Here is a 57,671-nt window from a genome sequence, read left to right as displayed (position 1 = left end):
TCCGGAACCCGGTGGACGTTGACCCAGGCCTCGGTGATGACGCCCAGACGGCCCTCGGAGCCCAGGATCATCTCGCGGACGCTCGGGCCCGACGACGTGCTCGGCAGCGGCCGCAGGGCGATCACCTTGCCCGGCAGCACGACACGCATACCTCGAGCGATGTCACTGATATCTCCATACTTGTCCGACTGCATGCCCGAGCTGCGCGTCGCGATCCAGCCGCCCAGTGTCGAGTGTTTGAAACTGTCCGGCTGGTGGCCCATGGTCCAGCCGCGGGCGTTGAGCTGGTCCTCGAGGTCCGGCCCGAGCGCGCCGGCCTGGACCCGGGCCAGCCCGGCAGCCTCGTCGATTTCGAGCACCCGGTTGAGCCGGCCGAGGTCGAGGGAGACGACGACGCGCTGCTCGGCCGGCGGCGGGGTCAGCGAGCCGGAGATGTTCGAGCCACCGCCGAACGGGATGAGGACGCCGTCGGCCGCCACCACGGCGTCGACCACCTGCCGCACTTGGTCCTCGTCGCCGGGGTAGACCACGACGTCGGGGACGCGGGGGAGGTCGCCGGCGCGGACCCGGACGAGGTCGACCAGCCCCTTGCCATAGGTGTGCACCACGCGGTCGAGGTCGTCGGTGTTGACGTACTGCTCACCCAGGGCGTCGCGCAACTTCGCGGCGAGGTCGTCGTCCAGCTGGGAGGCCGGCACCTTGAGGTCCTCGAACGCGGGCGGCGGCGTGCCGGGCGCGTTGAGGTCGATGCCGATCTTCTCCATGACGAACGGCGCCAGCTTCGGCTTGTCCTCGTGGGTGAAGGCGATGCCCTCGACCCCCCAGCCCCACCACTTTTGATGCTTGACACCCGTCACGACGCCTCCTCCTTCTGCGCGCGGTCGCTCGCCTGTTCCGCCGACTCGTCCGGTTCGGTGGCGTCGCGTAGCGGTTTCCCCTCGGCGTCGGGGTCGCCGGTGGCCACCATGGCGGCCACCTTCGCCTCGAGCCGTTCGGTCAGTTCGCGGGTCCGTTCCCCAGGCTGCGGGTGGATCGGTGTGCCGATGACCAGCGCCACCGGCGGCCGGCCCCGCTTCGGCCACCAGTGCCCGACCGGCATGGCGTGGTCCGTGCCGATGATCGCCACCGGCACGCACGGCACGCTCTGCGTGATGCTCAGCGCGGCCGCGCCGGGCTTGAACCGCTTGACGCCGCCCTCGGTGTTGCGCCGGGTGCCCTCGGGGAACACGACGACCGGGACGTTCTCGCTCAGCAGCCGGTTGGCCAGGCCGCGGCCCTTTCCCATGTCGGCGTTCGTGCGGCTCACCGGGTAGGTGTTGAAGAACACCGACGTGGTCGCCTTCATCCACCACCAGCGGTAGAAGTAGTCGGCGGCGGCGTTGACGGCCATCGTGCGGGTGTAGCGTCGCGGCAGCTCGGTGACGAGCAGCGGCGCGTCGAGGTGGCTGCTGTGGTTGGCCACGACGATGAACGGCACGGCCAGCCCGTCGAGGTTCTCCGCGCCGCGCACCGTCACCTTCGTCGTCAGGTGCACGACCGGACGCAGGAGCAGGCGCTGCGCCACGAACCGGGCCCAGCGGTGCCAGGCCGCGTGGTACCTCTTCGTACTCGGCAGTTCGCTCATCGTCGTCCGCTCACCAGTCGCGCCGTGACCTTCCGCACCGCCGCCCGAGGGGCGTGCTCGGCCAGCCAGGCCAGGACCTTGAACCGTGCTGACGGTACCGAACGGACCCGCCGCTTCTCGACATCGGCCAGACAATCGGCCACCACGCGGTCGGCGTCGAGCCACAGCGACGACGGGATGGAGCCGGTCCGGATGCCGGCCCGCTCGTGGAACTCCGTGCGCACCCAGCCCGGAAGCAGCGCCGTCACCTGCACGCCGGTGCCGGCCAGCTCGAGCGACAGGCTCTCGGAGTAGGTGCGGACGAACGACTTCACCGCCGAGTAGCCGCCCATCGTGATGAGTCCCGCGACCGACGACACGTTGACGATGACACCGTGCCCGCGCTCGCGCATGGTGCGGGCGGCGGCCGCGCCGAGCACGACGACCGCGGTGATCATGAGGTCGATGGCGTGCTCGTGCTCGCTGGTGTCGTCGGTGACCAGACGGGAGTGGACGCCCCTGCCGGCGTTGTTGACGAAGACCTCGACGGGGGAGTCCTGGTCGGTCAGCCGGGCGGCGACGGCGTCGACCTCGGCGCGGTCGGCGAGGTCGGCCGCCAGCACCTCGACGTCGACGCGGTACCGCTGGCGCAGCTCGTCGGCGGTGCGCTTGAGACGGTCCTCGTCGCGGGCCACCAGGACGAGGTCGCAGCCACGGGCGGCCAGCGCGTTGGCGAAGGCGAGGCCGATGCCGGACGTCCCGCCGGTGACCAGCGCCCGGCCGGTGAGCAGCGGCTCCGTCATGCCCGTCGTGCTCCCCGCACGCTGCGCAGGACCGGCGACAGCCGGCCCTCGGCGGTGGTGGTCCAGCTGTGCACCGGCCAGCGCTTGGACTTGGCGTACCGGTACAGGCTGGCGTCAGGGTTGACGGCGTTGGGGTGGCCGACGACCTCCAGCCAGGAACGGTCCGCGTAGCTGTCGCCGTAGGCGTACGAGCCGGCGAGGTCCAGGCCCTCGGTGCGGGCGTAGCGGCGCAGCCAGGCGGCCCGCGCCTCGCCGACCAGCGGCGGCGTGGCCAGGTGCCCCGTCCACCGGCCGGTCTCGTCGGACTCCATCTTGCCGGCGACCATGACGTCGAACAGCGGCGCCAGCGGCTCGACGAACACGTCGATCTCGCCGGTGAGCAGGACGGTGCGGTGCCCGGCCGCGCGGTGCGCCTTGATGCGCTCCAGTGCCTGCTCGAAGAGGCCGCGGTGCAGCGACACCGTCACCTCGTCGGCGATGATCTTGCGCAGCTCGTTCTCGTTGACGCCCTCGTAGCGGCGCATGAACGTGCGGATGAAGTCGCCGCGGTCGCGCCGTTCGGCCTGCAGGTAGCGAGGGCCCAGCGCGACCAGGTTGCTCAGCACGACCGGCCACCGCGACAGCGGCTTGGCGGCCAGCTCGATCCACACGTAGTGCTCGACCAGTGTCGCCGCGGCGACGGTCTTCTGCAGGTCGAAGACGGCCACGACGTCGGTGCGCTCCGGCAGCTCCAGCGGCGCGGGGCCGGCGCTGGAGCCGTCGCCGCCGCTGCCGCGGGTCAGGCCGGGCACCCCCGGGATGTGGATCTTCTGCAGGTAGTGCGCCCAGTCGATCTCGGTGACGTCGAAGCCGTGCTCGGCCTTGCGCTCGTCGGGCAGCGACGCGTGCAACGCCCGCAGCTTGGCGTCGTCGAAGATGACCTCGGTCTCGGTGTACGGCTGGTACAGCGAGGTGAACTTGCGCAGCGTGTCGAGGTCGCGCCGGGCCCGGTAGATGGTGGAGATCCACTTGCGCGTCCGCTCGCCCGGCGGCAGCCGGTCGACCGCCTTGTCGGCGACGTCGACGACCCGCTCGCGACGGCGCAGCGCGCGCTCGACCACGCCGCGGTGCGGGAACGACCACGACGGGACGGCGAGGTGGCCGCCCTTGGCGTCCGTGAGCGGGTTGGCCTCGAAGTACTCGTGCACCAGCCGGAGCAGCCGGCCGAACGGCAGTGGATTGGTGATGCCGGAGCTGACCTGGAAGTACTGCGCCTCGCCCGGCGGGGGCGGCGAGGCGGCCGCGGCCAGGGCGGCGTTGACGACGAAGTCGACCGGGATGACGTCGAGCACGGTGTCGGCCAGCGCCGGGAACTCCGGCAGCAGGCCGCGGCCGTACGCCGCGATCAGCGGATCGGCGACCTTGAAGCCGTCGATCCAGCCCGGGAACGGGTGCTTGAGAGACGACTCGATGATGGTCGGCCGGACGACGGTGAGCCGGTGGCCGGCGCCGGCCCAGAGGTCCTCGGCGACCCGCTCGCCCAGCGCTTTGGTGAACGTGTAGACGTCGGGCCAGCCCAGGCTCTGCGCCCGGGTGCGGCCGGCCTCGACCAGTTCGGCGCGGACCCAGTCGTGCCGGGCCTGCTCGGCGGCGCCGGTGACGACGCGCGCGCCGGCCCGGCCGTGCTCGGCCTGCGCCTGCGTGAGCAGCCGGCGCAGCAGCCGCGGGCTGCGGGAGAGCCGTTCGATGTCGGGCCGGGCGGCCTGGGCGTACGCGAGCTCGGCGACGCGGTCGACGTCGTGCTCGAGGCTGCGCTCCTCGACGATGCCCTTCCGCAGCCCGGCGACGTAGCCCGTGGAGACGTGCACGACGTGCGGGTCGGTGCCGCCGGCGAGCAGCGCTCGGTAGAGCGACTCCGGCCCGGACACATTGGAGGCGAACGCCTCGTCGATCGGCAGGTCGAAGGAGACGGTGGACGCCGAGTGGATGACGACGTCGACATCGGACGGGAGCGGCGGCAGCTCGCCGAGGTCGCCCTCGAGGACGGTGACCCGCTCGCGGTACTGCCGCTCGGCCTCGTCGTCACCGACGGCCTTGCGCCAGGTGCTGAAGACGGGCTTGCGGAACAGCCGGTCGATGCGGTCCTGCGCGGTGAGCGCGCCGCGCGGCCGGACGATCAGGGTCACCCGGGTGTCCGGGTAGCTCGACAGCAGCTTCTCGAGCAGTGCCTGTCCGACGAACCCGGTCGCGCCGGTGAGGAGAACGTGTGCGCCGTGCAAGATCGAGGTTCCTCCGCTGGCCGTGGTGGCGCTCACGGGTGGGTTCCCAGGGCACCGCGTCCGGCCCGTGCCAGGTCGAAGTCAGATGCCATGCGCCCTCCCCAGGCAGGTGCCGTCGCTCACCTCGAGCGATGTTCGGGGGGTGCCGATGACCCCATACGCCGTGCAGACAATACACAGAATGTAGCCCTTCGCGGGCATCGGCATCGTATCGCTACTGGTGAACTGGTCTCCTTTCCCTTCCGGGACTCGCCGCCGCCTGGGACCTCGCGGTCGGCCGCTAGGCCAGCGCGTCTGGCAGGGGGTGGCAGTGCACGACGGTGAGCGACGACACCGCGCGGGTGAGCACGACGTAGAGGCGGCGCAGCCCGGCCGGCTCGGCCGCGACGATGGCGGCCGGCTCGACGACGACCACGTGGTCGTACTCCAGACCCTTGGCGAGCGTGGCCGGCAGCAGCGTGATCCGGGCGTCGTCGGCGAGCTGCCCGTACGGCGGACCGGCGTCGTCGAGCGCCGCCGCGACCTCGGGGGCGGCGTCGTCGGCGACGATGACGCCGACCGAGCCCTCGCGCGCAGCGACCTCCCTGACGGCGTCGGCGACGGCTGCGCGCAGGTCGCCGCCGGGCGCTCGCGTCACGTCCAGGCGGCCGGGGTTGGACCGGACCGGCTCCGGCGGCGCGATGCCCGGCGCGATGACCGGCAGCAGCCGGCCGGCGAACTCGACGACGGCGGCCGGGACGCGGTAGCCCTTGCGCAGCACCTCGAGGGTGGCCGGAGGCCGACCGCGAGGTCCCGGGCGGCGGTGAGTCCCAGGAGGGAAAGGGGGATGCGCGTCGTCGTGGGCGAGATGGCGTAGCGCCTCCGGCCACGACGGCGTCGCCCATGGCGTCGTGCCCTGGGCGATGTCGCCGAGGATGGTCAGCGAACCGGTGGCCGCGCGACGGCCGACGGCGCGCAGTTCCATGGGGGAGAGGTCCTGCGCCTCGTCCAGCACGACGTGCCCCACGCCGGGGACCCGCTCGAGCGCCGCGGCGGCCTCGTCGACCAGGACGGCGTCGGCGTGCGACCACGGTGCGGTCTTCGGGCCGCGGGCGGGCTTGCGCCAGAGCAGCCGTTGCCTTTCGTCGTCGCCGAGGATTCCGTCAGCGGCGGTGGCGAGCAGCTCCGGCTCGCTGAGCAGCCGCATGACCAGCTTCACCGGGTCCAGCGCCGGCCACAGCTGGTCGACGTAGTCCTTCACCGGCCGGGACCGGGCCACGGCGTTCTGGACGCGGTCGTCGGTGATCTCGCCGGCCGCCTCCATGCGCAGCAGGATCCGGTGGGCCAGCCGCTGGCCGAGCAGTGAGCGGGCCGTGGTGTAGCCGTCGCCGCGTTCGCGCAGCGTCCGGATCGCGTCGGCGGCCTCGTGCACCGGGACCCGCCAGCGCCGGGTGCCGCGGGTGACGTAGAGCGTCTCGGCCGGCTCCTGGACGTGCGACCAGATCGCGTTGCGGATGACGGTCGCAAGGCGTTCGTCGCCCTTCAGGGCGGCCGTCTCGGGGTTGTCGGTGCCCCTGATCGGGACGCTCTCGACCAGCTCCGCGACGGTGACCTGGCGGACGTCCACCTCGCCGAGTGTCGGCAGCACCTGGGCGATGTAGTGCAGGAACGCCTGATTCGGGCCGATGACCAGCACGCCGGTGCGGGCCAGCCGTTCGCGGTACGTGTGCAGCAGGAACGCCGCCCGGTGCAACCCGACGGCGGTCTTGCCGGTGCCCGGCGCGCCCTGGACGCACACCGTCCGGTCCAGGCTCGCCCGGACCACTTCGTCCTGCTCCGGCTGGATGGTCGCGACGATGTCGCGCATCGGGCCGACGCGCGGCCGCTCGATCTCCTCGGTGAGGATGCGGCTGGTGATGTCGGCCTCACCCGGGTCCAGCAGGTGCTCGTCCTCGTACGACGTCAGCTCGCCGCCGGCGAACCCGTAGCGGCGGCGCAGCGTGACGCCGTGCGGGTCGGCCCTGGTCGCCCGATAGAAGGCACGCGACACGTCCGCCCGCCAGTCGACGACCATCGGGTCGCCGTTGCCGTCCATGACGTGCCGCCGGCCGATATGAAAGGTTTCGTACGTCTCGTCCGATTCATCGTCGGTGCGGTCGATGCGGCCGAAGAACAGCGGCAGGTTCGGGTCGTCCGCCAGCGCCTTCGCCCGCCGGTACAGCGCGGCCTTCAGGTACTCGGTCGACACGTGGTCGCTGCCCTGCGCCGTCAGCGAGAGGGTGTGCTCGCGCATCGCCTCGAGGTCGGCGCGGGAACGGCGCAGGTGCTCGCGCTCGGCGTGCAGGACGGGGTCGGCGGACATGGACGGCCTCCAGGGGCTCGGCGGAAGATGGCGCTTTCCGACGGCCCGGTGGTCCGGTCCGGTCGCGAAGGGCATGGGAGCCTAGTCCGCGTTCGCCGCGGTGTCCACCGAATATCCCCGCAAAGTTGATCACGGGCGCAAGGGTCAGTCGTCGCTGAGGACGTCCTCGGCGTCGGCGATCTGGTAGGCGTAACCCTGCTCGGCGAGGAAGCGCTGCCGGTGCTGGGCGAAGTCCTGGTCGACGGTGTCGCGGACGATCACCGAGTAGAACCGCGCCGTCCGGCCGTCGGACTTGGGGCGCAGGATACGGCCGAGCCGCTGCGCTTCCTCCTGCCGCGAGCCGAACGTGCCCGACACCTGGATCGCGACACTGGCCTCGGGCAGGTCGATGGAGAAGTTCGCCACCTTGCTGACCACCAGCGTGCGGATCTCGCCGGCGCGGAAGCCGTCGAACAGCCGCTGCCGCTCGCGCACCGTCGTCTCGCCCTTGACCACCGGGGCGCCGAGCCGTTCGCCGATCTCGTCCAGCTGCTCGATGTACTGGCCGATGACCAGCGTGGGCTCGCCGGCATGCCGCCTCACCAGGCCTTCGACGACGCGTGTTTTGGCGTCGGTGCACGACGCCAGCCGGTAGCGCTCGTCGGGCTCGGCGGTCGCGTAGGCCAGCCGCTCGCCGTCTGACAGGGTGACGCGGACCTCGACGCAGTCGGCGGGGGCGATCCAGCCCTGGTTCTCGATCTCCTTCCACGGCGCGTCGTAGCGCTTCGGGCCGATCAGCGTGAAGACGTCGTCCTCGCGGCCGTCCTCGCGCACCAGCGTTGCCGTCAGCCCCAGCCGGCGGCGGGCCTGCAGGTCGGCCGTCATGCGGAAGATCGGCGCCGGCAGCAGGTGCACCTCGTCGTACACGATGAGGCCCCAGTCGCGGGCGTCGAGCAGCTCGAGGTGCGCGTAGACGCCCTTCCGCCGGGTGGTGAGGACCTGGTAGGTCGCGATGGTGACCGGGCGGATCTCCTTCTTCGCGCCGGAGTACTCGCCGATCTCGTCCTCGGTGAGACTGGTCCGCTTGACCAGCTCGTCCTTCCACTGCCGGGCCGCGACGGTGTTCGTCACCAGGATCAGCGTGGTGGCGCCGGCCCGGGCCATGGCCGCCGCGCCGACCAGCGTCTTGCCGGCGCCGCACGGCAGCACGACGACGCCGGAGCCGCCGTGCCAGAAGCCGTCGGTGGCCTCGCGCTGGTACGGCCGCAGCGCCCAGCCGTCCTCGGCCAGCGCGATGGGGTGCGCCTCGCCGTCGACGTAGCCGGCGCTGTCTTCGGCCGGCCAGCCGAGCTTGACCAGCGCCTGCTTGAGGTTGCCGCGCTCGGACGGGTGGACGACGACGGTGTCGGCGTCGAGCCGGGCGCCCACGAGGGGAACGACCCGCTTGGAGCGCAGCACCTCCTCGAGCACCGCGCGGTCGGTGCTGACGAGGACCAGCCCGTGGACCGGGTGGCTCTCCAGCCGCAGCCGGCCGTACCGGGCCATCGTCTCGGCGACGTCGACCAGGAGGGCGTGCGGGACGGGGTAGCGGGAGTAGCTGAGCAGAGTGTCGACGACCTGCTCGGCGTCGTGACCCGCGGCCCGGGCGTTCCACAGGCCGAGCGGGGTCAGACGGTAGGTGTGCACGTGCTCGGGGGCCCGCTCCAGCTCGGCGAACGGCGCGATGGCGCGTCGGCAGTCGTCGGCTTGGTCGTGGTCGACCTCGAGGAGCAGGGTCTTGTCACTCTGGACGATCAGGGGTCCGTCGTTCACCTCGCCATTGTCCCGTACGGTCGAGGCGTGAGCGAAATGGTCGAACGAGTCACCGAGATCGGCGACGAGCTGGCGTCGTGGCTGCTGAGCTGCTGGGTCGACGTCAGCAACGCCGGGGGCGCCGTCGGGTTCCTGCCGCCGGTCGGCGCCGACGACGTACGGCCCGCGCTGGACGAGCACCTCGCGGAGCTGGCGGCCGGCGCGGGGTTCCTCGGCGTCCTGCGCATCGACGGCGAGCGAGCCGGGTTCGGCTTCGTCATCGGCTCCACCCGGCCGTTGTTCCGGCACTGGGCCACGGTCCTCCGGCTGCAGGTGCACCCGCGGTTCCAGGGCCGCGGCGCCGGCCGGGCGCTGCTCGACGGGCTGGCCGACCTCGCCCGCGCCGACGGGCTGGAGTTCCTGCACCTCACCTACCGCGACGGACTCGGGCTGGGGCGGTTCTACGAGTCGTGCGGCTTCGTCGAGGTGGGCCGCAACCCCGGCTCGATCCGGGTCGCGCCTGGAGACGACCGCGACTCCGTGCTCATGAACCGGAAGCTGTGAATCGGGACATGCCGGGCACGCCGGGAACGCGGGTGCCTCCGCGGGAGTTCGTCACGTGAGGCACAATGTCCGGCGACCCATCGGCAGCACGTCCCGATCCGGTGAAGGAGGCAGGCCCGCGTAGGGGCACGCGCGCGGCGGCGGCATCGATGAGCAGCGAGGAGACGGTCGGCCGACGAGGTCGGGCGCGGCGCAGCGGCGTCAGCCCGGCTCAGTATCGCCGCTTTCTGCGCCAGGTCGGCGTCGGCGCCCTGATTCCCGGTGCCGGGCTGATCTCGGCGGGCCGGAAGAAGCTGGGCTGGACCATCCTGGCGGTGTTCGTGCTGCTGGCCGCGGCGGCCGCGGTCTACGCGGTGCGCGGTGGGCTGTCCGGCCTGGTCGACGCCGGTACCGACACCGACACGCTGAACCTCGTCACCGCCGGCCTCGCCGCCGTCGCCGTCGCCTGGCTGGTCACCGCGCTGGTCAGCCTGTACCTGCTGCAGCCGCGCGGCCTGAAGGCGCCGCAGCGGCTGTTGTCCGCGCTCGTCGTTGTCGTGGTCGCCTCGCTGGTGGTCAGCCCCCTCAGCATCGGCAGCCGGTACGCGTACACCCAGCGCGGCTTCATCGGCAACGTCTTCGCCGACGACGACAGCCGCAGTCTCACCCGTCCGGACAGCTCCGACGAGGACCCGTGGGCCGGCCAGCAGCGCGTCAACGTGCTCATCCTCGGCTCCGACGCCGGACCGGGCCGGGAGGAGACCCGCACCGACACCGTCATGGTCGCCAGCATCAACACCGAGACCGGCGACACCGCCCTGTTCTCGCTGCCGCGCAACCTGCTCAACCTGCCGATGCCGCCGGACACCCCGCTGGCCGAGGCCTACCCCGAGGGCTGGACGGGGCCCGAGGAGGACGCCTACTACTGGCTGTCGGCGGTGTACCGCTTCGTGCCGCACGAGTTCCCCGAGTACTTCGAGGGCATTCCCGACCCCGGCGCCGAGGCGGTCAAGCTCATCGTCGGCGAGGCGCTCGGGCTGGACATCCACTACTACGTCATGGTCAACCTGCGCGGCTTCCAGTACCTCGTCGACGCGTTCGGCGGCATCGACATCGACGTGCCGTACCGCATCCCCATCGGCACCAAGGAGCAGTACGGCCGCTGCACCGAGCCCTCGGGCTGGATCGAGCCGGGCGAGAACCAGCACCTCGACGGCTACCGGGCGCTCTGGTTCGCCCGTGCCCGCTGCGGCCCCGGCCCGGTCTCCGACGACTACGAGCGCATGCGGCGGCAGCGCTGCGTCATCGGCGCCATCACCGAGCAGGCCGACCCGATGACGGTGCTGCGCCGCTACCAGCAGCTCGCGTCTGCGGCCGAGAACACCATGTCCACCGACATCACGCAGGACCGGCTGTCCGACTTCGCCGAACTGGCACTGAAGGTGCAGGAGTCGGGCGGACTGCGCAGCCTGCCGTTCACCGACGACATCATCGAGTACCACAACCCCGACTACGACGTCATCCGCGAGTACGTCCAGCAGTCCCTCGACCCGCCGGCCGAGACGCCGCCGCCCAGCCCGGAGAACCCTGACAACGCGGACGGCCCGACCAGCGAGGCCACCGAGCCCTCGGCGGACGACCCGACGGAGCAACCGACGGACGAGCCGACGGACGAGCCGACCGAGGAGGCTCCCGACGAGGAGGCCCCGGCCGACGAGCCGACCGGCGACAGTGAGACGCCGGGCGGCACGGAGACGCCGAACGAGGCCGACGGCGCCGTCGACGTCGACGACGTCTGCTGACGCCGGGCGGGGCGTCAGACGAGGTGGACCTCGACGCCCGCCGTGCGCAGGGCGGCCAGCTCGTCCTCCGGCGCGCTCGGGTCGGTGACCAGCAGGTCGACCTGGTCGACGTCGCAGATGCGGGCGAACGCGCGGTGGCCGATCTTCTCGCCGATGCCGACGACGACCACCCGGCTGGCCCGCTGCACCATGAGCGCGTTGATGCCGGCCTCGCCGACGTGCCGGCAGCCCGCCCCGCCGGCCGCCGTCAGCCCGTCGATGCCGAGGAAGAGCATGTCGAGCCACAGCTCGTTGAGGACCAGCGTGGCCAGCGGCCCGGTCATCTCGTAGGACTGTGGCCGGGCCACCCCGCCGAGCGAGACGGTACGGATGTGCGGCCGCAGCACCATCTCCGTCGCGATGTTCAGCGCGTTGGTGACGACGGTCAGCGCGTGCTCGCCGGAGTGCGGCCCGTGCTCGATGCGCGCGGCCAGCCTGCGCGCCGTCGCCGACGTCGTCGTACCGCCGTTGAACCCGACCACCATGCCGGGCTCGACGAGGTCGGCGGCCAGCGCGGCGATGCGCTCCTTCGGGTCGCTGCCCGACGACGCGCGGTACCGGGCCGGCAGGTCGTAGGCGACCGCCGTCGCCAGGACGCCGCCGTGGGTACGCGTGACCAGCTGCTGCCGGGCCAGCTCGGTGAAGTCGCGGCGGACGGTCGCCTCGGAGACCGACAGCGCCGACGCCGTCTCGGTGACGCTGAGCCGGCCGCGTTCGGCGAGCAGGTCCAGCATCTGCCGCCAGCGCCGGGCGCGGTCGGGCACCTGGCCGTCCAGGTCGGTGCCGGCGTCCCCGGCCGGCTGGTCGGTCATGGTGGTGTCCCCCTTTATTTGACCGCCCCTGCGGTCAACCCCGCTACCAGTCTCTTCTCGATCAGCGCGAACAGCACGACCACCGGCACGATACCGACGATCGAGACGGCGAAGACGTATTGCCAGGCCGACTCGTACTGGCCGACGAACTTGGTCAACGCCACCGACAGCGGCTGGTTCTCCGCCGTCGTCAGGATGACGAGGCTGGCGGCGAACTCGTTCCAGCAGGCGACGAACGTGAAGGTGATCGCGGTGACCACGCCGGGCCAGACCAGGGGAAGGGTCACCCTGCGCAGGGTCTGCAGCCGGGAGGCGCCGTCGAGGGCGGCGGCTTCGTCGAGTTCCTTGGGAATGGCGGCGAAGAAGCTGTGCATGATCCAGACGGCGAAGGACAGGTTGAACGCGGCGTTGACCAGGATCATGGCCAGCCAGGTGTCGTTGATGCCGAGGGTGACGAACTGCCGAAAGAGGCCGGTGGCCAGCACAGTCGGCTGGAGCATCTGGGTGATCAGCACGAGCAGCAGGAACACCAGCCGGCCGGGGAAGCGGTGCCGGGCGGTGTAGTAGGCGGCCGGTGCGGCGGCGGCCAGGACCACCAGGGTGGCGCAGACCGAGATGACGATCGTCGACACAAGGTTGTACGGCAGTGGCGTCTCGGGGGTGGACCACATGTCGACGTAGTTCGACGGCAGCCATTCCTGCGGCAGGTACGTCGGCGGGACCTGCAGGATCTCCGCGCGTGATTTGAACGACCCGATCAGCATGATCAGGTACGGCAGGACGAAGACCAGCGCGATGACGGCACCGGCGACGGCCATCAGCGGCCGCCGGGTGCTCCGCGTACGGATGGCAGCAGCCACGGCTGGTTTCCTCTCCCTTGTGGGACTCGCTCCCGCCTGGGATCTCACGGTCGGCATGCGGCTAGTCATCCCGCATCGGCTTGACGACCTTCAAGTACACGAGGATCACCGCGAGCACGATGAGGAAGTTGACGATGCTCAGCGCGGCCGCGGTGTCGATCTGCCGGTCGGCGCGGATGAACTTGAAGATCAGCGTGGTGGTGGTGTCGGCGTTGTAGCCAGGGATGGAGCCGGTGATGACCTGCAGGATCGGCAGGGAGTTGAACACGTTGATGATGTTGATGATGGTGGCCACCGCCAGTGCGGGGCGCAGGAGCGGCAGGATGATGCGCCGGTAGGTCGCCCACGGTCCGGCGCCGTCCATGGCGGCGGCCTCGCGCACGTCGCCCGGGATGGTCTGCAGGCCTGCGAGCAGCGTGTAGGTGGTGAACGGCAGCGACACGAACACCGCGATCCCCATGGCGGTGAGGAACGCCGGGACGGCGTTGCGGGTGAACCCGTACGGCTGGTCCAGCAGCCCGACGTCGACGAGGAAGGCGTTGATGATGCCGTAGAACGGGTCCAGCCCGTAGTAGACGACGGTAGTGGTCATGACGACGCTGGCCGCCCACGGCACGATGATGGCCAACCGCACGAACCGCCGTCCCGGAAACGCCTTGTCCAGGAACTGCGCCAGCCCGAGTGAGATCAGCACGGTCACCACGACCACGCCGAGCACCCACACGACGGTGTTGGTCAGGACTCGCGGCAGCGCGGTGAACTCCAGCAGCCGCGCGTAGTTGTCGAACCCGGCGGGGCCGTTGTCGACACCGAACTGGCTCAGGTCCCGCACCGACGTCCACGCCATGTAGCCGGCGGGGAAGAACACCACCCCGGCGATGAGGACCAGCGTCGGTCCGAGCCAGGGGAGGGCTCGGGCCGTCGCGGCCCACCGCGACCACCCGCGGCGCGGCCGAGAGGGCGCGCCCCGCGGCCGGCGCGTCACGCGGCCGTCGGGGCGGGTCGGGGTGTCGGTGGTCATGCGTTGTCGGCGCTGGCCTGGATCTGCTGCAACACGCTCGCGGCGTCCTGGGTCTGGATCTGCCCGACCAGGCTCTGCAGCGCACCTTGCGTGGCCGCCCACGCCTCGTTGGTGCTCGGGTAGAACTTCGCGTCCGGGAGCAGCGCGAGGAAGTCGGCGAACCGCTCGGCGTTGGCGGTGCCCTCCGCGCCGGACTTCGTGGTGGGCAGGAACCCCTCAGTGTCGACGAAGGTCAGGTACACGTCGGTGGAGAAGAAGTGGTCGAGGAAGGCCCGGATCGCGTCCTGCTTGTCGTCGTCGTTGCGGAACGCCATCAGGTGGTCGGCGACGCCGAGCGTCACCGGTGACCCGTCCTGCGTCGGGACCGGCGCGATGCCGTAGTCGAGGTCGGGGCTGCGTTCCTCGATCTGCCCGATCGTCGGCGGCAGACCGACGGCCATGGCGATCTGGCCCTGGATGAACACGTCCAGCATCGGGGTGCGGTCGGTGGCGCCCGGGTCCGGCTGGGTGGCGCCGGCGTCGATCAGCTGCTTCATGAACTCCACCGCCGCCAGGTTCTCTGGCGTGTCGACGGTGATGGCGTCGCCGTCGGTCCAGGACCCGCCGCCACCGAACGTCCAGATCGACGTCTCGGCCTGGGCCTCCTCGCTGCCCAGCGGCATCCCGTACCCGTAGACGCCGGTGCCCAGGCCTGTGACCGCCGTGGCCGCGGCCAGTAGGTCGTCCCAGGTGGCCGGCGGCTCGGGGACACCGGCCTGGGCGAGCAGGTCCTCGTTGTAGAACAGTGCCCGCGCCGACGCGATCATCGGCAGGCCGTAGACGGTGCCGTCCAGCGAGGCGTTCTCGATGAACGACTCCTGGAAATCGGCGAACGTGTCCTCGGAAACGACGTCCTCGGCCGGGTAGAGCAGGTCGTCCTTGGCGAACCCGCTGAACGCGTCGATGTTCAGGATGTCCGGCGCCTCACCGGCCTGCACCTTGGTGCGGATGACGTCGTTGATGTTGTCCCACGACTGCACCTCGAGATTCACCGTGACGTCGGGGTTCGCGTCCTCGAACGACGCGATGATCTCCTCCCACAGCGCCGTCGTCCCATCGCTGTACTGCGGGACCAGCAGATCGAGGGTGGTCGAGCCACCGTCCTCGGCCGATCCGCCGCTCCCGCCGTCGTCGCCGCCGAACCCGCACGCCGTGAGCGTGAGTCCAGCCGCCACCGCTGCCGCCGTCAAGGACACCAGTCGTCTCATGTCCGCCCTCCAGGTCCGCTCACCGCGATGATTGTTTGTATGCGTTTCACGCATGTTTCGCGCACAATCTGTCGATGCGGATACCCATCGTGGCGGCCGTCACAAACCATGTCAACAGCCCGCGACGCGAACGCGACTTTGACCGGATGTGACCGAGGCCGATTGAGTTTGAGCGATTGCCGAGTGATTCGGTCGATATGATGCAGGCGCCGGGTCGGCCGCACGAGAGGGGACACACATCCATGACCGAACACGTCAGGGCGGAGATCGCCAGTCAGCCGGCCTGCTGGGTCCGCGCCGCCGACCTGCTCGACGACGCCCGCCGGGTGCTCCCGGCACCGGGCGAGCGGATCGCCGTCGTCGGCTGCGGCACGTCGTGGTTCGTGGCCATGGCGTACGCGGCGCTGCGCGAGCAGGCCGGCCTCGGTGAGACCGACGCGTTCCCCGCGTCCGAGACGCCGATCGGCCGCGGCTACGACGCCGTCGTCGCGATCACCCGGTCCGGCACGACCACCGAGGTGCTCGGCCTGCTGGCGGCGGTCGCGTCCGCTGGCGCCCGCGCACCGCGCACCGTCGTGCTCACGGCCTCCGCCGGCTCCCCGGCCGTCGACGCCGCCGGCGAGGCCGTCGTCCTCGACTTCGCCGACGAGCGAGCGGTCGTGCAGACCCGGTCTGCGACCAGTGTGCTGGCGCTGCTGCGCGCCCACCTCGGGCACGACCTCGGGCCGGTGGTCGCCGACGCTGAGAAGGCGCTGGCCGAGCCGCTGGACGGGCTGACCGACATCGAGCAGGCGACGTTCGTCGGGCGGGGCTGGACGGTCGGGCTGGCGCACGAGGCAGCGTTGAAGCTGCGCGAGTCGGCGCAGTTCTGGGCAGAGGCGTACCCCGCCATGGACTACCGGCACGGCCCCATCTCGATCGCCGAGCCGGGTCGGCTGGTGTGGTCGTTCGGTCCACCGCCGGCCGGGCTGGCCGACGACGTCGAGGCCACCGGCGCCACGTTCGTGACCAGTGAGCTCGACCCGCTGGCGCAGCTGGTGATGGCGCAGCGGCTCGCGGTCGGCCTGGCCGAGGCGCGCGGCCTGGACGCCGACCAGCCCCGGCACCTCACCCGCTCGGTCGTCCTGCCGGGTGGCTGACGTGGCCGGGCGCGTGGTCGCCGTCGACGTCGGCGGCACGTCGATCAAGGCGGGGGTGCTCGGCGCCGACGGCCGCCTCGGCCCGGTCGACCGGACCACTACGCCGCCGGCCGGGTCCGACGGGGCGCCGGTGCTCGACGCCGTCGAGGCGATCGTCCGGCGGCTGAGTGACGGCGGGCGGCCGGCCGCCGTCGGCGTCGTCGTGCCGGGCATCGTCGACGACGCCGCCGGGGTCGCGGTGCGCGCCGGGAACCTGAGCTGGCGGGACGTGCCGCTGCGCGACCTGCTCGCGTCGCGGCTGGGCTGTCCCGTCGCGGTGGGGCACGACGTGCGTGCGGGTGGGCTGGCCGAGCATCGCGCCGGCGCCTGCCGGGGCGCGCGGAACGCGGTGTTCCTGCCGGTCGGGACCGGCATCGCGGCGGCGCTGATCCTCGACGGCCGGGTGTTCTCCGGCGACGGATATGCCGGCGAGGTCGGTCACGTCGACGTCGGCCACGACCTTCCGTGTGCCTGCGGCGGCCACGGCTGCCTGGAGGCGATCGCCTCGGCCGCCGCCGTCGCCCGCCGGTACTCCGCCGCGACCGGCACGCCGGTCGCCGGTAGCCGCGACGTCGCCGAGCTGGTCCGCCGTGGCGACCCGGCCGCGGTCGCGGTCTGGGACGACGCGCTGGATGCGCTGGCGTACGGGTTGTCGCTGCTCACCGGCGTCGTGGCGCCGTCGGTCGTGGCCATCGGCGGCGGGATGGGCGAGTCGCCCGAACTGGTGCTGCGGCCGCTGGCCGGACGACTGGCCGCGCGGCTGACGTTCCAGCGGCCGCCGCGCCTCGTCGGCGCCGAGCTGGGCGACCGCGCCGGCTGCGTCGGTGCCGGCCTGCTGGCAAGGGAGCTGGTCGCGTGAGCCGGGTCGTCTGCGTCACGCCCAACCCGGCGATCGACGTCACCTACCGGGTGCCCGAGCTGACGCCCGGAGCCAGCCATCGGGCGGCCGACGTGCTGGAACGCCCCGGCGGCAAGGGCGTCAACGTGGCCCGCGTGCTGCACGCGCTCGGCGTCCCGGCGGTCGTCGTCGCGCCGCTGGGCGGGCCGGGCGGCCGATGGTTGGCCGACGCGCTGGCGGACGCCGGACTCCCCGTGCGGACGGTGCCGGTCGCCGCCGCGACACGCCGCACCGTCACAGTCGTCGACGACTCCGGCGCGGCCACCGCGCTCAACGAGCCCGGCCGCCCCCTGTCGCAGGCCGAGTGGTCCGCCGTCGTCGCGGCGGTGACGGAGGAGCTGGCCGGCGCCGCCGCGCTGGTCGTCTCCGGCAGCCTGCCCGCCGGTGCGCCGGACGACCTGCTGCCGCGGCTGCTCGCGGCCGCCCGCGCCGCCGGCGTCCCGGCTGTCGCCGACACCTCCGGGCCGGCCCTGCTGGCCGCCGCCGGAGCCGGCCCGGCGCTGCTCAAGCCGAACGCCGAGGAGCTCGCCGCCGCCGTCCCCGGCGCGACCCTGGACGCCGCCCGCCGGCTGCTGACTCTGGGCGCCGACCGCGTGGTCGTGTCGCAGGGCGCCGCTGGCCTGCTGGGACTCGCCGGCGACGAGGTCTGGCGGGTGGCGGCCGTCCCGGGGCTCAGCGGCAACCCGACCGGCGCCGGCGACGCCACCGTCGCCGCGCTCGTCCGCGGTCTGATGACCGGCGCGCCCTGGCCGGACGTCCTCGCCGACGCCGCGGCGCTCGGGGCGGCCGCCGTTCTCACCGCGGCCGCCGGCGAGGTCGACCTCGCCGGCTACGCACGGTTCCTGCCCACCCTGCACGCGGAGCGAGTCGGATGACGCTGACCTCGATGACCACCCTGCTCGACACCGCCGCCGCCCGTGCCGGCGGCGTCGGAGCATTCAACGTGATCCTGCTCGAGCACGCCGAGGGGCTGGTCGCCGGCGCGGAGCGGGCCGGCACGCCCGTCGTGCTCCAGCTCAGCCAGAACTGCGTGCGCTACCACGGTGCCCTCGCGCCGATCGCCGCCGCGACGCTGGCGGTCGCCCGGGCGGCGTCCGTTCCCGTCGTCGTGCACCTGGACCATGCCGAAGATCCAGCGCTCGTGCACGAGGCGGTCGAGCTGGGTATCGGCAGCGTCATGTTCGACGCGTCGGCGCTGCCGTACGAGGAGAACGTCGCGGCCACCCGCGCGGTCGTCGAGCACTGTCACGCCCGTGGCGTCGCCGTCGAGGCCGAGCTGGGCGAGGTAGGCGGCAAGGACGGCGTGCACGCGCCCGGCGCCCGCACCGATCCCGCCGAGGCGGCGGCGTTCGTGGCCGCGACCGGCGTCGACGCGCTCGCCGTCGCCGTCGGCACGTCGCACGCCATGCGCACCCGCGACGCCGTCGTCGACCACGGGCTGATCGCCGAACTGCGCGCCGCGGTGCCGGTCCCGCTGGTGTTGCACGGCTCGTCCGGCGTGCCGGACGCGGAGCTGACCAAGGCGGTCGCCGCCGGGATGACGAAGGTCAACATCGCCACCCACCTCAACGCGGTGTTCACGGCCGCGGTCCGCGACCGGCTGGCCGGCGACCCGGGGCTGGTCGACCCGCGCCGCTACATCGCCGCCGGCCGCGACGCGCTGGCGGCCGAGACCGCACGGCTGCTCGGGGTGCTGCTCGCCGCCTGACGACCGGACGACTCTTGGCTTTGTGCGTGAATCTGGCTATTCTCCCGTCAATTCGATCAGAATCGATCGTCAGGAGTAGCCGATGGTTCCCCGTCCAGCGCGCCTCGTCCTGTCCGCCGCCGTCCTCGGCCCGCTCGCCGGCCTCCTGGTGAGCGCGGCACCCGCCCCCGCTGAGCCTGGAAATCCAGCACCGGTCACCGTCCCCGCGATCCGCCACTGGACCGGCGGCGCCGGGAGCTGGGAGCTGGTGCCCGGCTCGCGCATCGTCGTCGACCCGCGCGACAGCCGCGAACTGCACCCGCTGGCGCGGCTGCTCGCCGACGAGCTGGCCGAGCAGGAGGGCATACCGCGGCCCCGGATCGTCAGCGCACCGGCGCGGCCGCACGACATCCGGCTCGACCTCGACGCCGGCCTGGCGGGCGACGTCGGCGACGAGGGCTACCGGCTCGAGGTCGGCGAGACGGTCACCATCGCCGCTGGCGCCCGCGACGGCGCGTTCTACGGCACTCGGACGCTGCTGCAGGCGCTGCGGACCTCCGACGCCGCGGGGATGGTGGCTCGCGGCACCGCCGTCGACTGGCCGACGTTCGCCGACCGCGGCCAGATGCTCGACGTCGGCCGCAAGTACTTCCCGGTCGACTACCTCAAGCAGCAGATCCGGCAGCAGGCGTGGTTCAAACTCAACACGTTCCACCTGCACCTGTCCGACTGGAACGGGTTCCGGGTCGAGAGCGAGCTCTACCCGGAGATCGTCTCGCCGCAGCACTACACCAAGGCCGAGCTGCGAGACCTCGAGGCGTACGCGGCGACCTACGGGGTCACGATCGTCCCGGAGATCGATCTGCCCGGACACGCCGCCGCGATCAGCGCCGCGCGCCCGGACCTCGCGTTCCAGTGCGAGACCATGTCGCGCCCGAACAACAGCTGGGAGGGCTCGGACCGCGGCGGCTGGACGCTGGACTACACGAAGCCGGCGACTCGGGAGTTCTCCCGCCGGCTCGTGGCCGAGGTCGCGGCCATCTTCGACAGCCCGTACCTGCACATCGGCACCGACGAGGTCCCGCTGCGGCCGGCGCAGGAGGCCTGCCCGGAGCTGGCCGCCTACCAGCACGAACGCGGCTACCCGTACGTCGGCGACGTGCTGGTCGAGTACATCACCGAGCTCGACGAGATGGTTTACGCCGCCGGCAAGACCACCCAGCTGTGGCAGTGGTGGGACTTCCAGCAGCCGACCAGCATCGATCCGCCCACGCGCGTCGTCGTCAACGAGTGGCTCAGCCCGCCGGCCGGCCGGGTCGCGCAGGGCTACCGCACGATCGGCGTCCAGGACGGCCCGCTCTACGTGAGCCCCGGCTTCGGCGCGGCGCCCGGCTCGTATGGATTCTTCGACGTGCGCACGACCTACCGCGACTATCCGTTCTGGGACATCGACGGCGTGCTCGGCTACCACGTCGCCCGCTGGTCCGACCGGACGCAGCAGCTGCCGGTCGGCTGGGTCGACTACTTCGCGCGGCGACCGCTCGCCGTCGTCGCCGACCGCACCTGGGCCGCGCCCGGCGGCGACGTCCGGCCCTTCCTCGACCGGTTCGACCGCGTGGGCGACGCCAACCCCGTCGGCACCCCGGACCCGGCCGACCTGGCCTCGGAGATCGGCGCGAACACCGGGATGCTCAGCCAGGCCGGCTGGACGGCGTCCGCGTCGGACGAGGAGACCGCCGGCGAGGACGGCCGGGCCGTGAACGCCGTCGACAACGACCCGTACACGCACTGGCACAGCCGCTACGACACACCGCTGCCGCACCGGCTCGATGTCGACCTCGGCGCGGTGCAGCGGATCGCCGGCGTGCGGTACATGCCGCGGCAGGACGGCGGCGTCAACGGCAAGGTCCGCGACTTCGAGGTGCTGGTGTCGGCCGACGGGTCGGACTGGCGGACGGTCGCGAGCGGCACGTTCGCCGAGGACCGGACCGAGTTCATCGTCCCGTTCGCCGCCACCGAGGCGCGGCACGTCGCGCTGCGGGTGCTGTCGGAGTACGGCGTCAGCAACCGGTTCGCGGCTGTGGCCGAATTCGACGTCGTCCGGGCCCGGTGAGCCGGGTGCGGCGCATCATCGTGGCGCTCGCCCTGGTGACGGCGACACTGGCGGCAGCGCTGCCGGCCGCCGCCGGACCGGTCGCGAGCGCGGAGCCGGCCGCGTACGAGGAGGCCGGCTGGAGCGCGCGACCGGCGGTCGAGGCGGCCCGGCGGCTGCTGCCCGACCACGCCCGGCGCATCCGGTTCGTCGCCGAGGAGCCCGGTCCCGGCGGCGACCACTACCGGATCGCCGCCCGGAACGGCCGGGTCGAGATCGGCGGCACCAGCCCGGCCGTACTCCTGACCGGCCTGAACGCCTACCTCGGGGAGTTCGCCGGCGCGAACGTCTCGTGGACCGGCGAGCAGCTGGACCTCCCCGCCCGGCTGCCGCTGCCGGACCGCGAGCTCGTCCGGCCGGCCACCGTCACGCACCGCTTCGCGCTCAACGACACCGACGACGGCTACACCGGGCCGTACCGGGACTGGGCCGATTGGGAACGGCTGATCGACGTGCTCGCACTGCACGGGGTCAACGAGGTGTTCGTGCCGGTGGGCGCGGAGGCGGTCTACTACGACACGTTCCAGCGGTTCGGCTACACCGCCGACGAGCTGCGCGCCTGGATCCCGCCGCCGGCGCACCAGCCGTGGTGGCTGCTGCAGAACATGTGCTGCTTCCCGAGTCCGGTGTCGTCGTCGTTGATCGAGGAGCGGGCCGAGCTGGGGCGGCGGATCGCCGACCGGCTGCGGGAGCTGGGCATGACGCCGGTGCTGCCGGGCTACTTCGGCACCGTCCCGGCCGGGTTCGCGGCCCGCAACCCCGGAGCGCACGTGGTGCCGCAGGGCGACTGGGTCGGGTTCGAGCGGCCGGGCTGGCTGGACCCGACCGGCGTGCACTTCCCGCGCGTCGCCGCGGAGTTCTACCGCAGCTCGCGGGCCCGGTTCGGCGACTCCGCGATGTACAAGATGGACCTGCTGCACGAGGGTGGCACCGCCGGCGACGTCGACGTGGCGGCGGCCAGCGTGGCGGTCGAGGACGCGTTGCAGGCCGCCCGGCCGGGTGCGATCTGGGCGATCCTCGGCTGGCAGAACAATCCGCGGCCCGAGACGCTGGCCGCCGTCGACCGGTCCCGGATGCTGATCGTCGACGGGCTGTCCGACCGCTACGACGGGCTGGACCGCGAGGCGTCCTGGCAGGGCACGCCGTACGCGTTCGGCTCGATCTGGAACTTCGGCGGGCACACCACGATGGGCGCCAACGCCGGTGTCTGGAACGAACGGTTCTTCGCCTGGCGTGACCGCCCTGGCAGTGCCCTCGACGGCATCGCTGTGCTGCCTGAGGCCGGCGCCAACAACCCCGCCGCGCTGGACCTACTCACGTCGCTGGCCTGGCGCGACGGCCCGGTCGACCTCGACGCCTGGTTCACCGACTGGGCCGACCGCCGCTACGGCGGGTCGGACCCGTCCGCGCGGGCGGCGTGGCGGACGCTGGGCCGGACCGCGTACGCGCTGCCGTCCGGCGACTGGTCGGAGGCGCAGGACGGGCTGTTCGCGGCCGAGCCGAGCCTGACCGCCGATCGTGCTGCCGAGTGGTCGCCGAGCGCGCTGCGTTACAACGCGGCGGCGTTCGCGGCCGCGCTGCCGGCGCTGCTCGACGTGGCGCCGGAGCTGCGGTCGTCGTCGGCGTACGCGTACGACTTGGCCGATGTCGCGCGGCAGGCGCTGGCGAACCGGAGCCGGCTGCTGCTGCCGGCGATCCGGGCCGCCTACGAGGCCGGCGACCTCGACCGGTTCCGCGCGCTGACCGGCGAGTGGATGACGCTGCTGGAGCTGGTCGACGAGGTGGCCGCGACCAATCCGCACTGGCTGCTCGGACGCTGGCTGGCCGATGCCCGGTCGTGGGGCGCCGACCCGGCGGAGGCGGACCGGCTGGAGCACGACGCGCGGACGCTGCTCAGCGTGTGGGGGACGCGGGCGGGTGCGGCGGCCGGGCTGACGGACTACGCGAACCGCGAGTGGTCCGGGCTCGTGTCGACGTACTACGCGCCGCGGTGGCGCGCGTACTTCGACGATCTCGAGGCGGCGCTGGCCGAGGACCGGGCGCCGGAGCCGATCGACTGGTACGAGTTCGGCGCCGCATGGGCGGCGCGCACCGACCGGCTACCGGTGGCGCCGTCAGGGGACGTGCACGAGGTCGCCGGGCGCGTGCTCGCGCATCTGACGGAGCACCCGCTCGCGCTGACCGCGTCCGCCGAGGCCGACCGGCCGGTCGTGACCACAGAGACGCCGGCGCGGGTGACCGTGACGGTGACCAACCCGAACGAGTTCACCGCCGCGACGGACGTCGCCGTCGAGGTCGTGACGCCGGACGGGCTGACGGCGACGCCGGTCGGCGGCGGCACGGTGCCGTCGCTGCCGCCCGCCGGGTCGGCGCGGCTGGAGGTCGACGTCGCGGTGACCGCGCCGCCCGCCGATCTGGTGGTCCGGCTGCCGGTGCGGGTGACGGCGGACGGCGTCCCGGCGGCGCCGGTGGCCGGATCGGTGCGCCTGCTCACCGACGACAGTGTCGAGCCGCCGTACGCGTCGGTCTCGTTCAACGACGCGACGTTCGGGCAGCGCGGCGACCGGTTCGCGATCGTCGGTGGTGGCGGCGACCTGTGGGGCGGGACGAACGAGTTCGGCACCGTCTACCGGGAAGACGCGCTGACCGACAGCACGTCCGTGACCACGACCGTCGTCGCACAGGACCCGACCTGGCCGTGGGCCCGGGCCGGACTGATCGCCCGCGACGATCTCGCCGTCCAGGGCTCGGCCGGGTACGCCAACGTCGCCGTCACGCCCGGCAACGGCTGCGTCTTCTCGTGGGACGCGAACGGGGACGGCCGCCTGGACTCGGTCAGCCAGGCGCCGTCGTTCGCCGCGCCGGTGCACGTGCGCCTGACCCGGAGCGGCTCGTCGTTCGTCGGTGAGTGCAGCGCCGACGGCCTGACGTGGACCCGGGTCGGCTCCGCGGCGCTGCCCGCCGATGCAGCCGTCGACGTCGGGGTGTTCATGAGCGCCGTGAACGTGGTCAGCGGTGCCACCGGAATGGTCGAGTTCGACGGGTTCCGGATCGAGTCGGTTTCACCCCTTGTGGGCGATGCTGGCAGCGCTCGATAATGCTCGGTACTGAATTGAAAAGTGCAGATTCGATCAGAGGAGTGATGGGCGTGGCCCTTCCGCACAGGTATCGACCCTCTCGTCGTGACGTCATCAGGACCGGTGCCGCGCTGGGCGCGGCCGCCGGACTCGGCGGGATCGGCGCCGGAGCGGCGGCCGCCGCCGACGTCGCGGCCGGCGCCGAGGACACCCGCCGCGAGCCGCCGCGCGTCAAGGGGCGTGAGCGGTCCATGGCCGAGGTGCCGTTCGAAGGCTTCGACCAGGTCCGCGTGGGCCTCATCGGGCTCGGCGAGCGCGGCGGCGGCCAGGACGTCCGCTGGGGCGCCGTCTCGGCCGTCACCGCCGTCTGCGACATCCGGCCGGAGCGCGTCAACCGCACCATCGGGCGCATCATGGCGCAGGGCTTCCAGGACACGGAACCGGTCGGCTACTCCAACGGCGAGGAGGACTTCCTCAACCTCGTCCGCCGCGACGACATCGACCTGATCTACGTCGCGACGCCGTGGGAGTGGCACTATCCGCAGGCCAAGGCCGCCATGGAGCACGGCAAGCACGTCGCAGTCGAGTTGCCGATCTCGCCGCACCTGGACGAGATCTGGGACCTCGTGCGCACGTCGGAGCGCACCGGCAAGCACTGCATGCTGCTCGAGAACGTCAATTACTTCCGGCCCGAGCTGCGGATCTTCAACATGGCCAAGGCCGGCCTGTTCGGCGAGCTGCAGCACGCGTCCGGCGGGTACGTGCACGACCTGCGCTGGCCGTACCTCTTCGGCGGGGCGTACCACCCGGAGTACTGGCGGCGGCGCTGGCAGACCCGGATGAACGCGCTGCACTACCCGATGCACGGCCTCGGCCCGGTCTCCGCGGCCCTGGGCGTCAACCGCGGCGACCGCTTCGCCGAGCTGGTCGCCGTCGCCACCCCGCCGATGAACCTCGCCCTGTTCCGTGAGAACGACCCGCGGGTCGGCCCCGACCATTCCTCCTGGCAGGACGACGAGTACATCTCCGGCGACCGCCACACGGCACTGATCAAGACCGCGAACGGCCGGATGATCCGGGTCGAGCACGACGTCAACTCGCCGCACCCGTACAGCCGCGAGACCACGCTCACCGGCAGCAGCGGCGTCGTCGAGCTGGACAACGGCCGCATCTACCTGGAGTCGCTCGGGCACACGAACCACACCTGGCGGACCGGAGCGGAGTTCAACGCGATCACGGCCCAGCACGACCACTGGCTCTGGCCGGCACTGGAGGACCTCGCCGACCAGTACGGCGGCCACGGCGGCGGTGACTTCATCGCGATCTTCCGCCTGGTGCAGCTGATGCGCCTGGGCATGACCCCCGACATCGACGTCTACGACTCGGCGGCCTGGTGCTCGGTCATCCCGCTCAGCCACGAGTCGATGAAGGGCGGCAGCATCACCTCGGTGCGGGTGCCCGACTTCACCCGCGGCTACTGGGAAGACCCGCGGCCCACCTTCGATCGTGAGCGGCCCGAGGACCCCTGGCTGGACGGCTGACGGCTCGCGCCTTCGGCTGGCGGCGGGTTGCGCGGGATGCCGGTCCCGCGCACCCCGCCCAGAACCATGATCAAGAGCGGGTTACTGTCGCCAGAACGGTAGGAACTTGCTCATGATCATGGTTCTCCCGTGATCTGTTGGGGGTTCGTCGGGTGCGAGTCGTCCTCGCCCTGGCGGGTAGAAAGTTCCTCCCGGCGGCGGGCGGTCAGGGGGCCGTGCCGTAAATGCCGAGCTCCCAGATGGAGTAGCCCCACGAGGTCGCCCGGTCGACGCCCTGGATGCGGACGAACCGCACCGGCTCGGGAGTGTCGACGCGGAGAACGTCGAGACCGCAGGTGGAGTCGGTGACCTCCGCGAGCGGCGCGAAGGTGGTCCCGTCCACCGACGCCTCCAGCCGGTACGCGGTCGCACATGCGGCCTCCCACGACACCGTCACGGCCACGATGTCGGCCGGCGTCGGCAGCTCGACCTGGACCCACTCGTCGTCGCTGTAGCCCGAGGCCCAGCGGGTCCCCGAGTCGCCGTCGTTGACGTGCCGCGCCGCCAGCCGGTCGAGGTTCTGCTCCACACTGGACGCGGTGGCGACACCGTCGGGCGCGAGGTTGCGGGCGTCGCCGATGGTGTCCCACAGCTCGACCCGCAGCCCGAGCTCCACCAGGAAGGTGTCGAGGACGCCGTCGGCGATGCGCACCGGCGCCCGGCCCCAGGTGTTGCGCGGCGGCTCGACGACGACGGCGCCGGCCAGCTCGGCCAGGTCCCGCGACTCCGCCAGCGCCTGCTCGGCGGCCGCGTCGTCGTCGACGACGCGGGCCTGGACGGCATCGAGCATCCGCTGCGCGGCCCGGCCCCACAGGACGGCCGCGTCGAGCCACGGCGCCGCCTCGTCGACGAACCGCGGGTCGACGGCGGCCCGGATGGCGCCCGGCGCGCCGGTGATCGCGTCGGCGCGGGGACGTAGTCCCGTCACGGCCGCCGCCGGGTCGCCGTCGGCGAAGACCTCCCAGAACGCGGCGATGTCGGCGGCCAGCGCCGGGGCCTGCGGCTGCCACGGCGCCCCGAAGCTCGGCGCGAGGTGGTTGAGGTCGGCGAAGACCTCCAGGGCGCCGGCTGCCTCGGCATCGCCGCCGGCCAGCAGCCGCATCGCCTGGCGCCACGACCGCTGCGCGTCGTAGCCGCGGTCGTTCCAGGTGAAGTCGGCGAAGCCGAAGATCGCGATCTTGCTGGCCGCCGCCTGGTTCATCGGGTTCGACACGATGCCGGCCAGGTGGTCGGAGAGACCGGGCTCGCGCTTGTCGTACGGCGCGAGCAGCAGCCGGCCGCGGGTGTTTCCGTAGTCGTTGACCGGATAGTTGTCCCAGACGAACACGTCCCGCCCGAACAGCGACGATGCCTGCTCGGCCTGCTCGACGGTGATGCTCGGCGGCACCACGTCCGTGCCCGTCCACATCACCACGACGGCCGGGTCGAGGTACGTGCGCCAGGCCTGCTTGTACGGTGTCTCGGTCAGGTCGCCGTACTGTGTGGGCACGGTCTGCAGCGGCTGGACGCCGTCACGGGCGGCGACGAACTCCTGCTGGACGAACGTGAGCAGCTCCGCCTGCGCCCGGCCGACGCTCGCCTGGCTCGGGGTGCCGTAGCGCTGCCGGTCCTCGTCGCAGTTGAACTGCAGCGCGATGTCGTCAAGCGGGATTGAGAACGCCCGCACGCCGAGGTCGTACATGGCGTCGAACTTGGCCAGCAGGGCGCCGCGGTCGGCGGCGCCGGAGTAGCAGATCGTGTTGCCCGGCGAGAGCGCGAACGTGAACCGGACGTGGTGGCCGGTCGCGGCGGCGGCCAGCTCGGCCAGCTCCGCCGCCTTGTCGGGCGGGTACGGCTCGCGCCAGCGCTCCCGGTGGTAGGGGTCGTCCTTGGGGGCGTAGATGTAGGTGTTGGCCTTCACTCGCCCGTAGAACGCCAGCTGGTCGAGCCGGTCCGCGTGCGTCCACGGCGCGCCGTAGAAGCCCTCGATGGTCCCGCGCAGCGGCATCGCGGGGAAGTCGGTGACCTCCACGCCGGCGATGCGGTGGTCTCCGTCGTCGGTGCGCACCATCAGTTGCCCCAGCGTCTGGACCGCGTAGAACTGCCCGGCCGGGTCCGTGCCACCGAGCGTCACGGTGCCCAGCCGGCCCACGGCGCGGTCGACACGCAGGGCATACCCCTCGGCGTGCGCCGGCACCTCGGTGTCACCGAGCGCGCCGGCGACGTCCGCGCGCGCGGCCGGCCCGAGGTGCACCGTGAGCGGCGTCCGTCCCTGCGGCTCCGTGACGACGTCCACCCGGCCGGCGCCGTTGTCCTTCAGCAGCTCGACCAGCAGGTCGAGCGCGGCAGCGTCGGTGTCGTCCGTCGCCACGACCTCCACCCGTCCCGGCACGACGACGTCGGCGCCGATCCGGTCGATCTGCTGGGGCGTCGGTGAGACGACGGGAACGGTGACGGCCTCCGGCGCCGCGGGCGCCGGACCGGCGGCGGCGAGCGGGAGGAGGACGGCGGCGACGGCGGTGGAAGCGACGAGGCGAACGTCGGATGCCATGGGCGACTCCTGCACGATCTGGCGCGAATTAGACGGGGCTCGTTCACGTCCAAGCAATGTGCAGATGACGATGGTCCGCCGGATTCGCCCTGTCAAGACCGGTATGTTCCGGCCGATCGGTGGCATCCGCGGCCAGCGGCCGATCAGGGGCAGGCGACGTGGCGGAGGGTGAGGTCGAGGTCGGTCACCTTTCCAGGCGCGACCCGGGCCGTCACCGTCCGCGGGATCCAGGTGTCGTCCCCGGTGACGACGCGTAGCGGGTTCTGCTTCACCGGGAGCCAGAGGACGTACCGGCCGGCCGCGTCGGTGCGCAGGGTGTGCGACTCGTCGCGGCCGTCGATCCAGACGTCCATGTCCGCCAGCGGCACCGTCGAGCCGTCGCAGGCCAGGCCGGAGAGCGTGCCCGCCACGGCGCCCCAGGTGCGCGGGGCGACGGCGTCGAAGGCGACCTGGACCTCGCGCTGGTCGTAGGGGGTGTCGTCGCCGCGGACCAGGATCGCGCCGGTGTAGGACCCGGGCCCGTCACCGGCCGCTCCGGTGAGCGACACGACGACCTCCGTGCTCTCGCCCGGCGCCAGCGTCGTGGTCCCGGCCGCCAGCGACAGCCAGGACGCGTCGCGGTCGCTGCCGCAGTCGGTGTACCCGGGCAGCGTCTCGCTGAACGGCCGTCCGGCGTAGCCGGCATTGCCGCCGCCGATGCGGTGGAAGCCGCATGTGCTGCCGCCGCGGGCCAGCGCGTTGGCCGCCGCCGGCAGCTCCGACCACACGTCGGCGACGGGGTCGTAGGCGAACCCGCGCTTGGTGGAATCGTGGTAGCGGCCGCCGCTGACCCCACCCGACAGCAGCAGGCGACCGTCGGCGACGGTGTGCGCGGCGCCGGACAGCTCCATCGGCAGCGGCGCCACCGCGGTCCACGTGTCCATCTTCGGGTCGTAGGCGTAGGTGGCCGTCTTGGTCGGTCCCCGCTGGTACAGGCCGCCGGCGCAGTAGCCCTTGGCCTCGATGGCGCCGCAGGCCGGCTCGGCGATCGGCTCGGGATAGTCGGCGACCTGCTCCCATTCGCGAGCCACCGGGTCGTAGCGGAACACGTCGTCGGTGCCGCAGTCGGAGTCCTCGTCGCTGAAGCAGCCGCCGACGACGTACATCATCCCGTCGAGCACGAAGCTGCCGGCCAGCATGACGGGGATCGGCGCGCCCGGCTCAGTGGTCCAGCTGTTCGTGGCCGGGTCGTACACGTCGGTGCCGGGAGAGATGCCGTTCTCGTAGATGCCGGGCTCGCGCCCGCCGGTCACGTAGAACTTCCCGTTCACGAACTCGCCGGCAGGTGCGCCGCGGCCGTGCGGCATCGCCGGCAGCGGCACCCAGCCCTCGCCCGACGCCGGGTCGAGGACGAACCCGCGCGTGGTCGCGTAGTCGAACGCGGATTCGCCGCCGACGGAGTAGATGCGGCCCCCGTGCAGGCCGGCGACGTTGTCGACGATGTTGATCGGGTAGTCCGGCAGCGCCTGCCAGACCGCCGACCCGGTGTCGGAGGCGAGCGCGGCGGTGGCCGACCCCGTCGTCCGTGGGTGCCCCTCTGTGTTCGGGACGAACGAGACCGGCCGCTCGGCCAGCACGACCGTGGCCGGCGCGGTGCCCTCGTTGGTGACAGTGACCGTCGCGGACTCGCTCCCGCCCAGGTCGCCCGCCGACGACACCGACGAGACGCTGGTCGTCAGCATCCCCGCACCCAGTGAGAAGTCCGCCGTCGCGGTCGTGGCGGCCGCGATCTGCACCGAGCGGGTGCTGTCCTGGTACTGCAGCCGGGTCGCGGTCACCTCGTGCGAGGCCGTGACGGGGACGAACATCCAGTAGAAGCCGGCGCCATCGGTCGTCGCGCTCGCCGCGCCGGAGGCGGTCGTCACGACCGAGCCGGCCACGGGCGCGCCGGTGTTGCCGTCCGTCACGTGCCCGGCGAGCAGCCCGCCGTCCACCGGGTCGCAGCTACGGTTCCCGACGAACACATCGTCGAGCTGCCAGCCGTTGGCCGCCGTGTACGGACCCTCGTGGTACCGGAACCGCACCCGCACGTCCGAGCGCCCGGCCGCCTGCGGGATCGGGACCGACTCGGTCGCCGGCCCGTACACCGGCTCGACCCGGTGCCAGACCGTCTCCCAGGTCGCACCGCCGTCGAGCGACAGGTCGACGTCGGCGATGCCACCCGGCTCGTCCCAGACCCAGGTGTCGAAGTGGTGCGCGAAGCCGATCGCCGGCTCGGCCACGCCGGTCAGGTCGAGCACCGGGGTCACCAGCGACGTGTCCTGCCGGGTGACGTAACCGTAGAACTCACCGTCGACGATCGCGAACCCGGACCGGCCGCCGGTCAGGTTGCCGCGCTCACCGGGGTCGTCGAACCGCCACTCCTCCGCGGCGCCGATCTCGTCGGTGACGGTCCACCCGGCCGGCAGCCCGTCGTCGAAGCTCGCGGCGACGCCGTCGGAGACCAGCGCGTAGCCGGGTGCGAAGCAGCGCACCGGATCGACCTCGAGCGTGATCTCCTGCCCCTCGCCGGACAGCTCGACCGTGGCCCCCGGATAGCCCGGATACCGGCTGGTCACCGTCGCGGAGTGCGACCCGGGCGGCAGCTCCAGCGAGAACGCGCCGGTCACCGGGTCGGTCACGGCCGTGACACCGGCGGCCGTGACGTCCGCCCACAGCGGCCAGCCCTGCCCCGAGCTGTCGCGCACCGTCCCGGTCAGGGTGACGGTGTCCGCGCCGGCCGCGGGCGCCGCTGCGACCAGGCCCGCGGCGGTGAGCGCGACCGAGACCACAGCCGCGACACTGCCTCGACGTCGGTTCATCGGTGCTCCCTGTCGATCACGCCGGGCGGTCATCGGCCGCATCCGGTCTGGCGGAGGGTGAAGTCGCGGACGGTGTCGCGGCCGGCCCGGACCCGCAGCTCGGCGGTCTGTGGTTGCCAGCCGCCCTTCACGACGACCGCGGCGACCGGGTTGGCGGTGCGGTCGAACCAGGTCGCGTACCGGCCGTCCGTGCCGGTGACCAGGGTGCGCGATCCGGTGGCGGCGTCCAGTTGCACGACGGCGCCGGGCAGCGGTGCGGTGGTCCCGTCGCAGGCCTGGCCGCGCACGGTTCCCATCAGCCGTCCCCAGGTCGACGGCGCCGACACCGTCAGGTGGACGGGGATCGCGGCGGCGTCGTAAGGGGTGTCGTCGCGCAGCACCAGCGCCGCCGAGACCGTGCCCGGCTGCTCCAGCGCGCTGGCGTCGAAGGTCAGCGTCACCTCGGCGGACTCGCCCGGAGCCAGCGTGAGCGACGGCGGGTCGGCGGCCAGCCAGCCGACAGCGTCGCCGGAGCCGCAGTTGGCGTACCCGGGCAACAGGGCGGTCGCGCTGGTGAGCCCGGGACCGGTGCTGCCGCCGACGGTGTGGAAGCCGCAGGCGCTGCCGGCCCGGTAGACCGGCACGGGGGCGTTCGGGAGCGGCGACCACGTGTCGGTGGCAGGGTCGTAGGCGAACCCCTCGTTCGTGATGACCTCGGCGTCGTCGGTGACGCCGCCGGACACGATGAGCTTGCCGTCTGCGGCCGCGTAGGCCGAGCCCCACAGGCCCAGTGGCATCTCGGCCAGCTCCGTCCAGGTGTCCGTCGCCGGGTCGTAGACGTAGGTGGACGTGAGCTCGTTCAGCCCTTCACCGCGTGCGCCGCCGGCGCAGTAGAGCTTGTGGTCGATCGCGCCGCAGGACACCAGCGCGGTCTCCTCGGGATAGTCGGCCACCTGCTCCCACCGCCCGGCGGCGGCGTTGAGCCGGAGCACGTCGGTGCTGCCGCAGTCGCCGGGGCAGCCGCCGATGACGTAGAGCATGTCGTCGAGGACGGCCGAGCCGGCGCTGGTCACCGGCTTCGGCATCGCCGGGCCGGGCGACCAGGTGTTGGTGCGCGGGTTGTACACGTCGACGTCCACGCGGGTGGCGCCGGTGTTGCTCCAGCCGCCGGCCGCGTAGAAGCGCCCGAGCAGGAAGCCGCCGAGCGGCCGTTGCCGGGCCCGTGGCAGCGGTGCGATCGGCTCCCACTCGCCGTCGCCGTCGTGCGCGTACGCCGCGTTGGTCGCGCCGGAGCCGTTGGTGCCGCCGATCGAGTACACCCGGCCGTCCAGCACGTCGACGGCGCTGTCCATGACGCCGAACGGGTAGTCGGCCAGCAGTGCCCACGGTGCGATCGGCTCGCCGGCCGCTGCGGTGCCGGCGGCGCCGCCGCTCACGTCAGGGCCGGCGGTGAACGTCCCGGGCACCCGCTGCACCGGCGCGCCGGTTCCGGTGGCCGCGGGTGTGCTGACGCCGGGCCGCTCGGTGAGGTCCAGCGTGGCCGGCGCGGTGCCGTCGTTGGCGACGGTGACCGTCGCGCTGCCGGTGCCGCCGAGCGGGACGGCGCCGTCGACCCGCTCCTCGCGGATGTCCAGCCGCCCGGCCGGCAGTGCGAACTCGACCGGCGTGGTGGCGTCGGCCGCGACGTCGACCGTGACCGTCGTGTCGGTGTAGCGGGTCCGGCTGCCGATGAACGCCTGCTCACCGGGATTCGGGACGAACGTCCAGAAGAAGCCGTCGCCGAGGCCGGGGTCGTCCGGGGTGGCGACGGTGGTGACGGCGAGCGCGGGGTCCGCCGCGCCGGTCACGGTGGACCCGACGATCGGCGTGCGGGTGTTGGCATCGAGCACGTGCCCGGTGAGCAGCCCACCGGCGACGGTGGCGCAGTTGCGCTGACCGAGCACGACGTCGTCGACCTGCCACCAGCCGTTGAACGCCGAGGCGAACGTGAACCGCACGCGAACGTCCGGCTGACCGGCCGCCGCGGGGATCGGCAGCTGCAGCTCCTCGCCGTAGATCCCGTCCAGGCCGCTGTGCTCCCAGACGGTCTGCCAGGTGGCGCCGCCGTCGACGGACAGGTCGACGCCGATCCGTGCGTCGGAGGAGTAGTCGGTCTTGAACCACAGCGCCGGGACGTCCACGCCGGTCAGGTCGACGACGGGCGACACCAGGTCGGTGTCCTGCCGCCCGTCCCGCCCGTAGAGCGGACTGAAGACGGAGGCGAAGTTGCCCTCGCCGCCGGTGCGGTTGTAGTCGTCGTGCGGGAACCGCCAGACCTGGCCGTTGCCCACGTGGTCGACGACGGACCAGCCGGGCGGTGCGGTGTCCGGATCGAACGTCTCGGTGTAGGCCGCGACACGGTCGCGCTCCTCGTAGCCCGGGGCGGTGCAGGCGTAGCCGTCGGCGACCAGCGCGACGTCATGGCCGATGTCGCCGGTGAGGTCGATGGTGGCGGTCGACGGCGTCAGGCCCGGGTAGACGCCCTCGACGGTGACGTCGTAGCCGTCCCCGGCGGGCAGCTCGATGGCGTAGCTTCCGTCGGCCGGGTTCGTGTAGTAGGTGCCGGCCGGGACGCCGTCGACGGTGATCGTGGCGTAGAGCGGCCAGCCGTGGTCCGAGCCCTCGGTCACGGTGCCCGTGAGCGTAGCGGTCGGCCGCGCGGTCAGCGTGAGGTCCAGGGTCGTCGTCTCGCCGGTCCGGACGGTGGCGGTGCCGCCGGCGTCGGCGTAGCCGAACAGCTCGGCGCGGACCTCGTACCCGCCGACCGGCAGCCGCACCGACCAGGTGCCGTCCGGTGCGGTGCTGAGCCGCCGGTTCGCCGGGCCGGTGAGGGCGATCGTGGCGCCGCCCAGCGCCGCGCCGCCGGCGTCGGTGACCGTGCCGCGCAGCACACCGGTGTCGCCCCGCGGCGCCGCCGCGACCGCCGCGTGGATGTCCAGCCGGCCCTCGCCGTACACGTTGTTGTTCTCCGGCGTGCCGCCGCAGCTGGTGTCGTCGGTGTCGATCGCCTTCTCGTCCAGCAGCGCGCGGGTCGCCTCGATGTCGCCCAGCACCACCGGCGACGACGACCACAGCAGCGCCACCGCCCCGGAGACGTGCGGCGTCGCCATCGACGTGCCGCTCCAGCTGGCGTACGTGCCGCCGGGCAGCGACGAGCGGATGCCCACGCCCGGCGCGGCGATGTCCGGCTTCGTCTCGCCCTGGTAGCCCGGGCCGCGGCTGGACTGCGGGTCGATGACGTGGTTCACGTCGTACATGCCGGTGCTGTAGGTGGCCGCGCCGTTGCCCGGGTTCTCCGCGGACCCGCACGCCGGGCCGGAGTTGCCGTTGGCGAACGCCGGGAAGATGCCGGCGGCGGCCCACGCCTCGACCAGGTCGTCGTACCAGCGCGCCGTCGTACCGCCGCCCCACGAGTTGTTGACGACGTGCGGGCGCAGGTCCGGCCGCGGGTTGTCGCCGTCGAGGTCGGTCGGCGCGATCATCCACTCGCCGGCGGCCAGCAGCGAGAAGTCAGTGCAGCTGTCGCTCTCGCAGCCCTTCGCCGCGATCCAGCGGGCGCCCGGCGCGACACCGATCTGCGCGCCCTCGCCGGTGCCTGTCATGGTGCCGGTGACGTGGGTGCCGTGGCCGTTGTTGTCGCAGGGCTGCGGTGTGCTGCCCGCGCAGACCTTCGCGGGGTCGTACCAGTTGTAGTCGTGGTCGAACGTGCCGTCGCCGTTGTTCCCCCGATACTGCCCGACCAGCGCCGGGTGCTCGAACTCGACGCCGGTGTCGATACTGGCGACGACGATGTTCTCGCCCTTCGTGCCGAAGTCGGTCCACACGTCGTCGGCGCGGATGTCCGCCACGCCCCACTCGACGGCGGCCGCGCTCAGCGTCGTGGCGTCGTGCCGCGGCTCCGGCAGGTCGTAGGTGCGGGCCGGCTCGATCGCGGCGACCTCCGCCCGGCCGGCCAGGCGCGCGGCGAGCTCCGCCGTCCCGTCGAAGACGTAGATCGCGTTGGACGCGTGGAAGGCGCGGTACTCGACGCCGGCCGCATCCAGCTGCCGGCGGACGGCGCGCTGGCTGCGCTCCGCTGTGTCCTGGAGCGCCTCGACGACGGCGGCGCCGCGGTCGGCCCAGTCGTCGACGGCGGCCGCGGCGACGAGGTCGGCGCGCTGCTCGAAGCCGATCAGGAAGTCGGCGGTGCCGCCGTCGTCGAGCTGCCGGGACAGGGTGGTGTCGACCTTTCCCGCGGCGCCGGCCTCGGGCGGCGCCGCCGGAGATCCCGCCGGAGCGGAGGCCGCGGGGGCGGCGGTCAGCGCCGTCAGGGACAGCAGTGCCAGGGCGGTCGCGAACCAGCGGCGACGGGGGGAGTCGTGCCTCACGCGGGGTCTCCTCGGTCACGAGCCTCGTGCACCGTGCGCCGGGGTGCTGGCGTGAGGGCACAAGAGGGGGCAATGCCGACGTTTGCGGGTGAACGTAGCGGCTGTGCCGGCCGCGGGGCACCACCTCACGTGTGACGCATTAGAGTCACGTCACACTTATGACACTGCAGAACGACGGCGCCGCGAGGCGCCCACGGCTGTCGGCCATCGGCCTGAGCGAGGCCGAGGAGTCGGTCTACCGAGCCCTGCTCGACCTCGGTCCGGCCACCGGCGCCGACCTCGCCCGGCGGCTCGGCTGGGACCAGCGCGAGGTGCGCACCGCCGTGCGGGCGCTGGAGGCGTCCGGGCTGGCCGGCCGCACCACCACCCGGCCGCCCCGGTTCACCGCGGTCCCGCCGGAGGTGGCGTTCGAGCCGCTGCTCATGCATCGCCAGCAGGAGCTGCAGGAGGTGCGCGCCGAGGTGCATTCCCTGCAGCACCGCTTCCGCGAGAGCATGCTGGTCTCGTCCGCGGCCGACGCGTTGCAGCTGGTCACCGAGCCGGCCGCCATCGTGCAGCGGTTCGAGCAGCTGCAGCTGTCGGCGCGCTCGGAAGTCATGGTCTTCGACAAGCCGCCCTACGTCGGATCCATCGAGGGCAACATCGACATCGAGCTGCGCATGCTCGCGCGGGGCGTCCGGTACCGCGGCCTCTACGACCGGCAGGCGCTGGAGGAGCCGGCGAAGCTCCGCGCGCTGAGCGAGCTACTGGCGGCCGGCGAGGAGGCCCGCTGCATGGCCGAGCTGCCGATGAAGCTCGCCATCGCCGACCGGGAGGTCGCCATGATGCCGCTGCGCGTGCGCGAGAGTACCGGCGCGCTTTTGGTGCACGCGTCGTCGCTGCTGGACGCGCTGTGCGCGCTGTTCGAGACGCTCTGGAACTCGGCGGCCACGGTGAACCTGGCCCGGCCCGACGGCGTCGACGACATCCTCGGCCCCGACGAGCACCTGCTGATCGGCCTGGTCGCGTCCGGCATCAAGGACGACGCGATCGGCCGCCAGCTGGGCGTCGGGCGCCGCACCGTGCAGCGGCGGATCACCGAGCTGCAGGAGCGCCTCGGCACCACGACACGCGTCGGACTCGTGGTAGAGGCAGCGCACCGCGGCTGGATCTGACGCCGGCGCCGGTGCGTGTGATCTCTCCCGGTGACCCTGTCGTGGCTCCGCCCGCCCGGCCGCCGCCTCACCGAGAAGTTGATCGTGGAGTAACCGGGAAGTTGGTGGGCGAAATGCCCGATTGATTCCCCGATTTCTCCAAGATCAACTGGAGGTGGGCGGGCGGCGAGGTAGGCCTGGCCCGCTCGAGGTGCTGAACGGCATCGTGGTGACGGTGTCCGCCCGCGCGACGAGCTCGTCGAACTCAGCGCGGTTGGTGTCCTTCACGATCGCGTCGCGGTAGTCGGCCGCCGGCAGCACGACGTCGACCTCGCCGCCCAGGTCGAGGATGACGTGCGCGAGGCGGGGTCAAGCCGCGTCGACGGGGGCGACGCCGCTGATGCGGTGGACCGCGAAGGAGCGGACCTCGCCGCTGCGGTGATCGAACGCCGACAGCCAGCCGCCCTCGATGCGGGCGGGGTCGACCAGGCGTTCCGTCGTGGCGCCGTGTTGGTCGACGTAGCCGATCCAGACCGTCGCGCCGGTCTCGAGCGCTTCGCGCAGGTCGGCCAGCGTCGTGGCGGCGGTCGTCCGGCCCAGGCGGCCGCGCGCGCCGTCCGCCGGCCGCTCCGCCCGCGACCGGTCGCCGGCCCGCAGCGCCCGGACGGCGGCACCGAGCAGCGTCTCCTCCGGCGCCGACAGCTCGGCTAGAGCGGACCGCGGCGCGAACCGCGTCGCCCGGCGCGGCTCCGCGCGGCCGATGACGATGGACCCGTCCGCGGCCTCCGGCACCGGACTGAACCCGAGCTGCCGCAACCGCTCGACCAGCGTGTTCGCCGCGATCGACGACGCCAGGACGGTGGGCGCCAGCCGCCGCAGGCTCAGGCTGGCCGAGCGCGGGTCGGCCATGATCGCGGCCAGGACGGCTTCGTCGTCGCAGCGGACGAACGCCGACGCGGCGCCGACCCGCAGCTGTCCGTGCGTGCGCGCGACGTCGTCGACGAGGTACGTCAGCGGCTGCGGCACCGGCGTGCGCGAGATGGTGGCCAGGAAGGCGTGGACGTCGGAGGCGGTGCGGCCGGCGTCGAGCGCCCGCCGCAGTGAGCCGGCGGTGAACCGGTGCACCGACGCGCCGCCGCGGCTCTCGACGTCGGACAGCAGGCTCAGCTCGCGCTCGAGGTCGGCCCGCAGCGGACCCGGTGCGATCGCCGTCAGGTCGGCCTGCAGCAGCACGTGGTCCAGCGGCTGCGGCAGGCTGGTCCGCACCGCGTCGGCCGCCGCCGCCACGACCCGGTCGCCGCTGCGGCCCTCGAGTAACGGCCGGGCGAACGACGCGAGCGCGCCCATGCCGGTGAGTCCGAGCTGCTCAGCCTCGCGCAGCGTCCAGCGGGCGAGGTCGTCGCGGAATCGGCCGGCGCGGCGGGGCCGGCGCCACCGCAACGCGGCCAGCACGCCGACGAGGTCGGGCGCCCAGCCGGCCGGCAGCCTGGACAGCTCCTCCAGCACCAGCCGGCGGACCTCGGGCGCGGCCGGACGCTCGAGGTCGCGGCCGAGCGGCGGGATCGGGCGGTCCTTCTCGTCACGCGTCCCCGCGACGCCGGCGACCCGGCTGGTGGTGAGCCATGCCTGCACGAGGACGGCCCAGCGGCGGGACGGGTCCTCGCGCCGCCACGCGTCGAACTCCGGCGTCGGCAGCCACACCTCGTCGGCGTTGTCGCCGACGGCCACCAGCCCGGCGGCGTAGGCGACCTCGGCGATCAGTGCGGCGCCGGCCTCGTCTGTGTCGAGCAGCTCCGGCAGCCGGCGCAGGTCGCGCACGCCCAGCCCGCCGGTGCGCAGGACCGGCGGCGGCTCGGCCGCCCAGGTGTCGAGCAGCAGCTCGATCTTGCGGGTGAGGTCGAACGCTCCGGCGCCGGCGGTGCGGTCGACGATGTCAGGGGAGCGCTCGGTGACCGACGGGGTCGGCGGCGCCAGCTGGAGGTCGGTGTGCACACGGCCGCCACGCAGGCGCAGCGCGACCTCGCGCGGCAGCACCACCGTCGTCGAGTCGACGGGCACCAGCAGCCCCACCGCCAGCAGCTGGTCGATCGGCGTTCGCGCGGTCGCGCGGTGCACCTCGCGCAGGGCGTCGTCGATGCGGCCGGTCGGCGGTCCCGGGGTCAGCGCCGCCAGCGCCGAGCGGGCGTCGTCGGTGAGGCCGTCCAGCAGCGCCCCCAGCGCGGCGGGGTCGGTGAGCGCTCCCGCGACGGTGTCGACGTTCCCGGCGTGATCACCGGCGGGGGTGAGCCCGAGGCCGTCCATGATCGAGGCAAGCCGCGACGGCGACAGCGCGAGCAGCGCCTGCCGGGCAGGCGGGCCGAGACCGGCCGGATGCGGACCGACGATCTCGTGCACGATGCGCGGCAGCCGCAGGTCGTCGTCGGTACCCCACAGCAGCGCCTGCGTCCGCAGCGTCGCCAGCGCGTCGTCGACGGCGGCGGCCGGAGCACCGAGGGAGCCCCGCACGTCGGCGGGGCTCATGGGTGCCGATAAGATCAACAGCGCGTCGACGACCTGGAGCGTGAAGCGGTCCATCCGGTCGAGCGCCCGGACGGCCGACGCCCGGGTGGTCGCCCGCGAGGCCAGCTGCGAGACGTCGGCGGGCACCGGGACCAGAAGGTCGGGCCGGGCACGCAGCAGCGCCGCCAGCTCGTCGTCGGCGCAGGCGCGCAGGTCGTCGGCAAGACTGCGCGGAGCCGAGTCGTTCCCGGTCATCCGCTCTACGGTACGGCGTGCATCTGGCCTGCTGCGAATCAGAGCTTGCGCAGACGCTCCAGGAGCTCCGCACTGCGCTCGGCGGCCTCGACCCGGGCTTCGATGTCGGCCGCCTTGAGCTCCGCGGTGATGTCGGGATCTACGGGAACCTCGAGGGGCTTGCGTCGTTCGACAGTCACATGCGGGACATTACCGGCCACTCGGAAGTGGATCCAAGCCCCATCCCATCGTTCGGGTGCGCCAAGATGCATGGCCATGACCCAGCTCGATCCGCGGCAGGCGCGGACGCGATACCTGATCCTGCTGGCCCTGCGGTGGGTGCCGTCGGCTCTGCTGCTGCCGGTCCTGACGCTGCTCCCGCTGGACCGTGGGCTGACGTTGTCCGAGCTCGGCATGGCGGCTGCCGTGCAGGGGCTGGTCGTGTTCGTGCTCGAGCTGCCAACGGGCGGGATCTCCGACGCGCTCGGCCGCCGGCCCGTGCTCGTCGCGTCGGGCGTGATCAGCCTCGCCGGCATCGCCCTCATCCTCGTGGCCGACTCGCTCGCCCTGTTCGCCGTCGCGTTCGCGGTCCAGGGCCTCTACAAGGCGCTGGACAGTGGGCCGCTCGAGGCGTGGTACGTCGACACCGTCCAAGCGCACGACCCGGACGCCGACATCTCCGAGGGCCTGGCTCGGGGCGGGACGGTCGCCGGCATCGCGATCGGCGGGAGCGCGCTGCTCGCCGGTGGGCTCGTGGCGCTCGACCCGCTGCCGTCGGTCGACGCGCTGGCGGTTCCGGTGCTGCTGGCCGCGGTGCTGCGCGCGGTCTCGGTGCTGGCCACGATGAGTTTGCTCGTCGAGGCACGGCAGCGGTCCGGCTGGCAGGCCACAGTGAGGGCGGTGCGCGAGGTCCCAGGTGTCATCGCCGGCAGCCTCCGGCTGGTGCGCGGTTCGAGGATCCTCCAATGCCTGATCCTCATCGAGCTGTGCTGGGGGTTCGGTGCGACGGCGTACGAGTCGCTCACGCCGGTCCGGCTGGCCGAGGTGATCGACGACGCGGAGCGGGCCGGCGCGATCATGGGCCCGGCCGCGGCGGCCGCCTGGTTCGTGTCGGCCGGCGGTGCGGCGCTGGCGCCGAGGCTCGCACAGCGCATCGGCATCGCCGGAACCGCGGCCGCGACTCGCCTGGCGCAAGGCCTGTTCGTCGCAGCGATGGGACTCTCGCTGGGTGCCGCCGGCGTGCTGGTGGCGTTCCTCGCCTGCTACTTCGTCCAGGGTGCGTCCAGCCCGATGCACATGACTCTGGTGCACCGCGAGATCACCGAGGAGCATCGGGCCACGGTCGTGTCACTGAGCTCGATGGCGTTCCAGCCGGCGGCCGCCATCGGCCTGGTCGCGCTGACGACGGTGGGCGAGTCCGCCTCGCTGGCGGTGGCGATGCTGGTGGGCGGTCTGATCGTCGCGGCGGCCACACCGCTCTACCGGCCCGCGTATCGCGCGGAGCGGCGGCGAGAGACGGCCGGTGACGTGGAGGGTCCGCCGGCCGACTCGGTCGCCTGATCGAGGTGCGCGACACCACCAAGCGTTGATGATCATGGAGAAATCGGGGTTCCAACAGCTCCGGAACCCCGATTTCTCCATGATCAACGCGGGTCGGGGACACCTCATTCGACCCGGTGGACGTCAGACGATCAGGCGGGGGCCGGCGTGCGGCAGTGCGCCGATGGCCGCCTCCTGCAGGACGATGTGCCGCGCGACCGGCGCAGACACCTCGCGCTCGATCATCCGGCGGGCGATCAGGCCGGCCACCACCGGGGCGGCAAACGACGTGCCCGACCACAGCGCGTGCCCGTTGCTGAACCGGGCCGAGGTGTCGTCGATGTAGTCGTACCGGCCGTTCGGGTAGGGGATGACGGTGCTCTCGCCCGGCGTGTAGGCGTCGACCCAGTAGCCGAAGTTGCTCCACGGCGCTCGGTAGTCACCGCCGCGGGTCAGCGCGCCGACCGCCGTCACCCAGCTGTATGCCGCCGGCCAGAACGGGACGTCGGTGCCGTGGTTGCCGGCCGCCGCGACGATGACGGTCTCCGGGTACTTGCTCAGCACCCGGCGGTAGAACATGTCGAACGACTTGGGCGTCGTGCCGTGCCGAGCGTAGAGCCCGGCCTGCACGCTGACGACGTTCACGCCCGCGCGGACCACCTTCTCCAGGTCCTCGACGATGGCCAGCTCGTCGACCGCGCCGCCGAGCAGGCAGTCGCGCACCTCGACCTCGATCGACTCGGCGCCGGACACGGCGAGGAGCCGGGCGGTAGTCGCCGTGCCGTGGCCCCCGTACGGCCGAATCTCATCGGTGCCTGGCACGTAGACGTCGTCGTCGACCTCGTACTTCTTCACCGCCGAGAACCGGCTGAAACCGGAGTCGATCCCGGCCTCCGGGAAGTACCCCGTGTCGACGACGGCCACCCTAGGTCGGCCAGGGCCGACGGGCTCGCCGAGCACCGGGATCGGGCCGAAGGACGGCACCGGCTCGGTGGCCGGGCACATGGCCATATGCACCTGCGCGTCCAGGACGTGGTTGGGTGCGACGATGCGCTCGTCGCCCAAGACATCGGCCAGCTTCGCGGCGACCTCGTCGGCGTCGGTGTCCGGGAGGTGCAGGACGGCCAGCCCGACCGGGCCCTCCGATACCTCCGGCCGGTCCAGCCGCAGCTGGTCGAACGCCTCGAGGACGGTGCCGAGGTCGCGCTCGTCGCAGATCAGCTGGCCCTGCCGGTACAAGTACTCGATCGCCGTCTCGTCGCGGTTCCAGCGGGCGGCGAGTTCGAACCCCCGTTCTTTGGTGCGTCGAGCGCTGTTCTGGCGTAACCGCTCGAACTCCTGGTGTAGCCGTTCGCGATCCGGTTGCATCGGATTCCCCCAGACGTGATTCGGGCAAACGACTACATGTCTAGCATCAGGGCGTGACCTCGGGAAGCACGTTGACGGTGGTAGCTGCGGATCAGTTGCCGGCGTTGGCGATGTCGAGTCCCGACGAGGCCGATCGGGCCGCCCGCGCCGTGCTGTCCGGTGCGGCGACACCGCTGGACCAGACCTACGCGCTGCAGGCGCTGGGCATCGTCCAGCGGGAGCGCGGCGAAGTCCGCCGCGCCCTACGGACCGTGCGCCGTGGCATCCGCGTCGGCAACGAGCACGGGCTCACCGCCCGGGTCACCGACCTCGAGGCCAGCCTCGGCACGGTGCTCGCGCTGGCCGGTCGGCGGCGCTCGGCGTTCGACGCGTTCGACAGCGCTCTTGAGGGGGCGGAGCCGGCAGAGCGGGCCCGGATTCTCGTGCGACGGGCGGCGGTGTGCTTCTTCTTCCAAGATCTCGACGGCGCACGGCAGAACAGCCACGAGGCGGCCGCCATCCTCGAGCGGCTCGGTGACACGCGCTGGGAGGCAACAGCGCGAACGAACCTGGCCTCGGCGCTGTTGGGCCTCGGCCGGTTCGCCGACGCCGACGCGGAGTACGGGCGATCGCAAGAGCTGGCTGAGCGCGCTGGCCACGACTACCTGGCGACCATCGTCGTGCAGAACCGGGGCGATTGCGCGCATCGGATGGGGGACCTGCCGCGAGCCCTCCGCCTGCTCTACGACGCGCGCCGCCGATATGAGGAGCTGGGCGTCGTCCCGCCGGAGGTGTTGCGCGACCTTGCCGTCGTCCAGTTGGCAGCGGGCCTCACCGAGGATGCCGCCACCACGGCGGACGAGCTGGTGGCGGTGCTCGAGGGGGCTCGGGACTCGGCGCTGCGGCGGTCCGACGGGTTCATCGCGGCGGCCATCGTGCACCTCGCGGCGGGCAACGCCGTCCGGGCCGCCGATCTCGCCCGCCGGGCCGCGCGGTCCAGCCGCCGGCAGGGACACGACGACGCCGAGCGGCATGCGCGGGTGGTGCTGCTCCGCGCGCAGGCCGCCGCGGGCGCCGTCACGAAGCGGCACGCCCGGGCGGCCGCCGCGCTGGCCGCTGAGCTGACCGACCGGTACGCCTCCGAGCGGCTCGACGCGCTGGTGCTGGCCGGCCGGCTGGCGCTGGCGACGGGGCTGCCGGAGCTGGCCGAGGACGCACTGCGGACGGCCGCGGCCGGTCGCCGGGGCCGCGGGTCGGCGCTGCGCCGGGCCACCGGCTGGTACGCGCAGGCGCTGCTGGCCGAATCCGCCGGCGACCGGCGGGCGATGCTGCGCGCCTGCGGCCGCGGGCTGGACGTCCTCGACACGCACGCGCTGTCGCTCGGCGCGACGGAGCTGCGGGCGCGGGCGACAGTGCACGGCAGCGACCTCGCCGCGCTGGCCACCCGCCGCGTCGCCGTCGACGGGTCGGCGCGCGAGCTGCTGCGCTGGACCGAGCGCTGGCGCGGCACCTTGCACTCGCTGCCCTGGCCGGAGGCCCGCCACGACGCCGAGCTGACCGCCGAGCTCGGCCGGTTGCGCGCCGTCGGCAGCCTCATCGGCACCCACGCCGACGAGGCCGAGCGGCGGCGCATCGAGGAGCGGATCCGCCGGCACGTCCACGGCCGGGACGCGCGGACCGACGCGGCTGCCCCGGCCGGCCACGCCGCCGTCCCCGGACCGACGAGCCGTCGCAGCCTCGACGTCCGCGAGCTGCTCGACACGCTCGGCGGCCGCACGCTGGTGAGCATCGTCGGCCTGCGCGGCGGCCGGTTCCACGCCGTCGTCGCGCGCGAGGGCCGGCTGAAGCACGTGGTCGCGGGCGAGTCCGGCGCCGCGCTCGACGAGGTCGAGTACGCCAAGTTCGCGCTGCGCGGCGCGGCCGTGGCGGCCGACGCCGTCGCCGGGGTGCTGCTCGCGGCCGCCGAGCCCGGCCTGGCCCGGCTGCAGGAGACGATGCTCGGCCCGGCGGTCCGCGAGCTCGGTGACGGTCCGGTGGTGCTCGTGCCGCCGTCGACGATGCAGTCGGTCCCGTGGGGTGCGCTGCCGGCGCTGCGCGACCGGGACGTGACGGTGGCGCCGTCGGCGACCGCGTGGTTGCGCGCCCGCACCAGCACGCCGCCGGCCGACCGGCGGGTCGCGCTGATCGCGGGTGCCGACCTCGCGTCGTCGGGTGCCGAGGTCGGCGTGCTGGCCGGCGTCTACACCGACGCGACCGTGCTGACCGGCGGCGACGCCACTGCCGACGCAGCGTTGGACGCGCTGGACGGGTCCTGGCTGGCGCACGTCGGCGCGCACGGCCGGTACCGGGGCGACAACCCGATGTTCTCGTCGCTGGAACTGGCCGACGGCCCGCTGACGGTGTTCGACATCGAGCGGTTGCAGTCGCCGCCGTACCGCCTGTTGCTGACGGCGTGCGAGTCGGGTGTCGGCTCGCCCACCGGCGCCGACGAGCTGCTCGGGTTGACGACGTCGCTGTCGGCGCTGGGCACCGCCGGGCTGCTGGCCACCGTCGTCCCGGTCAGCGACGCCGCGAGCGTCGACCTCAGCCTCATCGTGCACGAGCGGCTGCGCGAGGGCGACGACCTGGGCGCGGCGCTGCTGGCGGCCCGCCGGGCGGCGGCCGGGGCGCGCGACCGCGCGACCGCGTGGTCGTTCCTGGCCCTCGGCGGCGCCTGATACGGCCCCTCAGCCGCGCGGCACACCGAGTGATCTATGTCACACGGTAATGGGCGAATGCCGCGTATGGTGATCACCGTGCCCCTCACCATCGGATTCGACCTCGATCTCACCCTCGTCGATTCCGCGGAAGGCATCACCGTCTCCATGACCGAGGCGTTCCGGCAGGTCGGCGTCGTCATCGACCCGCAGCAGCTGCTGCCGATGATCGGCCTGCCGCTCGACACCACTCTGCGCGCGTTCGTCCCCACGGACCGCGTCGACGAGGCGCGCGAGATCTACCGCGCGCTCTACCCGACGATGGGCATCCCGGGCACCAAGCCGCTGCCCGGGGCCGTCGAGGCCGTCGACGCCATCCACGCGCACCACGGCACGGTGCTCGTCGTCAGCGCCAAGATCGAGTCCGCGGTCCGGGCGGTGCTCGCGCACGTCGGCCTGCCGGTCGACGATGTCGTCGGCGAGCGGTACGCGGAGTCCAAGGGCGCGGCGCTGCAGGAACGGGGCGCGGACGTCTACGTGGGCGACCATCCCGGCGACATGATCGGCGCCCGGACCGCCGGCGCCTACGCCATCGGGGTCACGACCGGCGGGCACGACGCTGTCGCGCTGCGCGAGGCCGGCGCCGACGTCGTCTTCTCCGACCTGCTCGACTTCCCGTACTGGCTCGACGACTACGTCGGCACCCCGACCTGAGCCTGACCGCCCGGCGCCTGTCCTGCCCGCACCGTCGATCTTGGAGTAATCGGGGAGTTGCGGTCCGATTCGCCCGATTGATCCCGCCATTACTCCAAGATCAACGCGGATCGCGGGGAGGGCGAGGCGGGCACGGCGACGGTCACAGCACGAGCCGGCGCAGCAGCCGGTCCAGCTCGGCCGCGGGGTCGTCGGTGAGCCCGGCGTGCACCGGCCCCGGCTGCACGATGGTGCTGCGCGGCGCCGCCAGCCAGCGGAAGCGCTCGCCGATCGCCGTCGCGCCGACCGGCCCGGCCGCCTCCGGGTCGCTGCAGGTGCGTGCGTACGCCTCGACCGCCGCCGTGATCGCGTCGACGTCGGCCTCGGGGTCCAATGCGCGCAGCCGGTCAGCGTCGACGTGGGTCGCGGCGGCAAGGTAGCCCGCCTTCTGGCTGTAGACGATGACGCCGGCGTTGACGAACTCGGCCCGCTCGATGCGCGGCACCACCCGAAGGACGGCGTACTCGAACGGGATCATGCGGCACCGCCCGGCAGCCAGGTCGACGACGCCGCGGCTCGGGCGGCCAGGTGGTCGGCGTAGACGGCGCGGACGGCGTCGGGCTCGGCGCCGTCCAGCTTCGGGACCTCGGGCAGCCAGTCGTCCGGGACCAGCGCCAGGATCTCCGCCAGCACCGACGGTGTCACCCGCGGGGTCAGTTCGGCGTCGACCGACGGCAGCCGGTCCGCGGCGAACGCCAGCACGTGATCGTCGATCGGGTACCGCCGCGCGGCGAACGCCTCCACGCCCGGCCAGGTGTGCTGGAACAGTAGTGCGGCGCCGTGGTCGATGGCCCACAGCTGCCCGTGCCAGGTCAGCAGGTTCGGGTTGCGCCAGCTGCGGTCGACGTTGACGGTCAGGGCGTCCAGCCACAGCACCTTCGCCGCCTCGTCGGCGTCGGCCCGCCGGCCGTGTCCGTCGTACCCGAGCGACCGCGGCAGGAAGTCCATGCCGAGATTCACGCCGACGCTGGCGAGCAGGAGCGCCTGGATCTCCGGGTCGGGCTCGCGCCGCGCGATCGCCTCGTCGAGGTCGACGAGCACGAGATCGGGCACCCGGATGCCGAGCCGCCGAGCCAGCTCGCCGACCACGATCTCCGCGACCAGCGTCTTCGGGCCCTGCCCGGCGCCGCGGAACTTCACGACGTACGTGCCGAGGTCGTCGCCCTCGACCAGACCGGGCAGCGAACCGCCCTCGCGCAGTGGCTCGACGTAGCGGACCGCACGCACCACCGGGAACCCGGTACGCAAGGTCATCGCGGAAACCTCACCATGGGCGACGACGGTACGTCATCGGATTGATCGCCCCCGGAGAGGCCCACAGGCCGTCGTCGGCCTTAGGCTGGAGGCGTCTCCCGCACCTGCGGGAGGATTGTCCGGTCCCCCCGACACGAAGAGGTCAGCCGTGCCAACGGGCAAGGTCAAGTTTTTCGACACCGAGAAGGGCTTCGGCTTCCTCTCGAAGGACGAAGGCGGCGACGTGTTCGTGCACTCGTCCGCGCTCCCCGCGGGCGTGACCGCCCTCAAGCCGGGCCAGCGGGTGGAGTTCGGCGTGGCCGAGGGGCGCCGCGGCGAGCAGGCGCTCTCGGTGCGCGTCCTCGACCCGCTGCCGTCGGTGTCGGCGGCGACGCGCAAGAAGCCCGACGACATGGTGACCATCGTCGAGGACCTCATCAAGCTGCTCGACGGCCTGTCGAACACCTACCGGCGCGGCCGGCACCCCGACCAGCGCACGGCGCGCAAGGTCGCCACCGTGCTGCGCGGCGTGGCCGACGACCTCGAGCTCTGACCCTGGGCCCTGCGGGGCTCACTCCTCGGGCCGCTCCGGCGGTGGGCTCGACGGCGACGGCGTGCGCGCCGGCGGGCGGACCCGCAGTGCGAACACCAGCCCGCCGGCCATGACGACGGTCGCCACCGTCATGCCCAGCCACGGGATCAGCGGCAGCAGGATGCCCACGCCTCCGCCGACCACCCAGCCCAGCTGCAGCAGCGTCTCCGAGCGGGCGAACGCGTTGGACCGGTTCTTCTCCGGCACGTCGCGCTGCACGATCGCGTCGAGCGACAGCCGGCCCAGCTGCTGGGCGAACCCGGCCGCGAGCCCGATCAGGATCACCGTCAGCAGGTTCCAGAAGACGGCCGTCACCAGCGTGCTCGCCGCGCCGAACCCGACCAGCACCATGACGGTGCGGTCGGGACTGCGCGCCTGCACGAGGGCGCCGACGGACGAGCCGGCGGTGCTGCCCAGCCACGCGGCGGCCGCGACGATGCCCAGCAGGACGAGGTCGTCGAGCCCGGCGACCGGCTCTTCGCGCAGCACGAACGCCATGAACATCGTCATGAATCCGGACAGCCAGCGCAGCGCCGCGTTGGCCCGCAGCGCGCGGACCACCGTCGCGCCGACCCGGAACTTGCGCGGCTTGCCGGGCGCGGACGCGTCGTCGCCGCCGCCCTCGGTGAGCGACGCCGGCTCCTCGCCGGCCGACAGGTCGACCCGCTTCGGCAGGAGGATCGCCAGCACCGTCGTGCCGACGTAGGCGAAGAAGGCCGCCCGCAGTGGCCAGTCGTCGCCGATCTGGGCCAGCCCGATGCCCACCGGCGCGCCGACCAGTGTGCCGAACGTGGCCGCCAGCTGCAGCCGGGAGTTCGCCGCCACCAGCGTCCAGCCCTCCGGCAGCAGCCGGGGCACCGCGGCGGCCCGCGCGACGGCGTATGCCTTCTGCCCGACCAGCACGCCCAGCGCCGCCGGGTAGAGCCACACCCCGCCGTCGATGACGGCGTCGGCCGCCACCCAGGCGAGGAACCCGCGGCCGGCCGCCGTGAACCCGATGGCCCACCGGCGGCCATGGCTGAAGCGGTCGAGGAACGGGCCGAGCACCGGCGCGACGACCGCGAACGGCGCCATGGTGAGCAGCAGGTACAGCGCGACGTTGCCGCGCGCCTCCGTCGTGGAGACGGAGAAGAACAGCGTGCCGGCCAGCGCCACCGTCACCAGCGCGTCGGCGAAAGCGCTGGCGGCGTTGAGTTCGATCAGCCGGGACAGGCCGGTCTTCCCGGCGCCCTGCGCCTCGGCGGCGCGGTGCAGGCGGTTGGCGCTGACCCTCGCCGCGCGCGACGTCCCGGAGGCGGCGGATCTGGCGGCCCGGCCGGTTGCCCCGGCGGCCCGGCGCATCCGCGCGCCGGCGGTCGGCGGAGGCGGCATCGAACGGGTGGCGTCGTCGCCGGCGGGACGGCCGTCGCCGGGCAGCTCCCGACCGGCGAACGGCGACTCGTACGCCCCGCCGTCGCCGCGCGCACCGCGACCCCCGCCTTCCCCGGGCGGGCCGGCCAGCGGATCCGTCTCAGCCACACCCCCATCCAACCGCATCGACCCGGCCGGCCCCGAGGATGTCCCCGCATCTGGCCCGATGAGGGTTATGCAAAACCGACGGGCGATGGGGGGCCGGAGGTCCCCCTGAGTCCTCGGTCCAGGGCGGATGTCGACTGGAGAGAGTTCGCGGTCGTTGCATAACCCGATTCATGAAGGAGACTGGATGTGTCGATCATGGCGCGAGTTTGCGACAATCGATCCTCGTGACCGCCACATCGTCTCGTACCCGCCCCGCCAAGGCCGACTCCGTCCTCGTCAAGGCCGTCGAGGAAGCGCGAGCGGCGGCCGTCGACGTCGGCAGCGAGGACGCCGTCGGCGACCACCTCGGCCACGACGCCGAGGGTGAGCGGGTCGTCACCCACTACTTCGCCTGCCGGCTGGCCGGGTACGTCGGCTGGCGGTGGGCGGTCACCGTCACCCGGGCGTCGCGGTCCAAGGTGGTCACCGTCAGCGAGTGCGTGCTGCTGCCCGGCGCCGACGCCGTCCTGGCACCGGCCTGGGTGCCGTGGGAAGACCGTGTCAAGCCCGAGGACCTCGGCCCCGGCGACCTGCTGCCCGTCGCCGAGGACGACTACCGCATCGAGCCCGGCTACCTGTCGGCCGACGACCAGGACGTCCTCGAGGTGGTCCGGGAGCTCGGCCTCGGTCGCGAGTGGGTGCTGTCGCGCGAGGGCCGCGACGACACCGCGCTGCGCTGGTACGAGGGCGACACCGGCCCGCACACCGACATCGCGAAGGGGGCGCCCGGCCGGTGCGGCAGCTGCGGGTTCTCGGTGCTGCTGGCCGGCACTCTCGGCCACGCCTTCGGCGTGTGCACCAACGAGCGCACCCCGTTCGACGGGAAGGTCGTCTCGCACGCGCACGGCTGCGGCGGGCACTCCGACGTGCGGCTGCCGCCGCCGTCCGACGACGCCGCGGAGCCGGTCGTCGACACCCTCAGCTACGAGCTGGTGCCGCTGGAGCTCGACGCGCCGTAGGGAACCGCCCCCAAGCCGACCGCGAGGTCCCAGGCGGTGGAGAGTCCCACAAGGGAAAGGGAAAACAGCCCGTGGACGTCTTCGACACCGCGGCGCTGCGCGAGCGCGTCCTGGCGGCCTGGTCCGCGTCGCCCGCCCGATTCCGCGAGGACGCCAACGCCGAGGACGAGCTGGCCCGCGGGGCCTACCGCGACCGCGTGGTCGTCGAGCTGGCCCAGAACGCCGCCGACGCCGGCGCCAGGATCGGTCTGCCGGTGCGGCTGCTGCTGCGGCTCGACGGCTCGACGCTGCTGGCCACCAACACCGGCGCGCCGCTCGACGCGGCCGGGGTCGAAGGGCTGTCGACGCTGCGCGCGTCCACCAAGCGCGACGACGACACCGTCGGCCGGTTCGGGGTCGGCTTCGCCGCCGTGCTGGCGGTCACCGACGAGCCGCAGGTGCTGACGGCGTCCGGCGGCGGCGTGCGGTGGTCGCGGGCCGAGGCGGGCGCGGCCGCGGCGTCGGTGCCGGGGCTGGCCGCCGAGCTGGCCCGGCGCGGCGAGGCGGTGCCCGTGCTGCGGCTGCCGTTCCCGGCCGCCGGTGCGGTGCCGGACGGGTACGACACCGCGGTCGAGCTGCCGCTGCGCGACGACGCCGCCGTCCGGCTGGTCCGCCGGCTGCTCACCGAGATCGACGACGCGCTGCTGCTGGCGCTGCCATGGCTGGGCGAGCTGGTCGTCGACATCGACGGTGAGATCCGCCGGCTCGACGCGGGCGCGCCGACACAGCTGGCGGACGGGCTGGTGGAGCGCCGGATCGGCACACGGACCTGGCGGCTGGCGACCCGCACCGGCGTCGCGCCCGACGAACTGATGGCGGACCGGCCGTTCGAGGAGCGGTCCCGGCCGGGCTGGTCGGTGACGGTCGCGGTGCCGGTGTCCGACGAGGCCGGGGTACGGGCGCCGGCCGCGCTACCGCCGTCGCTGCCGGCCGTCGTGCACGCGCCCACACCCACCGACGACCGCACCGACCTGCCGGCGCTGGTGATCGCCGGGCTGCCGCTGGACTCCTCGCGCCGCCGGGTCGTGCCGGGTGCGCTGCTCGATCATCTGGCGGCGCAGGTCGGCGAGGTGTACGCGCGACTGGTCGCGTCGTTCGTCCCGCCCGTGCCGGGCGCGGGTGTGCTGAGGCTGGTGCCGGGGCCGCTGGGGGTCGAGGCGATCGACGCCGTGCTGCACCGGGCGGTCCGGACGGCGCTGGCGGCCACGCCGTTCGTGCCTGGCGCCGACGGCGAGCGGCTGCGTCCGGAGGAGGTGACCCTGGTCGACGGCTTGAGCCGGACCGGCGACCCGGCGGCGCTTCGCGGGGTGGTCCCGGGGCTGCCCGCGACCGACTGGTGGCGCCCGGACGTGCTGGCCGGGCTCGGCGCATCGGTGACGCCGCTGGCCGATGTGGTCGACGAGCTGGCCGGGGACCGGCAGACGCCGGCGGCGTGGCGGGCGTTGTACGACGCGCTGGACGGGTCGGACCAGGAGTCGCTGGGTGCCTTGCCGGTGCCGCTGGCCGACGGGCGGCTGGTCCGCGGGCCGCGTGGGCTGCTGGTGCCCGGCGAGGTGCGCCCGGAGCTGCTGGCGCCGTTCGACCTGCGCGTCGTCGCGCCGGAGGCCGTCCACCCGCTGCTCTACCGGCTCGGCGCCGTCGACGCGACCGCCGCCTCGGTGCTGCGCGACCCGCTGGTCCAGGGCGCCGTCGCCGACCTCGCCGAGAGCGACGACGATCCCGCGCCGGTCGCCGAGGCGGTGCTCGGGCTGCTCGCCGAGTCCGGCCTCGACGTCGCCGACGAGCCGTGGCTGGCCGGCCTGCCGCTGACCGACGCCACGGGCGCCGCGGTCCCGGCACGTGAGCTGTTGCTGCCGGGATCGCCGCTGCTGGCGGTCCTGGACGCGGACCCGGCCGAGTTCACCGTCGCGCCGGACCTGGTGGGCCGCTTCGACCCGGCCGTCCTGCGGGCGGCCGGCGTACGCGACGGGTTCGCCGTCGTCCGCGACACCGACGTGACGTTGGAGCCGGACACTTGGCACGACCTCGACGACGAGGACCGGTGGGTCGACGACGTGCTGGCGGGCCTGCCGGGCCAGCCGGTGCCACCCCTCACCGGCGAGTTCACCGCCGTCGCCGATCTCGACCTGGTCCGCGACGACGCCTGGCCGCACGTGCTGGAATGGCTGGCCGCCGACGCCGACGCGCGGGCCGCCGTCGTGTCGCCGGTGCGGCTGACCCTTGCCGGCGGCGGCCAGCGCGACGTGCCGTCGTACACCGCCTGGTGGCTGCGGCGGCACGCCCGGATCGGCGGCCGGCCGCTGACCGGGCTCGCGCTGCCCGACGCCGACGCGGTGGTGCGGGCGGTGCTGCCGGTCGCCGACGTCCCGGTCGACGACGCGTTCGCGGCCGCCGTCGGGCTGGCGCGTTCGCCGGGCGACCTCGACCCGGACGCCGTCCTCACCAGATTGGCCGATGACGACCTGAGCCTGCCGGCCGCGACGCTCGCGCAGGTGTACGCGGCGCTGGCCGCGCACGACCCGGCCGGCGTGCGGCCGCCGGACCGGATCCGGGTCCCGGACGGCGTCGGCAGCCGCGTGGTCCGAGCGTCGTCGGTGGTGGTGTGCGACGGACCGCACTGGCTGCAGCTCGGCCTGCCCGGACTCGTCCCCGGGCCGGTCGCCCTGGCCGACCTCCTGGACGTCGACCTCGCGTCAGACGTGCACGACGCCGCGGTGACCGGCACCGGGCGGCGGCAGCCGGTGCCTGACGCCGTCGCCTCGGTGCTCGGCGCGGCGCCACCGACCTACGTCGAACACGACGACCTGCGGGTCGGCGGCGTCTCCGTCGCCTGGTGGCCCGACGGCGACGACGTCCACGCCGCGACCACCGACGGCCTGGCCCGCGGGCTGGCCTGGACGACCGGTCAGTGGGCGAAGCGCTGGCTGCTCGCCGAGGCGCTGGCCGACCCGGACACGTTGCCCGGCCTGCTCGCCGAGGACGCCTTCGACTGACCTGTCGGAGCCGTCAGAAGCGCCGGCCGCCGCCGGAGCGCCGGGAGGACCGCCGGCTGGAGCCGCCGCCGAAGCTGCGCCCCCGGCTGCGGCCGCTGCCGGACCCGCCGCCGAATCCACCGCCGCCCCAGCCGCCGGAGTCCGAGCCGTCGCCCGACGACGTCCGTGCCGAGCTGGCGGCCTTGCTCAGCGACCGGCCGAAGCTGGACAGCCGGGCGCGCGGCCGTCGCGACTCCCACCGGCTCCACAGCGAGCCGCGGGCGCGCGAATGGTCGTCGTGCGGGAAGCGCCAGGCGCCGGTCGTGCCGTTCCAGTAGCCCTCGATGTAGGCGACGAGGTCCTCGCCGCCCTCCCAGTAGCTGCCACGGCCGGTCTGCCGGGCCTGGGGCGCCTCGCCGGCGTCGAGACGCGCGGCGCACTGGTCGCAGACCGGCACCTCGCGCTCCGCGCCGTCGGCCGGCGTCCACTGCCGGGCCTGGGTGCTCGGGCCGTGCCGCGGGTCGAAGAAGCACGGCGGCGTCGGCTCCGGAACCGGCCGGCCCTGCTGCAGCGCCTCGAGGCAGGCGATCTGGTACCGCGCGGTGCCGAGCAGCGAGGTCACCGCCTGGACGTCGTCGTCGGTGGCGGCCTTGTCGAGCCGGTGCCGGGCCTTCTCGACGGTGTCGAGGATCTCCTTGGTCAGCGTCGCCTGGGCGATGTCGGAGGTCGTCGGCAGGTCGGACACGCGGTCGGACAGCTCGATGACCTCCTCGGTCAGCATCGGCCGGACGACGTCGAGGTGGCGCTGCTCCTCGGCGCGGCGGCGGCGCCGGGCGCCGAGCGCCGTCCCGCCCCACCAGAGGCCGGCGACCGCGGCGGCGCCGCCGGCCCATGGCGCGACGTCGACGTAGAGCGGATGGTCGACCTCCGAGGCGCGCTCGATGAACCGGTCGATCATCGGCCCGTAGTCCGGCGCGCAGCAGTCGATGGCCTGGTCGATGGCGTCCTCGACGTAGTAGGTGGGGCCGTCCTCGCTGTGCTGCACCGCCCAGACGCCGCGGCCGTCGTACGACGAGTCGGCCACCGACATGACCAGGTACACGCCGTCGACGCCCACGCGGTCGTACAGCTGCGACGCGAGCTCCTCGCCCTCGTAGAGCAGGACCCGGCCGACGAGGCGGTCCTGCCCTTCGGGGTCGAGCCTCCACGCCGGGACGACGGCGATGCGCATGTCGACCGGCGCGGCCGCGGCGGCCTCGTCGAGGTCAGCGGCGTCGTCCCGGCCTATGGCGTCGGCGGCATCGGGGTCGACCCAGACGCCGGGCTCGGCCAGCTCGACGGCGACCTCGTCGAGGTAGCGGTCGACGTCGGCCTCGTCGGCGGCAGCCGGAGTCACCGCGGCCGAGAGGGCGGCGGCGGTGGTCAGTGCGAGCGTGGCCGCGACGCGTGCGGCCGGCCTCATCGGGCGGCTCCGGCCAGCCGGTCGCGGCAGGCGGCGCAGACCGGGACCTCGCGGGCGCGGCCGCCGGGCGGCGTGTACTGCCAGTCGGTCACGGACACTCCATGGCGCTGGTCGAAGAAGCAGTCGGCCCGTCGCGCGGGCAGTGGACGGCCGGCCAGCCGCGCCTGCGCACACGCCAGGCGCCACCGACCGTACTCGACGGTCGCCCGGACCGCCCGCAGCACGTGGTCGTCAGGCGTGCCGTCGACGGCCGCGCCGGCCTCGGCGTAGGCGTCCATGGCGGCCTGCACATCTGCGGCAACTGTGGGGTCGGTGACGCCGGCGTCGGCGGCATCGAGCTCCTCGCCGAAGCGGGTGACGTCCTCGCGGGCCAGCTCCCGCCGCTCAGCCAGCGAGTCGGCCTCGTCGTCCAGCACGTCGAAGGACGGCCGGTAGAGCGCCGGCCCCTCGCCGCCGTCGCGCGTGCGTCGCCGGTGCCACCAGAACAGTCCGCCGGCCGCGAGGGCCAGCACCACCACCGCGATGACCAGCGGCCACACCCAGCCGGCGCCGCCAAACTCCTCGGGCGCGCCGGACACTCCCAGCTCGGTGAGCGTGTCGTCGAGGATGGCCACCTGCTGCGAGCGGGTGTGCCGCTCGATCGCCGTCTCGAGCGCCTCCTGCACCGGCGCGTCGACGTCGTAGGCCGCGCCGTACGTGGCCGTCCCGCCGAAGACGACGACGTATACGCCGTCGGGACCGCCCGCCTCGTGGACGGCGTCGAGGAACGCCGCGCCGCGGGCGTCGTCGTCGCCGCCGGGCATGTCGGACAGCGCGGTCGCCGGGACGACGGCGATGTACACGGCGGGCGAGTGCCCGTCGACGCGGTCGGCCAGCCGCTCGGCGTCGTCGGCAGACACGATGCTGGCCTGCGTCTCGTCGACGTACACCGGCGCGGACGCCCACGCCATGGCTACATCACCGGGGTAGCCGCCGGGCGCCGGCTCGCTCGCGGCGGGCGCCGCGGACGTCGTCGCGGCGGACGTCGTGCTCGCAGCCGTCGCCGGACCGAGCACCGTCGCGGCGACCACGAGCAGTGCGGCCGCCGGGAGAGTCAGCCGCATGCCTGCTCCTCACCGTCGGGTCATCGCGCCCCCCGATCCTCACATGCCGCGATGAACTCCAGCGCACGGCCGTGCATGAGGCCGGCCGCTTCCGCGGCGTACTCGCCGGTCAGCGACGAATCGGCGAACAGGTGCGCGGCGACGCCCGGATAGGAGAAGTAGTGGTACGACGCGCCGGACGAGGCGACGGTCTCGGCGAACTCGCGGTTGGCGTCGTCGTCGCGGAAGGGGTCGAGCTCGGCCTCGTGCACCTGGACCGGCACGGCGGACGGCCACAGGTCGGCGCCGACCGCCCGGACCGGCACCGAACCGTGGAACGCCACTGCGCCGCAGGCACCCGGCCGCGACGTGACCAGGTGCACGACCGAGATGACGCCGTTGGAGAACCCCGCATAGACGACGTCGGGCCGGACGCCGTCGACCGCGGCGTCGGTGCGCCGCAGCAGCTCGGCCTGGCCGCCGTACTTCTCCATGAACTCGAACGCCTCGTCGTAGCCGTCGAAGACCGCGCCGCCGTAGAGGTCGGGCAGGTGGACGACATGACCGGCCGCGCGCCACTGCTCGGCGGTCTGCAGCACCCCGGGGCGGAGCCCGAGGACGGAGTGGAACAGCACGATCTCGGTCATGTCTCGGTTCTATCGGAGGGCACCGACAAGGTCGGGTCACCGCACGCCGAGCAGGTCCTCGATCGGCGTGATCGCGAAGAAGACCACGAACAGCGCGGCGATGATCCACAGCAGCGGGTGCAGCTCGCGGGCCTTGCCCTTGGCCAGCTTGATGATCACGTACGAGAGGAATCCCGCGCCGATGCCAGTGCTGATCGAGTACGTGAACGGCATCAGCGCCAGCGTCAGGAACGCCGGGATGGCGATCTCGACGTCGTCCCAGGCGATCTCGCGGACCTGGCCCATCATCAGGAATCCGACCAGCACCAGCGCCGGCGCGGCGGCCTCGTTCGGCACGATCGCCACGACCGGCGCCAGGAACGTCGCGAGCAGGAAGCAGATGCCCGTCACCACGCTGGCCAGGCCGGTGCGTGCGCCCTCGCCGACGCCTGAGGCGGACTCGATGTACGACGTGTTGCTCGACACCGACGCGGCACCGCCGGCCGCCGCGGCGACGGAGTCGACCAGCAGGATCTGCGTCGTCTTCGGCGGGTTGCCGTTCTCGTCGAGCAGGTGGCCCTCGGCGCCGACCGCGACCATCGTCCCCATCGTGTCGAAGAAGTCGGCCAGCATCAGCGTGAACACGAACAGCAGCACGCTCACGACGCCGACGGACTCCCACGAGCCGAGCAGGCTGAAGTCGCCGATCAGCGAGAAGTCCGGCAGATCGACGATCTGGTCGGGCAGCTGCGGCGCGTTGAGGTTCCAGCCGCCGGGGTTCTCCGCCGACGGACCCAGGTCGGCGATCGTCTCGACGACGACCGCGAGCACGGCGGTGCCGATGATCGTCCACAGGATCGCGCCGCGGATCTTCAGCGCGTACAGCACGACGACGGCGATCAGCCCGGCGCAGAACACCGCGACCGGCCACGTCGTCAGCGAGCCGCCCTCGCCCATGCCGATCGGCGGCGACGGATTACCCGTCGACCGCACGAACCCGGCGTTGACGAAGCCGACCAGCGTGATGAACAGGCCGATGCCGACGCTGATCGCGGTCTTCAGCTGACGCGGCACCGCGCCGAACACGGCCTGCCGGAACCCCGTCAGCACGAGGACCAGGATGACCAGGCCCTCCATCACCACCAGGCCCATCGCGTCGGCCCACGTCATCTGCGACGCCAGCCCGAACGCGACGAACGCGTTGAGGCCGAGGCCGGTCGCCAGTGCCAGCGGGAAGTTGGCGACCACGCCCATGGCGATCGTCAGCACGCCCGCCACCAGCGCCGTCGTCGCGGCGACGGCGGCGAGGTCCGGGGTCTCGCCGCCACCCAGGAAGTTGCCGTCGACATCGGCGACCGTGCCGATGATCAGCGGATTCAGCACGATGATGTAGGCCATCGTGAAGAACGTGACCAGGCCGCCGCGCACCTCGCGGCCGATGGTCGAGCCGCGCTCGGTGATCTTGAAATAGCGGTGCAGCGAGGTGGGCTCGGTGGGGGTGCCGGTGTCGGTCATGGGGGCC

At 73.2% G+C, this 57,671-nt stretch carries 40 protein-coding genes (1 of these 40 running past the window's edge); 16 read left to right on the top strand and 24 right to left on the bottom strand.

The genetic code is table 11. The annotated features are described in order from the left end of the window. The 6 genes from E1262_RS18155 to E1262_RS18130 form a co-directional block, all read right to left on the bottom strand. Positions 1-857: the 5' portion of an FAD-binding oxidoreductase gene (locus E1262_RS18155; protein ID WP_132104546.1), read on the bottom strand. Its footprint begins 832 nt before the window's first position; only the first 857 of its 1,689 coding nucleotides appear in the window; its start codon is at positions 855-857; its stop codon lies off the left edge, out of view. Continuing rightward, entirely contained in the window at positions 854-1,624 is a 771-nt protein-coding gene (locus tag E1262_RS18150; RefSeq protein WP_132104545.1) for a lysophospholipid acyltransferase family protein, read from the bottom strand. Before E1262_RS18150 ends, E1262_RS18155 begins: the two co-directional genes overlap by 4 nt. Next, positions 1,621-2,406 carry an SDR family NAD(P)-dependent oxidoreductase gene (locus E1262_RS18145; protein WP_132104544.1) on the bottom strand — a complete coding sequence of 262 codons (786 nt, stop codon included), beginning with the start codon at positions 2,404-2,406 and terminating at the stop codon, positions 1,621-1,623. Before E1262_RS18145 ends, E1262_RS18150 begins: the two co-directional genes overlap by 4 nt. Continuing rightward, on the bottom strand, positions 2,403-4,700 hold the full coding sequence (locus tag E1262_RS18140) for an HAD-IB family hydrolase (protein ID WP_132104543.1): 2,298 nt from the start codon (positions 4,698-4,700) through the stop codon (positions 2,403-2,405). The genes E1262_RS18145 and E1262_RS18140 overlap by 4 nt, the downstream gene beginning before the upstream one ends. Before the next feature lie 244 nt (positions 4,701-4,944). Beyond that, the gene (locus tag E1262_RS18135) at positions 4,945-7,005 is read right to left on the bottom strand and encodes a HelD family protein (RefSeq protein WP_132104542.1); all 2,061 of its coding nucleotides are present in this window, start codon (positions 7,003-7,005) and stop codon (positions 4,945-4,947) included. Positions 7,006-7,149: 144 nt separating this feature from the next. Then, complete coding sequence (locus tag E1262_RS18130) at positions 7,150-8,796, bottom strand: DNA repair helicase XPB (RefSeq protein ID WP_132104541.1); 1,647 nt, start codon at positions 8,794-8,796, stop codon at positions 7,150-7,152. A 36-nt stretch (positions 8,797-8,832) separates the two neighbouring features. On the opposite strand from E1262_RS18130, the gene E1262_RS18125 reads away from it, so the two are divergent. After that, on the top strand, positions 8,833-9,339 hold the full coding sequence (locus tag E1262_RS18125) for a GNAT family N-acetyltransferase (RefSeq protein WP_132104574.1): 507 nt from the start codon (positions 8,833-8,835) through the stop codon (positions 9,337-9,339). Positions 9,340-9,488: 149 nt separating this feature from the next. Next, positions 9,489-11,120: an LCP family glycopolymer transferase gene (locus E1262_RS18120; protein WP_132104540.1), complete on the top strand. Its 1,632-nt coding sequence runs from the start codon at positions 9,489-9,491 to the stop codon at positions 11,118-11,120. A 14-nt stretch (positions 11,121-11,134) separates the two neighbouring features. Here the strand turns inward: E1262_RS18120 and E1262_RS18115 are convergent, their stop codons facing one another. The 4 genes from E1262_RS18115 to E1262_RS18100 form a co-directional block, all read right to left on the bottom strand. Next, on the bottom strand, positions 11,135-11,971 hold the full coding sequence (locus tag E1262_RS18115; RefSeq protein ID WP_132104539.1) for a DeoR/GlpR family DNA-binding transcription regulator: 837 nt from the start codon (positions 11,969-11,971) through the stop codon (positions 11,135-11,137). Positions 11,972-11,985: 14 nt separating this feature from the next. Then, entirely contained in the window at positions 11,986-12,789 is an 804-nt protein-coding gene (locus E1262_RS18110) for a carbohydrate ABC transporter permease (protein ID WP_132104573.1), read from the bottom strand. A gap of 103 nt (positions 12,790-12,892) precedes the next feature. Next, positions 12,893-13,852: a carbohydrate ABC transporter permease gene (locus E1262_RS18105; protein ID WP_132104538.1), complete on the bottom strand. Its 960-nt coding sequence runs from the start codon at positions 13,850-13,852 to the stop codon at positions 12,893-12,895. Further along, positions 13,849-15,099 (bottom strand): extracellular solute-binding protein, encoded by a 1,251-nt coding sequence (locus E1262_RS18100; RefSeq protein ID WP_132104537.1) that lies wholly within the window; start codon positions 15,097-15,099, stop codon positions 13,849-13,851. The genes E1262_RS18105 and E1262_RS18100 overlap by 4 nt, the downstream gene beginning before the upstream one ends. Positions 15,100-15,341: 242 nt before the next feature. Here E1262_RS18100 and E1262_RS18095 point away from each other — a divergent pair, with 242 nt between their 5' ends. The 7 genes from E1262_RS18095 (at position 15,342) to E1262_RS18065 (ending at position 25,632) form a co-directional block, all read left to right on the top strand. After that, a complete protein-coding gene (locus tag E1262_RS18095) occupies positions 15,342-16,238 on the top strand; it encodes an SIS domain-containing protein (protein ID WP_132104536.1) in 897 nt (298 codons plus the stop codon). A 1-nt stretch (position 16,239) separates the two neighbouring features. Beyond that, positions 16,240-17,136 (top strand): ROK family protein, encoded by an 897-nt coding sequence (locus E1262_RS18090; protein ID WP_203453988.1) that lies wholly within the window; start codon positions 16,240-16,242, stop codon positions 17,134-17,136. Then, a complete protein-coding gene (locus tag E1262_RS18085; RefSeq protein ID WP_132104535.1) occupies positions 17,133-18,050 on the top strand; it encodes a 1-phosphofructokinase family hexose kinase in 918 nt (305 codons plus the stop codon). The genes E1262_RS18090 and E1262_RS18085 overlap by 4 nt, the downstream gene beginning before the upstream one ends. After that, complete coding sequence (locus E1262_RS18080) at positions 18,047-18,883, top strand: class II fructose-bisphosphate aldolase (RefSeq protein WP_132104534.1); 837 nt, start codon at positions 18,047-18,049, stop codon at positions 18,881-18,883. The genes E1262_RS18085 and E1262_RS18080 overlap by 4 nt, the downstream gene beginning before the upstream one ends. 82 nt (positions 18,884-18,965) lie before the next feature. Then, the gene (locus tag E1262_RS18075) at positions 18,966-20,975 is read left to right on the top strand and encodes a family 20 glycosylhydrolase (protein ID WP_132104533.1); all 2,010 of its coding nucleotides are present in this window, start codon (positions 18,966-18,968) and stop codon (positions 20,973-20,975) included. Between the two features lie 5 nt (positions 20,976-20,980). After that, positions 20,981-24,112, top strand: coding sequence for an alpha-N-acetylglucosaminidase (locus E1262_RS18070; RefSeq protein ID WP_203453987.1), 3,132 nt, complete (start codon positions 20,981-20,983; stop codon positions 24,110-24,112). Between the two features lie 50 nt (positions 24,113-24,162). Continuing rightward, positions 24,163-25,632: a Gfo/Idh/MocA family protein gene (locus tag E1262_RS18065; protein ID WP_203453986.1), complete on the top strand. Its 1,470-nt coding sequence runs from the start codon at positions 24,163-24,165 to the stop codon at positions 25,630-25,632. Between the two features lie 205 nt (positions 25,633-25,837). Here the strand turns inward: E1262_RS18065 and E1262_RS18060 are convergent, their stop codons facing one another. The 3 genes from E1262_RS18060 to E1262_RS18050 all read right to left on the bottom strand — a co-directional run bounded on the left by E1262_RS18060 (position 25,838) and on the right by E1262_RS18050 (position 35,426). Beyond that, positions 25,838-28,201: a glycoside hydrolase family 84 protein gene (locus E1262_RS18060; RefSeq protein ID WP_132104531.1), complete on the bottom strand. Its 2,364-nt coding sequence runs from the start codon at positions 28,199-28,201 to the stop codon at positions 25,838-25,840. 143 nt (positions 28,202-28,344) lie between these two features. Continuing rightward, the gene (locus E1262_RS18055; RefSeq protein ID WP_162605972.1) at positions 28,345-31,041 is read right to left on the bottom strand and encodes a carboxypeptidase regulatory-like domain-containing protein; all 2,697 of its coding nucleotides are present in this window, start codon (positions 31,039-31,041) and stop codon (positions 28,345-28,347) included. A gap of 29 nt (positions 31,042-31,070) precedes the next feature. After that, positions 31,071-35,426: a S8 family serine peptidase gene (locus E1262_RS18050; RefSeq protein ID WP_132104529.1), complete on the bottom strand. Its 4,356-nt coding sequence runs from the start codon at positions 35,424-35,426 to the stop codon at positions 31,071-31,073. A 158-nt stretch (positions 35,427-35,584) separates the two neighbouring features. Here E1262_RS18050 and E1262_RS18045 point away from each other — a divergent pair, with 158 nt between their 5' ends. After that, complete coding sequence (locus E1262_RS18045; protein ID WP_132104528.1) at positions 35,585-36,580, top strand: helix-turn-helix domain-containing protein; 996 nt, start codon at positions 35,585-35,587, stop codon at positions 36,578-36,580. Positions 36,581-36,724: 144 nt separating this feature from the next. Here E1262_RS18045 and E1262_RS30415 read toward each other — a convergent pair whose 3' ends face one another. From E1262_RS30415 to E1262_RS30410, 3 genes are read right to left on the bottom strand one after another with little or no spacing between them, the layout of a single operon-like run. After that, complete coding sequence (locus tag E1262_RS30415; protein ID WP_162605971.1) at positions 36,725-36,880, bottom strand: hypothetical protein; 156 nt, start codon at positions 36,878-36,880, stop codon at positions 36,725-36,727. A gap of 48 nt (positions 36,881-36,928) precedes the next feature. Further along, positions 36,929-39,313, bottom strand: a complete 2,385-nt coding sequence (locus E1262_RS18040; protein WP_132104527.1) for a helicase C-terminal domain-containing protein — start codon at positions 39,311-39,313, stop codon at positions 36,929-36,931. A 38-nt stretch (positions 39,314-39,351) separates the two neighbouring features. Continuing rightward, positions 39,352-39,492, bottom strand: coding sequence for a hypothetical protein (locus E1262_RS30410; protein ID WP_157574734.1), 141 nt, complete (start codon positions 39,490-39,492; stop codon positions 39,352-39,354). A gap of 76 nt (positions 39,493-39,568) precedes the next feature. Here E1262_RS30410 and E1262_RS18035 point away from each other — a divergent pair, with 76 nt between their 5' ends. Beyond that, entirely contained in the window at positions 39,569-40,852 is a 1,284-nt protein-coding gene (locus tag E1262_RS18035) for an MFS transporter (RefSeq protein WP_162605970.1), read from the top strand. 123 nt (positions 40,853-40,975) lie between these two features. Here the strand turns inward: E1262_RS18035 and E1262_RS18030 are convergent, their stop codons facing one another. Continuing rightward, positions 40,976-42,199, bottom strand: a complete 1,224-nt coding sequence (locus E1262_RS18030; RefSeq protein ID WP_132104525.1) for a S8/S53 family peptidase — start codon at positions 42,197-42,199, stop codon at positions 40,976-40,978. A gap of 53 nt (positions 42,200-42,252) precedes the next feature. Between E1262_RS18030 and E1262_RS18025 the strand changes: the two genes are divergently transcribed. Together E1262_RS18025 and E1262_RS18020 are read left to right on the top strand one after the other, a co-directional pair. Further along, positions 42,253-44,895, top strand: coding sequence for a CHAT domain-containing protein (locus tag E1262_RS18025; RefSeq protein WP_132104524.1), 2,643 nt, complete (start codon positions 42,253-42,255; stop codon positions 44,893-44,895). A gap of 78 nt (positions 44,896-44,973) precedes the next feature. Beyond that, positions 44,974-45,588 carry an HAD family hydrolase gene (locus tag E1262_RS18020; protein ID WP_162605969.1) on the top strand — a complete coding sequence of 205 codons (615 nt, stop codon included), beginning with the start codon at positions 44,974-44,976 and terminating at the stop codon, positions 45,586-45,588. A gap of 142 nt (positions 45,589-45,730) precedes the next feature. Here the strand turns inward: E1262_RS18020 and E1262_RS18015 are convergent, their stop codons facing one another. Continuing rightward, positions 45,731-46,105 (bottom strand): DUF3037 domain-containing protein, encoded by a 375-nt coding sequence (locus E1262_RS18015; RefSeq protein WP_132104522.1) that lies wholly within the window; start codon positions 46,103-46,105, stop codon positions 45,731-45,733. Continuing rightward, on the bottom strand, positions 46,102-46,881 hold the full coding sequence (locus E1262_RS18010; protein ID WP_132104521.1) for a HipA family kinase: 780 nt from the start codon (positions 46,879-46,881) through the stop codon (positions 46,102-46,104). Before E1262_RS18010 ends, E1262_RS18015 begins: the two co-directional genes overlap by 4 nt. A gap of 148 nt (positions 46,882-47,029) precedes the next feature. Here E1262_RS18010 and E1262_RS32145 point away from each other — a divergent pair, with 148 nt between their 5' ends. Beyond that, positions 47,030-47,413, top strand: coding sequence for a cold-shock protein (locus E1262_RS32145; protein WP_132104520.1), 384 nt, complete (start codon positions 47,030-47,032; stop codon positions 47,411-47,413). An 18-nt stretch (positions 47,414-47,431) separates the two neighbouring features. Here E1262_RS32145 and E1262_RS18000 read toward each other — a convergent pair whose 3' ends face one another. Beyond that, on the bottom strand, positions 47,432-48,970 hold the full coding sequence (locus E1262_RS18000) for an MFS transporter (protein WP_203453985.1): 1,539 nt from the start codon (positions 48,968-48,970) through the stop codon (positions 47,432-47,434). A gap of 224 nt (positions 48,971-49,194) precedes the next feature. On the opposite strand from E1262_RS18000, the gene E1262_RS17995 reads away from it, so the two are divergent. Together E1262_RS17995 and E1262_RS17990 are read left to right on the top strand one after the other, a co-directional pair. Then, entirely contained in the window at positions 49,195-49,968 is a 774-nt protein-coding gene (locus tag E1262_RS17995; protein ID WP_203453984.1) for a DUF3027 domain-containing protein, read from the top strand. A gap of 71 nt (positions 49,969-50,039) precedes the next feature. Beyond that, positions 50,040-53,000: a sacsin N-terminal ATP-binding-like domain-containing protein gene (locus E1262_RS17990; protein ID WP_132104518.1), complete on the top strand. Its 2,961-nt coding sequence runs from the start codon at positions 50,040-50,042 to the stop codon at positions 52,998-53,000. A 13-nt stretch (positions 53,001-53,013) separates the two neighbouring features. Here E1262_RS17990 and E1262_RS17985 read toward each other — a convergent pair whose 3' ends face one another. The 4 genes from E1262_RS17985 to E1262_RS17970 are packed head-to-tail and all read right to left on the bottom strand — an operon-like array spanning position 53,014 to position 57,664. Then, positions 53,014-54,441 (bottom strand): hypothetical protein, encoded by a 1,428-nt coding sequence (locus tag E1262_RS17985; RefSeq protein ID WP_132104517.1) that lies wholly within the window; start codon positions 54,439-54,441, stop codon positions 53,014-53,016. Continuing rightward, a complete protein-coding gene (locus E1262_RS17980; RefSeq protein ID WP_132104516.1) occupies positions 54,438-55,544 on the bottom strand; it encodes a hypothetical protein in 1,107 nt (368 codons plus the stop codon). The genes E1262_RS17985 and E1262_RS17980 overlap by 4 nt, the downstream gene beginning before the upstream one ends. 20 nt (positions 55,545-55,564) lie before the next feature. Continuing rightward, positions 55,565-56,170 (bottom strand): dienelactone hydrolase family protein, encoded by a 606-nt coding sequence (locus tag E1262_RS17975; protein WP_132104515.1) that lies wholly within the window; start codon positions 56,168-56,170, stop codon positions 55,565-55,567. A gap of 36 nt (positions 56,171-56,206) precedes the next feature. Beyond that, a complete protein-coding gene (locus E1262_RS17970; RefSeq protein ID WP_132104570.1) occupies positions 56,207-57,664 on the bottom strand; it encodes an NCS2 family permease in 1,458 nt (485 codons plus the stop codon). Between the last annotated feature and the right edge of the window lie 7 nt (positions 57,665-57,671).

It is taken from the genome of Jiangella aurantiaca (assembly GCF_004349105.1).
In the GTDB taxonomy this organism is placed as follows: domain Bacteria; phylum Actinomycetota; class Actinomycetes; order Jiangellales; family Jiangellaceae; genus Jiangella; species Jiangella aurantiaca.
The sequence above is the reverse complement of the archived record's forward strand: the minus strand, read 5'-3'. Positions and strand labels throughout refer to the sequence as shown.

Excerpts from the sequence above, each read along its gene's own strand:
- E1262_RS18150 (WP_132104545.1), bottom strand. The coding sequence starts at position 1,624 with ATGAGCGAACTGCCGAGTACGAAGAGGTACCACGCGGCCTGGCACCGC.
- E1262_RS18125 (WP_132104574.1), top strand. The coding sequence starts at position 8,833 with ATGGTCGAACGAGTCACCGAGATCGGCGACGAGCTGGCGTCGTGGCTG.
- E1262_RS18040 (WP_132104527.1), bottom strand. The coding sequence starts at position 39,313 with ATGACCGGGAACGACTCGGCTCCGCGCAGTCTTGCCGACGACCTGCGC.
- E1262_RS18035 (WP_162605970.1), top strand. The coding sequence starts at position 39,569 with ATGACCCAGCTCGATCCGCGGCAGGCGCGGACGCGATACCTGATCCTG.
- E1262_RS18110 (WP_132104573.1), bottom strand. The coding sequence starts at position 12,789 with ATGGCCGTCGCCGGTGCCGTCATCGCGCTGGTCTTCGTCCTGCCGTAC.
- E1262_RS17985 (WP_132104517.1), bottom strand. The coding sequence starts at position 54,441 with ATGAGGCCGGCCGCACGCGTCGCGGCCACGCTCGCACTGACCACCGCC.
- E1262_RS18135 (WP_132104542.1), bottom strand. The coding sequence starts at position 7,005 with ATGTCCGCCGACCCCGTCCTGCACGCCGAGCGCGAGCACCTGCGCCGT.
- E1262_RS18105 (WP_132104538.1), bottom strand. The coding sequence starts at position 13,852 with ATGACCACCGACACCCCGACCCGCCCCGACGGCCGCGTGACGCGCCGG.
- E1262_RS17975 (WP_132104515.1), bottom strand. The coding sequence starts at position 56,170 with ATGACCGAGATCGTGCTGTTCCACTCCGTCCTCGGGCTCCGCCCCGGG.
- E1262_RS18075 (WP_132104533.1), top strand. The coding sequence starts at position 18,966 with ATGGTTCCCCGTCCAGCGCGCCTCGTCCTGTCCGCCGCCGTCCTCGGC.
- E1262_RS17980 (WP_132104516.1), bottom strand. The coding sequence starts at position 55,544 with ATGCGGCTGACTCTCCCGGCGGCCGCACTGCTCGTGGTCGCCGCGACG.
- E1262_RS18145 (WP_132104544.1), bottom strand. The coding sequence starts at position 2,406 with ATGACGGAGCCGCTGCTCACCGGCCGGGCGCTGGTCACCGGCGGGACG.
- E1262_RS18015 (WP_132104522.1), bottom strand. The coding sequence starts at position 46,105 with ATGATCCCGTTCGAGTACGCCGTCCTTCGGGTGGTGCCGCGCATCGAG.
- E1262_RS18120 (WP_132104540.1), top strand. The coding sequence starts at position 9,489 with ATGAGCAGCGAGGAGACGGTCGGCCGACGAGGTCGGGCGCGGCGCAGC.
- E1262_RS18030 (WP_132104525.1), bottom strand. The coding sequence starts at position 42,199 with ATGCAACCGGATCGCGAACGGCTACACCAGGAGTTCGAGCGGTTACGC.
- E1262_RS18055 (WP_162605972.1), bottom strand. The coding sequence starts at position 31,041 with ATGAACCGACGTCGAGGCAGTGTCGCGGCTGTGGTCTCGGTCGCGCTC.
- E1262_RS18060 (WP_132104531.1), bottom strand. The coding sequence starts at position 28,201 with ATGGCATCCGACGTTCGCCTCGTCGCTTCCACCGCCGTCGCCGCCGTC.
- E1262_RS18115 (WP_132104539.1), bottom strand. The coding sequence starts at position 11,971 with ATGACCGACCAGCCGGCCGGGGACGCCGGCACCGACCTGGACGGCCAG.
- E1262_RS18045 (WP_132104528.1), top strand. The coding sequence starts at position 35,585 with ATGACACTGCAGAACGACGGCGCCGCGAGGCGCCCACGGCTGTCGGCC.
- E1262_RS18100 (WP_132104537.1), bottom strand. The coding sequence starts at position 15,099 with ATGAGACGACTGGTGTCCTTGACGGCGGCAGCGGTGGCGGCTGGACTC.
- E1262_RS17970 (WP_132104570.1), bottom strand. The coding sequence starts at position 57,664 with ATGACCGACACCGGCACCCCCACCGAGCCCACCTCGCTGCACCGCTAT.
- E1262_RS18080 (WP_132104534.1), top strand. The coding sequence starts at position 18,047 with ATGACGCTGACCTCGATGACCACCCTGCTCGACACCGCCGCCGCCCGT.
- E1262_RS18095 (WP_132104536.1), top strand. The coding sequence starts at position 15,342 with ATGACCGAACACGTCAGGGCGGAGATCGCCAGTCAGCCGGCCTGCTGG.
- E1262_RS18010 (WP_132104521.1), bottom strand. The coding sequence starts at position 46,881 with ATGACCTTGCGTACCGGGTTCCCGGTGGTGCGTGCGGTCCGCTACGTC.